The following is a 51,137-nucleotide window of genomic DNA, read 5'->3' as shown; positions in this document are numbered from 1 at the left end:
ATATATGGGCATGGGCATGAATACGGGTGTTTCATCGCAGGCGAATCCGAACATCAGTCCCTGATCTCCGGCTCCCATTTCTTCGAAGAGTCCTTCTCCTGGGTTTACTCCAATGGCGATGTCTGGAGATTGTTTATCTATGCTGGTTATGACGGCGCAGGTTTCCCAGTCGAAGCCCATGTTGGAGTCGTTGTAGCCTATTTCTTTTATGGTCTGGCGGGCGATTTCGGGGATGTCCACCCAGGTGGAGGTTGTTATTTCGCCGGCTACGAAGACGAGGCCCGTTGTGACGAGGGTCTCACAGGCCACCCGGCAGTTCTTGTCCTCCTTCATAATGGCATCAAGTATGGCATCGGATATCTGATCCGCTACCTTGTCAGGATGACCTTCACCGACGGATTCGGAAGTGAACAAATAACGGCTCATGGACATAAAAACACCTCCATCTTTCTGTTTAGGATTTTTGTAAATAAAGATGCAGCTTTTTGGGCCAGCTCTTTAGCCTGTTGCAATTGAGTTGACCATCTCGTCTGGGATATGGCTCATCTTACGGCCTACGATTGCATAGTAAAAGAGAGGCCTTCCGTCTATTGATATCCGGTGCCTGTATCTTTCCAGATGATGAATTTCCAGAATTCCGTTGTTTATCAAAGTTCGGATCAATCTTGAAAAACCCGTTCTGTCTTCTTTTAAAACGAAGGAGTCTTTTATGTTGAAGGCGATCCATCCAGAATCACATACGAGATTGAAGGCATTGGCAAAGGCCCTTACCGGAATATCACCGAAGCCCAGAGCCGCCACACAGGTGAGGCAGTTGAATTGCCACGAAGCAATATGTTCCCTGAAGGCTTCCTCCAGCTTCGTAAAATCACAGACATAATAGGCGTCGTAAATTCCGGGCCGATCCCGCTCACAGGCCCTGTGAGCCTCTTCAACAATATCCACGCCGACCACACGGGCCACCCCATGGGCATGAAGCTGCTCTCCTACCATGCCGTTCCCCGCTCCCAGATCCAGAACGCGGAGTTCTGTTACATTGATAAGATTGTCTCTGAGCACCTTGGCCAGGGTTTCGACGACTTTTTGAGGCGAACAGCATTTGAGCCTGCGGTAGAAGAGCTGTTCATACAGTCCGGGGCGCTTGTATATTTCAGCGTAATCGTGGAACCGGATTCTCGTTTTGTTTCCGTTCTCAAGTAGAAAAAAGAATGCTTCGTCCTGATCCAGGCGATTTGGCTCGATTAGGGGGAATTTTATGTTGTATCTTGATAATTGCATGATATTTCCTCCTTATTTTTCGATAAACGCATTCTCAGGCTTAATATCGTATGATTTTCGCTAATGTTTAGTGATATTCACTGACATCAAAAACGCCCAGTTTCAAGACAGACAATTATACGATCAGATATTTAAATAATCTCCAAAATAAGACATTTGGTTCAATAAATGTATAAAACGAATATGTCAAATAAATTATTATTTAATCTGTGATTTCGGTCACTTAAAATCAAAAACCCGCGCTGTGCAAGGCGGGGCAAGAAGCTACTTCATGGTTTTTTATACCAAAGGGGATTTACCGCCCTTTCGGCATTCTACGGCGTTGCGGAATAATATTTTAAGCCAGGATACGGGGCAGGGTGGATGTAAGGGAAATAAATCTGTTTGGTCACAATTGATAAACCAGCCGCTGTTTTCTGGGCGAATTTTGGTATCTATCCTGCCAGAGCTCTGTTGTGGGCTTCATACCCGGTCCAGTCCATATGCCGCCGCACTTTAACGACCAGGATGGATCAGCTGGACGGAGCGGGAATTATTTTCAACACAAGGAAAAAATTAGTTGACATATGTTTCCTGATGGAGTACAGAGGTTGCCAGGATGGATTCTGTGCTGGCTTATGGGTTCCTGTTAGAAAGAACCTCTTGATGTGAGGAGGTTTTGGTGCAACCGGATTCCGTAAAAAATATAGGGATCATCGGTGCGGGATTGATGGGGCATGGGATCGCTCAGATTTTTGCCCACGAAGGTTACAGGGTTTCTGTTTATGATGCCAACGATGATGCCTTGAAAACCCTTCGACAGCGAATCAAAAAGAACCTTGAAATCTTTATGCTTCTTGGGATCACCGATAATAGCCGTGCAAATCAATGTCTGGAGAACATCAGGGTCTGTTCATCGATTTCTGAGGCTGCCGGTTCTGCCGATGTGATAATAGAAGCCATAAACGAAAATAAGGGTCTAAAAAAGGAACTTTTCCGGGAATTAGAGCATATAATCGGTTCTGAGACTGTTGTATGTACCAATACTTCGGCTATCAGCATAACGGAGTTAAGTGAAAGTCTCTCCTACAGAGAGCGCTTTGTGGGGACCCATTTTTGGAACCCTCCGCACATTCTACCCTGTGTCGAAATTGTGAAAGGGCTTTACACCTCAGAGGAGGTTTTTGAAGGGGTTTGCAGGCTGATGAAAAGGGTAAAGAAAGAACCCGTGAGGGTTCTCCGCGATGTGCCGGGTTTTCTGGGTAATCGCTTGCAGCACGCAATGTGGAGAGAGGCGATTTCGCTGGTGGAAAAAGGTGTTGCCAGTGCGGAAGATGTAGATAAGGTTGTTAAATTCGGTTTCGGATTGCGTCTATGCTTTATCGGCCCTTTTGAGACCGCAGACCTTGCAGGTCTGGACCTCACGTATGAAGTTCAAAAGTACCTCTTTCCTTATCTTGATAACTCTCCTGTTCCGTCCCCAAAGCTTGAAAACCTTGTCGAAAGTGGATTCACAGGCGTTAAAGCGGGCCGGGGTTTTTACTCGTGGACGAAGGATAAGGTTCAGCAGTTGATTGCTAAGAGGGACGCGATTCTGTTGAAAGTCCTTCGTCTCATGAACGGCGATTAAGCCGGGCTCAGGCCGCCGGGGATCTCCTAATACTATCATTTAGTACGGAGTGTCCCATGACAGAAATCTTCGTCTTTTTCTTGCACGGACTTGCCTATGCAGGGTTGTTGTTTCTCGTTTCCTCGGGTTTAACTTTGGTCTTTGGCATGATGAACATTCTTAACTTCGCGCACGCTGCTTTTTACATGCTTGGGGCCTATTTCTCGTACACTGTTCTTAAGACCACGCAGTCTTTCTTGCTGTCAATTCTTATATGCCCAGTGCTTTTATTCATCCTGGGTTTTTTGGTCGAACGACTTCTCCTGCGTAGAGTTCACAGATTCGGGCATCTACATGAACTCCTGCTAACTTTCGGGCTCGCCTATATCATTACAGAACTGGTCAAGCTAATCTGGGGAAATTACCCTCTGACGGTAGACATAGGAGAAATTCTCAATAAGCAGATAGAAATTTTCGGTGTAACCTATTCTGCATATCGGTGTTTAATCTTCGGCTGCGGCTTGTTGGTCGCTCTGCTAATGTCTCTTTTAATATACAAGACCCGCCTGGGGATCATAATTCGGGCGTCCGTAAACGATTCGGAAATGGTCGAAGCTCTAGGCATTAATGTTCCTCTTCTTTTCACGGGGGTGTTTGCAGCCGGGGCGGCTCTTTCCGGTTTTGCCGGAGTCATAGCAGGGCCTCTGCTCACGACATATCCGGGAATGGCCACGGACATTCTGATCGATGCTTTCGTTGTCATTGTCGTGGGTGGCTTCGGTAGTCTGGGAGGGGCCATGGTGGCTTCCTTGATCATAGGGCAGTTACAATCATTTGGCGCGCTACTGATCCCAAAACTTTCTCTCGCACTCATTTATCTCCTCATGGCGCTGGTACTCATTGTAAAACCTTCAGGTTTGTTCGGCGAGGAAAGATGATGGGTAAAGGTAATACCAGACGCAGGTTAATATTTGTCTTCGCTCTCATAGCCGTATTTCTGATTGCTCCCGCTGTTCTACCGCTGTATCGGGTTAGCTTGCTTACCGAAGTGATCATATTTTCTCTCTATGCGATCAGTTATAATTTTTTGTTAGGATATGCAGGACTGCTGTCTTTCGGGCATGCCTTGTTTTTCGGTACCGGGGGGTATTTAGCCGCTCTACTCGTCAATCACATTCCGGGAATTTCCCTATGGGGAGTCGTTTTTGTCAGTGCCATAATTACCGCCGCAATAGGTTTACTCATAGGGGGTCTGTTACTACGGCAAAAGGGTGCATACTTTGCTTTGCTTACCCTCGCATTCAATTACCTTTTCTATGCCATAGCCACCAAGTGGTATTCCGTTACCGGTGGTGATGACGGTCTGAGTCTTTCCCGGCCGAGTTTGGATTTTGGGGTTTTTACCATCAGCCTTTCCAGCCCTGTGGCTTTTTATTACTTCACCTTTATTACGTTGGGGTTGCTGATTGCCTATTGCTGGTATTTTACGCACACCGCCATGGGGCAAACCATTGTGTTGATTCGAGAAAACGAAGAGCGAATGAAATTCGTCGGATATAATCCTCATGTTACCAGACTTATTCTCTTCGTGTTTACCGGCACGCTGGCCGGTGTGGCCGGGACATTTTATGCCCTCCATTTTGAGTTTGTGTCGGTAAATGCCGTAAGTATTGATATGACCACGGCCGTGTTGCTGATGACCTTTATCGGGGGTATGTCCACGTTCTGGGGGCCGATTCTCGGTGCTGCCGTCTATATTCACCTGCAGGATTTTCTGAGCGACCTGACCGATAGATGGCCGCTGATAATGGGGCTTATATTTGTGCTGATGGTTCTCTATATGCCACAGGGGCTTTCTGGCTTGTGTTTTTTCTTGAAAGACCGTGTCCGGGGTATGGTGTTTTGCAAGAACATTAAGCCCTTTGGTTTTCGGAATGTATCTGCTCAGATAGGGTGTAAGCAAAATGAACGAATCTCTTGAAGTGCTTCGGATAGAGAAACTCTGTAAAGATTTTTCGGGCCTTGAAATATTGTCGGGTGTGGATCTCATAGTTAAGCGCGGTGAGCGGCATGCCGTAATCGGCCCTAACGGTGCGGGTAAGACGACTCTTTTCAATATCATTACTGGTAAATACAAACCTTCTTCAGGTCGCATTTATTATCGAGGTCGTGATGTGTCCGGGCTGAGCCCTGATGTTCTTGCCCAGATGGGGATTGCTCGGTCTTTCCAGATTACCAATGTTTTCCAGGGCCTTACCGTTTTAGAAAACGTTCTCGCTGGTGTGAGAAGTAAAAGGGGCCTGAAATACAGCTTTTTCAGGCGTCCGGTTGAGCAACGAGAACTGGTGGAACGGGCAAAACAGATTATAGAAGCTGTGGGTCTTTACGATTTGATGGATCGACCGGTGACCTCTCTTGCTTACGGCCAACAGAGAGCTCTTGAAATAGCCATCACACTGTCACTGGACCCGCATTTGATTCTTCTGGACGAACCGACTGCCGGTATGACCCGTGAGGAAACCAAAAATGTTATAGAACTGATCGACAGAATTACCCGTGGCAGAACGCTGATTATCATAGAACACGATATGGACGTAGTGTTTTCGCTTGCCGATACCATCTCGGTCCTGCATCACGGCGTGATTATAGCTTCGGGCAGTCCGGAGAAAATCAGGAACGATCAAAGGGTTAAGGATGCCTACCTGGGAGAGGAGTAAGGGTGTTGCTTAAGGTTGAAGAAATTCACAGCTATTACGGACAGAGCCATGTTCTTCACGGTGTGTCACTTGGTTTAAATGCGGGAGAGATTGTTTGCATTCTGGGCCGAAACGGAGTTGGGAAAACGACGACACTCAAAAGCATTATCGGTCTGGTCCCGCCAAGGTCTGGAAGCATAACCTTTAAAGGTCAGGAATTGATCGGACTTCGGCCATTTCAGATATCAAGACTGGGTATAGGGTTTGTTCCGGAGGAACGAAGAATTTTCGGAAGCCTTACGGTGGAAGAAAACCTGCTCATCGGGATGAAAAAAGGTTGTCATAACGGGGGTAATTCATGGTCGTTGGAGAGAGTCTATGAGACTTTCCCTGTGCTCAAGAAGAGACGGAATAATCTGGGTAAGCACCTGTCCGGAGGTGAACAACAGATTCTCACGATTGTTCGGACTCTCATGGGCAACCCGGAGGTTCTTCTGGTTGACGAACCCACTGAGGGATTGGCTCCTTTAATGGCAAAGGAGATACTGGGTATTCTTTCCCGTATAAGAGAGGATGGGGTGTCCATTCTCATGGTAGAGCAAAATTTCAAAGCAACAATCAAAATGGGTGACAGGTTTTACGTTATGAACAAGGGGCAGATCGTTTTCGAAGGGACCAGAGAGGATTTGATGAAGGCAGAGGATATAAGGATGACCTATTTAGAAGTCTGAATATTTTCCCGGGCAACAAAGGCAGCAGCCTGTGTTTTTTAGGTTGAATATTTAAATCCAGAGGAGGGATTCCAATGTTGAGAAAGATGGCCTTATTGTGTTCGGTGTTTATGTTGGTGGGTATTGCCTGTACGGGCATGGCAGGGGCCGAAGACACCATAAAGCTAGGTGTTGTGGAACCACTGTCTGGGACTTTCAAGGATATCGGCGAGAGGTACCTGGAAGGCGTTGAATATGCCGTGAAGGTAATAAACGATGGCGGAGGGTTGCTGGGCAGGAAGGTGGAGGTGATACCGATAGATTCGGAAGTAAAGCCGGACGTAGCGGTAAGAAAGGCAACAAAGCTTATTATGAAGGATAATGTCAAGTTCTTCTGCGGAGGCACGGGAAGCTCTGTTGGAGCGGCAATGTCGGAATTGGTGGAAAAACACAAGGGCATATTTTTTACCTACGGTATGGACGCATCAAGTCTTACGGGTGAAAAGTGTAACCGGCATTTTTTCCGACCCGGAGGCAGCACGGATGGAAGATCTTATGCACTGGCCCTCTGGGCTGTTAGAAAAGGCTACAAGAGGATTGCCGGCATAGCTCAGGACTATTCCTTCGGACACGAAGCAATGGCTGCCTTCAAAAAGAAAATAAAAGAGCTAGATCCGAATATTGAACTGGTAGCCGAAATTTATCATCCCCTGGGCAACAAGGATTATGCTCCCTATATCAGTCAGATTATAGCTGCTAAACCGGACGTTATTTTCACTCCTAACTGGGGTAATGACCTGTCCTTGTTACTGAAGCAGGGAAGATCTATGGGGCTGAATGTCAAATTCCTCTGCTACTACATTAACGACGACGTATTAATAAAAGGTTTAGGCGATGACGAGGCTGTTATCGGGTCTGTTGGCGCAGAGATTTATATGCTTTCGATTCCCGGCAGGCTAAATCAGGAGTTCCTGCAGGGATTTTTCAAGGAAAAGGGATATTACCCATCTTGGCTGAGAGGGAAGGCTTACACTGCCACTTTGTTCTGGGCGGAAGCCGTTAAAAAGGCAGGTTCGGCGGATCCCGAAAAGGTTATATCCGCCTGGGAAGGACTGACTTTCGAAGGGCCTGCGGGGACCTGGTACATGAGACCCTGTGATCATCAGGCTCAGGTTCCCTACTGGATAGCCGAAGTGGTAAAGGAAAATAAATTCTATGATCACGCCTATGTTGGCGAGCCCGTTATGATTCCCGCCAAAGAGGTGGAAGTTCCATGTGAAGAAACGGGCTGTAAGATGTCGAAAAGCGACTGACGGAGTATCGAGGAAGGATGTTAGAGGGAGAGTATGGCTGATTTAATTACCGGCGGGACAGGTTTTTTGGGATCGGCTCTGGCTCGATTGCTTATTGAAGAGGGCAAAAGGCCGGTTCTCTTTGACATCGCACCACCAAGGGGTGTTCTCCTGCGCTACAGGGATGGTTATTCCTACGTGAGGGGTTCTCTTAGCAATCTGTCGGAGATTCTGAACTGCTTCAGGAAGTTCAGGATAAACAGGGTCTTCCATCTGGGTGGCTTGCTGTCACTACCTTCGGAGAATTCTCCCTGGGAGGCTTTCCAGGCCAATGTCGTGGGGACTTATAATGTGCTCGAAGCCTGCCGTCTCGAAGATACTGGCATGGTCATATACGGCAGCTCAATCGCGACCTTTAGCGAAGGTTTAAGTTCGCCCATTGTGGACGATTTTGCACCGCAGCGTCCCACAAGTATGTATGGGGTAACAAAGGTTTTTGGCGAGCTTCTCGGGAGATATTATTCCAGGCGATTTGGGCTGGACTTCCGGGGAGTTCGCCTCCCATCCGTGGTAGGCCCGGGAGCGAGAACGGCTCACATGTCAATTTACAATTCCTGGGCCATAGAGAAACCATTAATGAACGAGCCTTACGTAATTCCCTGCAACCCCGATACGCGGTGTCCGGTTCTTTATTTCAAAGACGCGGCCAGGGCTTTGCTAATGCTTGCAAGAGCAGATGGTTTGGCGCTGAAAACCAGAATATATAACATCGGCGGGATTGCACCGCCTTTCTCTGCCGAAGAATTGGTCGCTGTGGTTAAGTCAAAAATTCCGAATGCGCAATTGAGCTTTAGACCGGATCCTGAAATAACCTTTTTGTTAAAAGAACTTGGACGGATCACTTTTGACGATTCGGCGGCCCGGGTCGAATGGGGCTGGGAGCCTCGATATGACCTTGAGCAAATGGTTGATGACTTTATTGATGAATTCCGTAGATTTCGCGATGTTTATGAACAGGGATAGGAGCTTCGTATGGCAGGAAACAAGGGAAACAAGAGAATTTTTACCGCTGCAATTACGGGTTCCATTCACACCCCGAGCATGTCGCCCTATCTTCCAATAACGCCGGAAGACATAATTCGGGAGGTTGTTGCGGCGTATGAAGCAGGAGCTGCAGTAGCCCACATCCATGTAAGAGACCCAATTACGGGTCAACCAAACGCAGATCAGGATATTTACCGTAAGGTGGCCGTTGAGGTAAAAAAGCAGTGCAACATAATACTTGCTTTTACGACGGGCGGGAAGTTAGGAGAGCCTGTAGAAAGCAGGGTAAAGGTGGTTTCCAATTTGTCTCCGGAAATGGCGTCCCTTAATGCAGGCTCCCTGAATTTTGCCCTGTTCCACGTGGTGGATAAAATTAAAGAGTGGAAATACGAGTGGGAGAAAGAATACCTTGAGGCAACAGAAGATTTTATTTTTCCCAATACTTTCAAAACCATCCGTCAATACCTGGAAATATTTTATGCCAATAATACCAAACCCGAGTTCGAAATCTACGATCTGGGTATGATCAATAATGTGGCCTTTTTACTCGAAAAGGGTGTAATAAAGCGGCCGCTGTACATTCAGTTCGTTCTCGGAATCCTGGGCGGCGCACCGGCAACGGTTGAAAACCTCGTTTATCTGGTTCAAACTGCACGAAAGAGCCTCGGAGACTTTGAATTTTCAGTATGTGCAGCAGGAAGGCATCAAATACCGATGTGCACAACCTCATTGTTGCTCGGAGGACATGTCCGTGTTGGCCTTGAGGATAATCTCTATCTAGAAAAGGGTGTGCTGGCAAAAAGTAATGCAGAGCAGGTCGGAAAGATCATCCGCATTGCCAGAGAGTTGGGAATCGAACCGGCGACCCCGGATGAAGCCCGGGAAATTCTCGGTCTAAAGGGAATTGATAAGGTCAATTACTAGAAAATCGTCGCTGTGAGGCTTCTTTTATGTTCAAAGAGGAACAGATAGGTCGTCTGATCAGAAAACTCCGTCTGGAAAGAAAGATGACTCAGCAAATGCTGGCCGATGCTTGTGGGCTGACCAAGGGGTATCTTTCAAAAATCGAAAATTCTAAAACGGCACCCCCGGTCTCCACTCTCATAAATATTGCAAGAGCACTGGGAGTGGAAATAAATGTCTTTTTCTCCAACGGAAGGCCGGAGACTTCTATAACACTGGTTAAGGCCAGAGACCGTGTTGTCGTTGCCCGTGATGGAAGCAGTTTCGGTTATTCTTATGAACCACTCGCACATACCTTTCCCAACAGGAAAATGGATCCTTATTTGCTGACCTTACCCGTAAAAGTCAAAAAACAGAAAGTCTTTCAACATGAAGGTCAGGAAATGTTGTTCGTTTTAGAAGGTACAATGAAGTTTTTCCACGGTGATCAGGAATTCATTGTGGAAGAAGGAGATTGCATCTATTTTGATGCCAGTGTTCCTCATTACGGAGTGTGCCTGGGCGATAAAGAGGTAAAATGCCTCATGGTGATTTACTCAGCCTGATGACGGGCCGGCTTACGGTGGCATGGAGAACACTGAAATTGCCTGATAGCTGTCTCCTGGGCGTCTGGCTGTTAATGAAAGGCCTCTCCGAACAAGAGGGGATTTTTGCAGGAAGAATGAAGATCTCCATGGAAGCGTTTTTTATCGTAAAAAATAAGACCTGAAGCTACGAATCGTTTTCCTGCTTCAATGCAGTTAGCCGGTTGCGTTAATTGTTCTATTTGATATTATCTAACTGTGTTTGGTAAAGGTCCCGGATTTTCAACAACCGTCTATTTTCATTGGAGGAGCCGATGGGTAAGGAGCCTTTGTGGGTACCGAGTGGGGAAGTTGTGGAAAAGGCCAATATGACGGCCTTTATGAGGTTTGTTAACGAAAAATACGGAAGGAGTTTTTCTTCCTATCGGGAGCTTTACGATTGGTCCGTCGAGAGTATATCCGATTTTTGGGCGGCCGTCTGGGATTTCTGCGGCATTGTGGCAAGTAAGCCTTACGAAGAGGTGGTGGACGATCCGTACAGGATGCCTGGTGCGAAATGGTTTCAGGGGGCGAGGCTCAATTTCGCCGAAAATTTGCTTCGCTATCGGGACGATCGGGTTGCAATTGTGTTCGTAGGCGAGCAGGAACAGAGAAGAATCATAACATACCGTGAGCTCTATTCTCTTGTGGGCAAGATTTCCCGGGCTTTGCGAGAACTGGGAGTCAAGGCCGGTGATCGGGTGGTGGGCTATATGCCCAATATGATCGAGACGGTGGCCTTCATGCTGGGAGCAACGAGCATTGGGGCCATCTGGTCGTCCTGTGCTGCCGACATGGGACCGGAAGCGGTTTACGATCGGTTCGGCCAGGTAGAACCCAAAGTCATGATTACTGCTGACGGTTACTTCTACAAGGGAAAAATGTTCAATACCTTTGCCAATGCCGTAAAGCTTGCCTCGAGGATGCCCTCTCTGGAGCGTGTCGTGGTGGCAAAGTATTCAGGTGCCGATGTGGATCTGTCCCGGCTTCCCAATGCCGTAACCTTTTACGAATTCGTCGGGAAGGAAGATGCAGATCCCGTATTTGAACAGCTTCCTTTCGATCACCCCGTTTACATAATGTTCTCCTCGGGAACGACGGGCAAACCCAAGTGCATGGTCCAGAGTGCCGGGGGCGTTCTTATAAATCATCTGAAGGAGCTCAAGATACATTCCGATCTCAGGCGGGAGGATCGGATCTTCTACATTACGACCTGTAGCTGGATGATGTGGAACTGGCTGGTGAGCTCTCTGGGGGTTGGTGCTACTGTCGTTCTTTATGACGGTAATCCTCTTTATCCCGACCCCTACGCAATGTGGCGCATGGTTGACCGGGAAGGTATTACCATCTTCGGTCTGAGCGCAAGCTACATCAATGCCCTCAGGAAGGAGGGGGTGTCCCCCGGAAAAGAATGCAGTCTGGAGACCCTGAGGCAGATTTCCCAGACCGGTTCGGCTCTTTCAGCCGACGGATTCCGTTACGTCTATTCGGACATTAAGTCGGATCTGCACTTTAACTCCATCTCCGGAGGCACGGACATAAATGGGTGCTTTGCAATAGGAAGCCCCATTCAGCCGGTTTATGCCGGGGAGCTTCAGGGGCCTGGTCTGGGTATGAAGGTTAAGGCCTATGACGAGAACGGTAATCCCGTGTGGGACAGAGAAGGCGAGCTGGTCTGCGAAGCCGCGGCTCCTTCAATGCCGCTCTATTTCTGGAATGACCCTGAGGGGAAGAAGTATAGAGAAGCCTATTTCGAGTATTTCCCGGGTAAAAACGTATGGCGTCACGGGGATTACGTGATCTTCCATTCCGATACGGGAGGTATTACATTCCTCGGCAGGTCGGATTCGGTTTTGAAGCCTTCGGGTGTAAGAATTGGGACCGCAGAAATATACAATCAGGTGGAAAACATTCCCGAGATTGCCGACAGCCTTGCAATAGGACAGCAGTGGGAAGGGGATCAGAGAATTATTCTTTTTGTGAAAATGAAAGAGGGGTATAAGCTGACTGATGAAGTAAAGGCAAAAATAAGGAAGGTGCTCAGGGAAAACGCATCGCCTCGGCATGTGCCTGCTAAAATCATCGAGGTTCCGGACATTCCTTACACGAGAAACATGAAGAAGGTGGAAAGCGCCGTTACCAACATCATACACGGGCGCCCCGTTACGAATCTGGAAGCACTGGTAAACCCCGAGTGCCTTGATTACTTCAAAGATCATCCCGAGCTGAAGTCTTAGTGAACCGGGAGGGCCGCCGGCCCTCCTTTTTTCTTTTTCGTCATTTAAAGAAGATTAAGAAAGGAGGGAAAGATGCTTGAGCGCATGGGAGATTCGTTGTGTCGGTGGGCTCAAAAGTACATGCCCGATCCAATGATCTTTGCAATCCTTCTGACGATCCTCACCTACGTCATGGGCTTAATCTTTACCGACAGCGGTCCCTTTAAGATGATAACCTACTGGTATGATGGATTCTGGACGCTACTGGCCTTTGGAATGCAGATGTGCATTATTCTGGTCACAGGCTATGCACTGGCTACTACTCCGGCGTTACAGAAAGTTCTGAGAGCTCTTGCAGGCGTGCCCAAAACCAGCGGGGGCGCCGCCGCACTGGTTGCTTTTGTTGCCTGTGTTGCCGGCCTTATCAACTGGGGGCTTGGTCTCATCGTCGGCGCAATCTTTGCCCTTGAAGTTGCCAGACAGGGAGCCAGGTCCAATATAAGGCTTCACTATCCTTTAATCGTTGCTGCTGGATATGGAGGTTTGGCTATATGGCACATGGGCCTGTCAGGTTCTGCTCCTCTGCTTGTTGCTACGGAAAATCACTTCCTTGCAAAGGAAATCGGTATAATCCCTGTGTCGGAAACACTGGGAAGCGCAATGAACCTGACCAGCATTGCCGTTATGTTGATCCTCGTACCTCTGGTTTTTTATCTCCTTGCTCCGAAGGATGCATCCAAAATTGAGCCTATAAGGTCGGAGCTTTGCGAAATGCCGGAAGAAAAGGGTACCGTGAACAAGGAGGAGTGGACCTTTGCCGATCGTCTGGAAAACAGCGTTCTGCTTTCGCTCATTATAGGCCTGGCAGGATTGGTCTACATTATCTATTACTTTGCAACCAAGGGTTTTGCCCTTAATCTCAACATTGTCAACTTTACGTTTTTGATACTCGGGATACTTCTCCACAGACGACCTATTGCCTATGTTCGCGCCGTTGCCGAAGGTGTCAGAGGTTGCACGGGTATAATCCTCCAGTTTCCTTTTTACGCCGGGATAATGGGCATGATGAAATTCTCGGGGCTGGTAACCGTCATTGCCAACTGGTTTGTGGCTCTGTCTACGCCGACCACATACCCTGTTTTTACCTTCATCAGTGCGGGACTGGTGAACCTTTTCGTTCCGTCCGGAGGTGGCCAGTGGGCTGTGCAGGGACCCATTATGGTGAAGGCCGCAGAAGCACTTAACTTCTCGATACCCAAAACCATAATGGCTCTCGCCTACGGCGATCAATGGACGAACCTCTTTCAACCTTTCTGGGCACTGCCTCTACTCGGTATATGCGGCGTCCGAGCCCGTGACATCATGGGATACTGTATGGCCGTGATGTTTATAGGCATTCCCGTTTATATAATCTTACTTCTTCTCTTCTGAAGGAGTTATCAGGGGTCGTGTGTTTCGTTTATGAATGTCGGGTGGTTGGGGGGATCGCCGGCGAACCCCACCATCCCTGCTACAGGGGAATGCGAGTAGAAGGGGCCTACGCCTATTTCTTCTTCCTGGAAGAGGTGGACGGCTATTTTGAAGACTGGGTTGCCCGAAACGGAGGGCTGGTGTTTACCGGCCGTTACCGGTTCCATCCCGCCAGGTGGCAGAGGTTTGCTTCGGGATGCAGGGTAGGGTCTTTTACCGTTATTACCGTGAGCAGAGCTGAAGATGTACCTGTCCCGGACGGTTCCACCGTCTTCCTCAGAAGAGGGATAGCCTTCGGTTCAGGGGTGCATCCCACGACGAGGGCTATGGTAACCGCAATGGAAGAGTTACTCACCCGTGAAAAGCCTGATGTGGCGGTAGATTGCGGAACTGGTTCCGGGATTCTGTCCATCATTGCGGCCAAAATGGGTGTGCCCAGGATTATTGCCGTTGACCTTTCACGGGTTGCCCTGAGAGAGGCCCGGGAGAATGCGGTAATCAACGGTGTTAATGACAATATCTGCTTTGTTTTGGGTCGTGATCTTTCCGCATTAAAGCCTGAAAGAATAGACCTTCTTATGATGAACCTTGAGTGGCCTGCATTGCTGGGTGTCGTCCGGGGCAAAATCTGGTCCCGGTGCAGAACCGCCCTCGTCTCCGGCTATCCTCTTTCCATGTCCTCCGTATTCAGGCAACTCATAATGAGAGCTCCTTATAAAAGGCTTCAATCCTTCGGGGTGGAGGGCTGGGAAGCCCTTCTGTTAGAGAAGAGCAGGGACAAGCCCCCGGAGGATAACCGGGGGCTGAAGAAATAATCTCAGAGTCATTATCGGGCAACGGTCTTTGCGGCCTTTGCTACTTCGATAGGTTTCCTTTGAATAATTTGACCGTCCGGGGATATTACGACTTCTTCCGCCTTTATGTCCCTGCTGGTTACCTCCAGAGCTTTACGCACAAGACCCGTAAGGCCGGAACAGCAGGGCACCTGCATTCGCAATACGGTTACGCCTTTGATGTCCGAATTAAGAAATATTCCGGAAAGCTTTTCAAGATACTCCTGAAGGTTGTCGAATTTGGGACAGCCGATAAGAACCACTCTGTCGGGCATGAAGCTCTCGTATATGCGGGGAGATGCGGCAGGCGAGCAATCTGCGGCAATCAGCAGATTAGCGTTCCTCAGGAATGGAGCTTTTGAGGGAACGAGCTTTAGCTTTACGGGCCAGTTTCTGAGCAGCTGGTCCCGGCTTTCGGAAAACCTCGCCGATACGGACGGGCAGGTGGCTTCCCGGGTTTTGAGCTCTTCCAGATGTTTCTCAACGGCTTCCGGGTCGAAGTCTTCGGCTTCCCGCTCGACTATGGTGATGGCATTCTGAGGACATTCTCCTATGCACGCTCCAAGTCCGTCGCAATAAGACTCGGATACCAGCTTTGCCTTCCCGTCAACGATGGCAATGGCGCCTTCTGCACAGGCTATAACACACTGACCGCAGCCGTCGCATTTCTCCTCGTCGATCTCTATTATTTTGCGCAATACTTTCATGAGTTTCCTCCATATTTTGACATGATGGATTTTAAAATCTTTCGGGCCGTGGGCGTGATAACCTCCGGTGGGGTCGACGCTGCCTCCGGATCCCGTTTTAATTCTTCTTCAAAAAGAGCAAGGCTCATAGCATCGTGAAAAACGACATGATTGGAGTCCGACAGATCAGGTTTCTCATCACGCTTTTCGATAAGTTTCAGAACCTTGCGGTTTAGTTCCTCCTTTGACGAAAGACTTTTCAGGACTTCTTCGGCAGCCCTGGCACTTTCTTCGGGTGCAGGAGGCCTTTTCTCAGCACCGTAGGGCAGAAGATGAAGATGCGATGCAATGATTACCACCGGTAGCTCTCCCTGCTCCGTCCTGAGAAGTTCTTCCGCGTAACGGGCGGTTCTTACGGCTTTGCTTATGGCCGCAAAGTCTCTCCCGTAACGCTTCTTTGCTTCAATGGCGACTCTGTCTTTGAGGAGGTGTTCTCTCTGAGCTATAAGCTCCGGGGGGAGTTCGCCTAAGCACTGATCGGCGTATTTGCAATAGGCTGCACATCCGAAGTCCATACGGGGGTTGACAAACTTATGACCGCAATTGCGGCAGCGGCGTGAAGGCTCGTCTTTGAAAAACTCAACCGAAGAACCGCATTGAGGGCACCTGGCTTCAAAAATTGCTTCCTTTCCCCAAAACCTGCTATCCTGTCCCGGGCACTTCATGAGATTTTTCTCCCTGATTAAGGTTTTTTTGTTGTCGTTTTTTATAATAAACACGTAAGACGGTTTGACCTTGATATGAGTCAAAAAATGAGTGCAGAGGAAGTTATAAAAAACGCCCTATCAAGGGTTGCTCTGTTTAACGGCCTGGATGAGCAGCATCTTAAAGGGCTGGCGGATTTGGCAGTGCGAAAATATTATGCAAAGGGTGAGGTACTCTTTAGAGAGGGAACCAGAGCCCTGGGGATGTTTCTCGTCATTAAAGGAACCGTTAAGGTGTATAAAACCTCGTGGGAAGGTAAAGAACAGGTCCTTCATTTTTTCGGTCCCTGTGAACTCTTTGCCGAGGTTCCGGTTTTTCACGGGAAGGATTATCCCGCTTCGGCAGAAGCACTGGAAGATGTGGAAGCGGCTTTTTTCCCGAAGGAAGCTTTTCTGAATTTTTTGAGGAAAAATCCCGACGTGGCCATCAGAATGCTTGCGTTACTTTCAGAAAGATTGAGATATTTCACCAGGCTTATTGAAGATCTGACCCTTAAGGAGGTTCCTGCAAGACTCGCAGCCTACATAGTCTATCGCATGGGTCGAGACGGAGCGACCGGGGAGTTTACACTGGACATTCCGAAGCACCTTTTGGCAGCCCTCCTGGGAACTACCCCCGAGACGCTTTCACGGGCTTTTGGGAAGCTGCGCCAGGTTGGGTATGTGTCCGTTGATGGTAAGTTAATAAGAGTGCTGGATCCCGAAGGAGTAAGGAAACTTGCCGTAGAGGGGAAGTGGACGGAGTGAGTCATGAAGGTAACGGCTATTTACGGCAGTCCCAGGAAGGATGGGAATACCGATAGGTTACTCAAAAGGTTCGTTGAGGGAGTAAGGGACGAAGGGGTGGAAGTCGTCGAATTCTTTCTCAGAGACATGAACATTGCTCCTTGTAGGGAAATATACGGCTGCAAAAGAAACGGAAGGTGCGTGATTGACGACGATTTTCATGTGATTGCCGACGAAATGTCGAAATCTGACGCTATAGTCGTAGCCACTCCGGTTTTCTTTTATGCCGTCAGTGCTCATACCAAGGCCTTTATCGACCGGTGCCAGTCCTTGTGGGTGAAGAAATACTGGATTAATAAAGTGCCCTTCGGAAAAGGAGAAACCGGAAAACCGGGAGTGCTGATTTCGGTAGGCGCTACCAGAGGAAAAAAGCTTTTTGACGGTATTTTGCTTACAATGCGATACTTTTTCGATTGCCTTGATGCGAAACTCTGGGCCGCTCTGCTTTACAGAGGACTGGACGGTAAAGACGATATTCTAAATCATCCTGAATACCTTGATGAAGCCTACGCCAAGGGTCGGGAACTTGCAAGAGTTGTAAGAGAAGGCAAAGGTGCCGCTTAAAGACTTACTTGAAGCTGTGTTTTTAAAGTATCATCATACCGAATTTATCGGGAACGATCCGGTGGGATTTGCCCGTCGTTATTCGAACCTCCAGGATCGTGAGGTGGTGTCTCTGATTGCCGCCTTCATGGCCTTCGGAAGGGTTGAACAGATTCGTGCAAAGACGGAGGCGGTTTTACTGCTACTGGGAGAACGCCCCTTCAAACAACTTATCAGCGGAAGGTTCCTGCCGGAAAAGCTTGAAAACTTTCGGCATCGTTTTCTGGACGGTAGAACTCTTGCGGTCCTTTTAAACAACCTTGGATTGACGGTGAAGGAATGGGGCAGTATCGGCCTTTGTTTTCGGAACTGTTGGGAGAATTCAAAGGGAGATGTCCTTCGCGCCCTCGTGCTTTTCCGCCGGTACCTTGCCGGCTCTTTTGACGACTGGGGTATGGTTCTACCTGATCCGGAAAAGGGAAGTGCCTGTAAAAGATGGTTTCTTTTCCTGCGATGGATGGTCCGCCGGGATGAGATAGATCCTGGAGGGTGGGATTTCATACCGCCTTCCTCTCTTCTCGTGCCTCTGGACGTTCATCTTCATAAGGTAGCAATTAAACTTGGATTTACCGCAAGAAGGTCAGGGGACATTAGAACGGTTCTGGAGGTTACGGAAGCTCTCAGGGCTTATGACCCTGAAGACCCGGTCCGATACGATTTTTCTCTAACAAGATGGAGCATGGCAGGGTTTCCGCCCGTTTAAAAAGGGGGTTAATGAAATGACCGGATACGAATATCACAGGTATACCGCCTACTCCAGATGGAGGCTCGGCGGTAGAGGCGGAATCAGAGGCGGCCGACCCGAGCTTTTCAAAAAATACAGGGGATCGGAGATAAAAAAATTCCCGGAAAGCCTGCTAAAACCGGATAAGAAGTTGATGGAAGTTGTCCTCTGGCGGTTGCCAGGTAGTTCGTCCGCCCTTTTTGATGAAAACCTTCTCGGTTTGCTCTTTTTTCTATCCTACGGAATCAGACCTGACTCAGGGCTTAGGGGATACCCTTTCAGAACCGTTCCTTCGGCCGGGGCTCTGTATCCCTGTGAACTCTATTTTTGTCCGGACGGGATTGGACCATGGGAGGGAGGGTTTTATCACTACAGGGCGGATCTTCACGGTGCGGAGCGCATTGCAAAAGGAGGTGGATCGGGTTCGGGGCTTGATGTTAAGGTTTCGGTACTTCCCTATCGCTCTGCCTTCAAATACGGAGAAAGGGCTCTGAGATACGTGCTTCTTGATGCGGGTCATCTAATAGAGCAAATTCGTATGGCGGGTAGAATTGTCGGTCTTGAGGGACTGGCCTATTCCGGCTGCGAGGAGCCTTCGGTCTGGGAGAAGGCCGCCGGACTGAGTGCGGATCATGAAGTCTTCATAGGAGGAGTCCGATTTGGAGAACCGGACTGTGCCAATCTGATGCCTGTCATGCCGATTCCCGAAATGCAGAGATGCGGTGAGCTCGCATCGGGAGGGGATTGTGGCCCGGTTATACGGGAAGTGCTGGACGCAATCCGTCATGGGTGTTTCGTATTCGACGAGGAGCCGGAGATCGCAGGATATGAAGACGAAAGCCTTCCCGACATAAGTGCCTTCAATGCGATTATCGGCAGAAGATCTCACAGAAATTATACCGGAAAAACAATATCCTACGGCGTATTTGACCTTTTTGTAAGAGCCCTGGGAAGCCTTTCGGATTATTCCGGCTTTGTGGTCTATTTCGCATTAGCGGCGGTAGAGGGTTTCACGCCCGGTGTTTATCTGCTCAAAGCCGATGAGGCTGTGAAAAAGGGCTGTGAGGCTCTGGGAAGAATCCGATCAGCTTCGGTCATGACAGAACTGGCGCATGCCTGCCTCGGACAGGGGTGGATGGCTAACGGATCTTTCGCCGTTATAATTGCTTTGAGTTTTGAGGACGCCGAGAGGGCATACGGAGATCGGGGATATATGCATCTTATGATCAACGCAGGCAGGGTAGGCCAGAGGATATATCTTCTTTCCGAAGGTTTTGGGCTCGGGTGCTGTGGAGTAGGGGCTTTTTATGACGGTGATGTTTCTGATGTGGTGCCCATGGATGATGATACTTATCCTGTTTATGTTATACCCGTGGGATCAAGGAGTCGTTAACGAAAGTTTCGGGCAGAAAGGAGTCAGGCGGTGAAGAGAAGGTTTGAATACAGCATAACCCTTTATCCGGTAGAAATGTTCAGAGAATTCGCCTTTTTCTGCTCGGAGGACGGAAGCTGTGAGCTTCGTGAGGTACCCGATGATCAGGTTAAGCGCCTTAACGAGGCTTTAAACGAGATGGGCGCCCGGGGCTGGGAGCTTGTGGAACTGGTCTCGAGGCCTTCGGGCATGGTGGCAATCTGGAAGCGTGAAAAAGATTCGAGTGGGTGATGAGGTCCGGAGATGGCTCTTTCCAGAGAGTTTACGGTGTCCAACAGGCGGGGTATTCATGCCAGGGTAGCGGCGAAGATTGTGGAGGTTGTGGAAAAGTTCAGCTCCGATGTGACGCTCAGGAAAGGAGATCTTCAGGCGAACGCCAGAAGTATTCTGGACATACTTTCTCTTGCCTGCGGCTGTGGTACGAGGATTACGGTAGAAGCAAAAGGGCCCGACGAGGTCATGGTGATTGCCGCCCTGGAGGAACTCTTTAAGAAAAAATTCGGTGAAGTTTAGATCGGTATGACGAAACAGAAGGAGATAAGGCTCAGGGGGATAGGAGTATCTCAGGGTATTGCCATCGGCAAGGCCTTTGTCGTTGAAAAAGGTAGGGTTTCTATTCCTTACTATACCCTGTGGGACGAGGGGGTAATAGAGGAGGAATGCAGAAGATTTGAACGGGCCGTGAGGCAAGTGGAAGATGAATTTTTGCGCTTAAAGGACTCACTCCGGGAAGATTTGCGGGATTATGCATCGCTTCTTGAAGTCCATCGCATGATTCTCCGGGACCGGCTCATCTACGACGAAACAATTAGACTGATCCGGGAAAAAGGGCTCAACGCAATGTGGGCTCTTTCCGTTACCCTGGACAGAGTTCATCGAGTTTTTCAATCTGTCGATGATAGTTGCATACTTGACCGGCTTTCCGATGTGGGGGCTGTAGTTGATCGGGTGATGAGAAAGCTTTCGGGGGATAGAGACGACATTTTTTCCGGAATTTCCGAGCGATCGATACTGGTAACCCATGATCTATCCCCTGCCGACGCGATTCAATTGCCTCTGGAAAAGGTAATGGCCTTCGTGCTGGATATCGGAGGCCGTACCTCTCACACGGCTATCATGGCCAGATCCCTCGACATCCCCGCAGTGCTCGCAACCGAAAGGGCAACCCGGGAGATTCAAACGGGTGATCTCATAATCGTTGACGGAACCTCCGGCGATGTCATCATCAGGCCCGGCGAACACAAGATACGCCACTATGTTGAACTGCAGTTTCGGCTCGAGAACTACATCAGAGAAATTGCACGAAAAGCTTCGGCTCCCGCCATAACGGCAGACGGCTATCGAATCGGCGTGGATGCCAACATTGAGATGCTCGAGGATGTTGTCTTTGCAAAAGACAGCGGAGCCGAAGGCATAGGGCTCTTCAGATCGGAATTTGCTTTTATGAACAGAGAAAAATTCCCCACGGAGGAAGAGCTTTATCAGGATTATCGGCAGCTTGCAGAATTGATGGCCCCCCACGCAGTCACAATTAGAACTCTGGATGTGGGTTCCGAAAAGCTGAGTCCCTGGTTTTCCGTTCCAGACGAGCCCAACCCGGCTCTGGGGCTGCGCTCCGTTCGGCTCTGCATGAGATACCCTCAGGTCCTGAAGATGCAACTCCGGGCAATTCTGAGGGCCGGGGCAGGCTATGGGAATGTCCGGGTAATGTTTCCAATGGTCAGCGGCGTCGGTGAACTGAGAATACTCAAAAAAATGGTTCATGAAACGATGGCGGAACTGAGTCGTGAGGGCTTCGATTTTGATGATAAGATTAAAATCGGCATAATGATAGAGGTGCCTTCGGCAGTTGCTGTGGCCGATTTGCTGGCAGGAGAAGTGGACTTTTTCAGCATAGGTACTAACGACCTTATTCAGTACACTCTTGCCGTGGACCGACAGAACGAGTATGTAGCTTATCTTTACGAGTCTCTGCATCCGGGCTTGTTGAGAATGATAAAAAGCACGGTGGATGCCGCAAGAGAGGCGGGGATTCCCGTAAGTTTGTGTGGGGAGATGGCCGGTGAACCCTTTTATGTCCCCATTCTTCTGGGTCTTGGGCTTGACTGCCTTAGCATGAATCCTCAATCCATACCCCGTGTAAAAAATCTGATAAGGATGGCCCGGATGAGCGATTGCTACGCTTTTGTTGAGGAGATCTTGAAGAAAAAAACTGCCCGGGAAATAAATTCGAGGTTGCAGGAATTCGTTGCCAACCTGTTTCCCGACGAATATTACTTTTTCCGGAGCGGCTTCCCCGATGACGGTTTAAGGCTGACAACTTGAGGAGATGCTGAATGGCAAGAAAGAGCGGCGATATAAAGGTTGTGTGTCAGAACCGTAAAGCCCATCACGACTTTGATATATTGGAAACGATTGAAGCCGGGATGGTGCTTGAGGGTACCGAGGTCAAATCCCTTCGTGAAGGCAGGGCAAACCTCAAGGACAGTTATGCAAAAATCAAGAAAGGCGAAGCCTTCCTTTACGGAATGCACATAAGCCCCTATCCGCATGCATCTTACAACAATCACGATCCGGAAAGGGTCAGAAAGCTGTTGCTGCATAAAAGAGAAATTCTGAGACTGGGGTCCAGGACCAGAGAAAAGGGTTATTCACTGGTACCTCTGAAGGTTTACTTCAGAAAAGGTAAGGCCAAGGTGGAACTTGCCCTTGCAAAGGGTAAAAAAGCCTACGATAAGAGAGAGACCATAAAAAGAAAGGAAGAAACCCGACAGCTTGAAAGACTTAGAAAGAAATATCATATTCGCTAGCTCCTGTAGTTAAGTACATGCGGGAGGTGGTCCCATATGTCCGAGCGGATGGAGTGCATGTGCCTTGACTGCGGCATTTCTCATTACATTCCCGTTACGGATCTTACAATCGAGACCCATCCCGACTTTGACTATCCTGTAGTATCGAACATCTTTTGTACAAAGTGCGGGGGAATGATGTTCATAGTGGGTAAAGAAGGTGATCAACCCTTTTACGTTACCGAATATCCTGATAAAAATCGATAATAGAGATTATGGCACACAATGTACGACCTGGGGGAAGAAACCCATGCTCCGGACTGGGAGCCTTTAAGGGTAAAACCCGGCAAAACTTTGAATTTAACTACGGAATAAAAATTTTTCATTCTACCAAAAAGATCTTGACCGGAGGATTGCGTATCTGCTATGAGGTATTCGTTATTTGTAAGCCTGTTCTACCAGCAGGAAGCTCGATCCTGACTTTCTCTGGCTGCTAAGGTTCATCCGGGGCGCAAGAACTCTCCAACCTGAACAGAGCGGGATTTCTTAATGCATCCCACGATAGACGGTGATTTAATTTTTCGGCGAATGTTAGCTTCCTTGTGTTTTTTAATATTAAGTAAGTTTAACCTGATTAGTGTATCTTAACGGAGGGTTGTATGGACCACTTAAAGGAGTATTCGCAGACTGTGAACCAGCTTTTCAACGGAGTGAAGCTTTTCGAAAAAGACGAGCCCTTAAAAGGGATACGCGTTCTGGAAGTCTGTTATGTGGTGTTGGGTCCTGCCTGTTGCGACTATCTGGCGGAGTTCGGGGCTGAGGTCATCAAGTTCGAGGGGCAGCGTGGCGATCAGATGCGCTTTGTAACGCCTTATGCCGATTTCTGGAAGAACATGTCCCCGGGTATGGAAATCGAGAATCACAATAAGTACTGGGTGGGGATGCATCTGGGAAATCCGAAGGCCAAAGAGCTTTTTCTGGAAATGGTCAAAAAGGCCGATGTGGTGGTGGATAACCTTACCCCCGGAAGGATGGCAGCCTGGGGGCTGAGCTATAAAGATTTGAGCGCTATAAATCCCGGTATCATCCAGCTTCATGTTTCAGGATACGGGAGCTGGGGTCCCTGGACAGGAAGAACCTCTTACGATGCGGTCGCACAAAGCATGGGAGGGCTCTCCTGGATAACGGGATTTGCCGACCGTGGTCCCATAAAGTCAGGAGTCTGGATTGCCGACTGGACAACGGCACTTATGTGCGCCGTGGCAATAGTCATGGCTTTGAATTATCGTGAAAGAACCGGAAAGGGTCAATTCATCGACTACATGCAGGTCGAAAACGTTATAAGGCTGATGGACTGGACCTGGCTTTACACCTACATCACCGGGAAAGACAGACCTCGTTCGGGTAATCGGGATCTGGCTATCTGCCCGTCCGACCTTTTCGATTGTAAGGACGGCTGGGTAGCCCTCGCTGCCTTCGGCGAAGAGGAATTCAGAGGGCTTTGCAGGGCAATGGATCGAATGGATCTTTTCGAAAAGTACTCGGATCCGGTCCTCCGATTGCAGGAAGAGAATGCAGGGGTGATAATCAAGGCCATCGACGAATGGACCCGAACGAAAGAAGTCCGGGAGGTCGAAGAATTGGGACAAAAATACGGATTTGCCGCATCCCGGGTACTTACGGCAAAGGATGCATACCACAGCAGGCATTTCAGAGAAAGGCAGGCTATACAGGAATTTGACGATGCTCTTTACGGTCATATGGTAGAGCAGTGCTACCCGCCTCGCATGAGCGAAACACCGAGCAGACTTAAATGGTGTTGCCGTCCGCTGGGGTTTGACAATGCCTACGTTCTGAAAAAGATACTCGGCCTTCCTGACGAGAAAATAAAAGAACTTGAAAAGGAAGGCGTTATTTTCCGATGGAATCCCGATATTCCGTCCCATTGTCCCCCCCCAGACTGGGACGGAGTAAGCGGTCTTAAACTGGCCTGATGATATCCAAACTAAAACAGGACAAATCGGAGGATGAACATGACCGATATAAAAAAGGATCAGTTGAATGTACAGTTCGAAGGTGAAGACCTGGATCAGGAATCAGATCTGGAGAAACGCATTGTAGGGCTGGGTGTTCATCCGGAGTATGCCAGGTGGGTCTATGAGAATACCAATCCGGCCGATATATTCAGGAAGCCCGAAGCATTAGACGATATGCTGGTCATTGATGCCAGTTATGGGAACTTTGCAGGGCTTTTTGCCTCATCACTGCTTGCCGAGATGGGTGCTGAGGTTATCAGGGTTGAGCCTCCCGGTGGAGACATAGCAAGAAAGATGTCTCCTTACGGGATGATGATAAAGGATACCGGCCTTCCTTATCTGGTGGAAGGCGGCAGGAATAAATTCCACGTTACCTGCAATTTGCAGACTGAAGAAGGAAGAGGGCTCTTTAAAAAGCTCGTGCGAAAGGCCGATGTTTTGATCGAGACCTTTAAACCCGGTTATCTCGCATCTATGGGCCTGGGTTATGAAAATTTGAAAAGCGAAAATCCGGGCCTGATCTACTGTGCCATTCACAGTTACGGACACTTTGGTGAGGATGCGGAGCTCTACGGTAACCAGCCCGACTACGACATCATTGCGCAGGCCCGGGGCGTGATAATGTCCGTAACCGGGGAACCCGAACTGGATCCCGAGGTTCCTCAGGAATATAAACGCCCCCTGAAACACGGAAACTGGATGGGATGGTATGTTGGTGGAGCCTGGGCGGCCTACGGAATAGGACTGGCTATGTTCTATAAAAGGAAAACCGGTAAAGGCCAGTTCATAGATTGCTCTCCTCCGGAAGGGCTTCTTTCGATATCCAATTACCTGATCCAGTACTATCACATGTCCGGGAACGAGATGCCCAGGGCCGGAAATTACGATTATGCAGTATTCCCTTACACGTATGTGAAATGCAAGGACGGGTACACATTCATTTCAGGCTTTACGGATCCCAACTGGGCGGCACTTTGTGAGATAATGGATCGGCCGGATCTGCAACAAAGATTTCCAACCATAAAAGAACGGCTCACACCCGAAAACCAGCCCGTAATACAACATGAAATAGAAAAGTTTACGGAAAACTACACTTCCGACGAACTGCTCGAAATGATAACCGCTTACAGCAGAAAACCCGACAAGAAGGGGACGGTTGTTACGGGGAGGCTTGAAACCCCGAGAGACGTTCTGGAACGAGATCACTGGAAAGATCGCATGACCTTTGTAATTATCGATGATCCTCACTACGGAAGGCTTCTTGTCCAGAACTCATCTTTTAAGGCCATGACACTTACCCCGGGCAGGATCAAGTGGATTTGCCGACCCGTCGGCGCCGACAACGAATATATCTACCAGAAATATCTGGGTATCGGTAAATCAACCCTGAAAAATCTGGCAGAACAGGGTGTTCTGTGATTTGATTCCGGCAGGGCGGGCTTAAAAGCCCGCCCTCCGCCGGGTTTAGCGATCTTTCTGTCCTTTTGTTTTGACCTTTTCCATGAATTTGTCTCTGGGAACTATTACCCTTTCATGGCGGCCCTCGCCTATGAGATCTAATTCATCGTGAGCCGTCACTTTGAAGGTCAGCTTTCGACCGTCAACGGCTTCCAGGATGGCTTCGGCCTTTACCTTCATCCCGGGTGGAGTTGCCGCCCTGTGGTGGACTTCTATGTAAGTGCCCACAGAGGTCTGTCCTTCCGGGAGATGATCTCGAACACAGGCAACGGCCGCCTCTTCCATAAGAGCTATCATAGCAGGGGTTGCGTACACTTCTACATCGCCGCTTTTCATCGAAATGGCCGTCAAAGGTGCTACAACCTCGGCTTCTGCCGTACCCTTTAATCCGGGCTGAAGACTTTTTTCCATCGCGGTACCCTCCCCGATAAACATTAACAAGGCACTGCCGGTCGGCCCAATCTTCATGTTTCACAGTATGCTTTAACATACCGGGAGAATCAAATTTTTCGTTGCATCCTTAAACGATTTTCGTAAAAGAAGTAACATAAGGTTTTGCCGGGTTTCTGAACTAAATGTCGAAGCATATTGGGCTTTAATGCCCACTTGGAGAAGGGAGACGGAGATGAAGATCGGGGTAATGGGCACAGGAGGTGTGGGTGGCTATTTCGGTGTTTTTCTTGCCATGGCCGGGCATGACATCCATTTTGTAGCAAGAGGCAAGCATCTTCAGGCAATTGAAGACGAAGGCCTACGCCTCATCTCGAACGAACAAACCTACAGGGTAAATGTGCACGCCACATCAGAGCCCCACGAGATCGGTCCGGTTGATCTCCTGCTGTTCTGTGTCAAGTCCTATGATACCGAAGGGGCCGCAAGGCTGATAGAGCCTATGGTCGAATCCGAGACAACGATCCTCACCCTCCAGAACGGAATAGACAACGTCGATAAACTGGCACGGCTGTACGATATCCGGCAGCTAATGGCCGGCACGGCCTACATCGAATCTACTGTGACTTCTCCGGGGGTAATAGTACATAAAGGTCCTCCGGGCCGGATTGTTTTCGGTGAACTCGACGGATCCATTACCGAAAGGGCCAGGACGATCGAAAAGACCTTTCAGGACGCTCAGATAGATGTTCGGTTGACCGACAGGATCCAGCAGGTTCTTTGGGAAAAATTCCTTTTTATATGCGGAGTTCACGGTGTTGGGACCATATCGAGGTCTTCCATAGGCCAGGTTCTGGCCTGCCCTGAGACCAGAAAACTGCTGGTAGGAGTAATGCGGGAGGTCGAAGAGGTTGCCAGAAAGAGAGATATTTCCTTACCCGATGACATTGTCGACAGATCAATGCAACTTGCCGAATCCTACGACCCGAGGTTCAGGCCTTCCATGCTGAGGGATCTTGAGTGGAGAAGGCCGATAGAGATTGAAGCACTGAACGGGCTTGTTGTGAAAATGGGTAAAGAGGTTGGGGTTGAAACGCCGTTAAACTTTGCAATTTATGCGGCCCTTAAACTGGAGCACAAAAAGATTGTTGATCCTTACTGGGCTGCGGTAGTTGAGAAAACAATGTAATATGATAAATTTCATATTGTCGGAACCGTACTGATGAAATGCCGTATCTGTTTCAAAGCGGGATTATGAAAGACTACTACAAGATCCTGAATGTTCCAGAAGATGCGTCTCCTGAAACTATCCACGACGCCTATAGAAAGGCGGCCAAGATGTACCATCCCGACGTGGCCGAAACGGGAAATCACGAGAAGTTTCTGGAGATAAGGGAGGCCTACGAGGTGTTAAGCGATCCCGAGCGGCGACGTCGGTATGACATCATGAGGGGGTCAACGGTCGTTGGCGGCAGATCGACCCGGTCAGGGGTTCGTCCCCCCGTTGGATATCCTGTCATCCGTGCAGAGCTTATCCTTACGCCCCGTGAGGCTTATTACGGCGGGCTTTTTACCGTTGATGTTCCCTTTGCTACTGCATGTCCGTGGTGCGGTGGCGGTATGTGGCATTCCTGGTTTTGTGACCTCTGTGGCGGATCGGGTAGTATTGTGGATGTTTTTCCTGTTGACGTGAAAGTTCCGCCCAGGGTCTTGCCCGGAACTGTGATACTCAAAGACCTGGAAATTCCGGGGACGGGACGAATACGAATGGAATTTTTCTGCAGAATACGATGGGCCAGATCTCCATGGCGAAGATGTGTTTTTTAAATGCTGAAGTTCTGATTGTTTGAATCCGGTGATGAAAGCGGGGGTAGGCGATGAATGTTGTGATAATGGCAGGTGGTTCCGGTACCAGGTTCTGGCCTCTCAGCCGGGAGAAACGGCCCAAGCAATTCCTGGATATTATAGGGGACAGGCCCATGATCTTTCAGACCTATGAACGGATCAGGCCTCTCGCTTCCGATAAAGATATTTACGTCGTTGTAGGGCAAAATCACGAGGAAGAAACGAGAAAGATTTTTTCATCCACAGGAGTTAGCATCGTAGTAGAGCCTTTTGGCAGGAATACTGCTCCCTGTATCGGTCTTGCAGCTCTGATTATAAGCTCTCATGACCAGGACGAACCTGTGGTCATATTACCTGCCGACCACTACATAGTGAAACCCGATGTATTCAGGCAGGATATACTGAAAGCCCTGAAAGTGGCCTCTGAGGAAGACTGCATCGTTACGCTGGGAATTCTTCCTACAAGACCTGAAACCGGTTACGGCTACATAGAACGGGAAGAAAGGGATCTGGGAGTTCCGGGTCTCTATCGGGTAAAGATGTTCGTGGAAAAACCGGACATTGAAACGGCAAAACGCTACCTTGAATCAGGACGATTTTTCTGGAATGCCGGGATATTTATCGCGAAGCCTTCTGTTTTGTTGAAAGAATTCGAAAAATATATGCCCTCTTTCTACCGGGGGCTTCTCGAGCTTAAAGCTCACATCGGTAAGCCGTCGTTTGACCGTGTTCTTCGTCGTGTTTACGAAGATGTAGAAAATATATCTTTTGATTACGCCATCATGGAAAAAACCGACAGGCCCGTTTATGTGGTGGCTTCGGATTGCGGCTGGAGTGATGTTGGCTCCTGGTACAGCCTGTATGAATTGCGTGCGGTTGATGAGGCCTCGAAAGAGGGGAATGTGGTTGACGGAGATGGGGCTTTTTTCCATTCCCGCCGTTGCTTCGTTATGAACAGATCGGGCCGATGGATTGCCCTGCTCGGGCTGGAAGGTGTTCTGGTTGTTGATACCCCCGATGCCCTGCTCGTTGCCCGGCTGGAGGATCATCAGAAGGTTAGAGAGATTACAGACTTTCTTAAACGCGAAGGAATGGATCATTTAAGGTAGCCATGGAGTGGAAGTTCTGCCCTTTATGTGGCAGGGAACTGGAAGACTGCGGCGATGAGGGGCGTCTCAGGCAGTGCTGTCCGGGGTGTGACAGGGTTTTTTATCGAAACCCTACCGTGGGCGTTGCTGTTATAGTAATGAAGGATTCAAAAATCCTTCTTGTAAAAAGAAAAGGGTCTTATGAAAACTCCTGGTGTATTCCCTGTGGTCATGTGGAATGGGGAGAAGACATTCGTGACGCCGCCCGCAGGGAGCTTCTGGAGGAAACGGGTATCGAGGTAGAGCTCGGGCCTGTATTTGATGTGCACTCCAATTTCCACGACCCGGAGAACCTTACGGTGGGGATATGGTTCTGGGGAGTCCCTGTTGGCGGTGAACTCAGAGCCGGAACGGATGCCAAAGACGTGGGTTTTTTCGATCTCGGCGATCTCCCGGAACCGATGGCTTTCCCCACGGATCTGATTATCTGCGAAAAGCTTAGAAGGCTTACCGGGAAGCCTGAGCTGGAGGACTGTTTGAAGGTATTTTCGGAATAGCGGGAGGTTTAACAGGGTGGAAACATGGCTTGTTACCGGCGGTGCCGGTTTTATAGGTTCTAACTTTATTCACTATGTCCGTGAGTGTTATCCTCAGGTGAGGCTCGTCAATCTGGATAAGCTTACCTATGCCGGGCATCTGGAATCCATCGAACCGTTTCTTGACGATCCAATGCATATCTTCGTACAGGGTGATATAGGCAATTACGAGTTAGTTTTGTACTTACTTAAAACGTATAGAGTAAGCAGGGTTGTCAACTTCGCTGCTGAATCTCATGTAGATCGTAGCATTGAAGGGCCCGCTGCCTTTGTTCAAACAAATGTGGTGGGTACCTTTTTCCTCCTGGAAGCCTGCCGGGCTTACTGGAACGAACTTGATGGCGACGAAAAACGAAACTTCCGGTTTCTGCATGTTTCCACAGACGAAGTGTACGGCTCTCTTGGGGACGAAGGGTTTTTTACGGAGGCAACGCCTTATGCCCCGAACAGCCCTTATGCGGCTTCCAAAGCCGCTTCGGATCATTTCGTACGCGCTTATGTGAAGACTTACGGCCTGCCTGCCCTGCTGACGAACTGCTCCAATAACTATGGGCCTTATCAATACCCCGAGAAGCTGATACCTTTGATAATCCTGAATGCCGTGGAGGGACGGGAACTTCCGGTTTACGGGGACGGCCTTCATGTCAGAGACTGGCTGTACGTTAGAGACCATTGCGAAGCTCTGTGTGTGGTTCTGCAGGAGGGCAAAGTTGGTGAGCATTACAACATAGGAGGTGAAAGCGAGCGGACCAATATCGATGTGGTCGGTACCATCTGTGATATTCTGGGGGAAATTCTGCCCCCTGCCGAAAACGAATTCATTGTAAAAAGCGGGCGTTCCCTGAGTTCTTACAGGGAGCTTATTACTTTTGTGGAGGATCGCCCGGGTCACGACAGGCGCTATGCCATGGATATTTCCAAGATAAAGAACGAGCTGGGATGGAGGCCAAGAGAGTCCTTTGATTCAGGAATCAGGAAGACGGTAAAATGGTATCTTGAAAACATGGAATGGTGTAATCGGGTGACTCAAGGGTTATACGACAGAAGAAGGCTGGGTCTTATAAAAAAAGGCTAAAAGGATCTTGGGGTATGAAAGCCTTGATTTTGTCCGGAGGAGCCGGGACTCGTTTGAGGCCCTTGACTTACACAGGTGCCAAGCAACTCGTGCCCGTGGCCAATAAGCCTATACTTTTTTACGTGATCGAGAACATAGTGCATGCGGGGATACGAGATATAGGGATCATCATAGCCCCGGAAACCGGGCAGGAGGTCAGAGATAAGGTTGGTTCCGGCGAACGCTGGGGGGTTAACATCACATACTTTGTTCAGGAAAAGCCTCTCGGGCTGGCTCATGCCGTTCTGGTGGCGAAGGATTTTCTCAGGGACGGCCCTTTCCTCATGTACCTTGGGGACAATCTCATCGGTTCCAGGGTGGATCGAGAAGTACGGGAATTTGCCGAAGATGAGACTCTGGCGGCTTCAATATTTTTGAAGCCCGTTGCAAACCCAAAGGCCTTCGGTGTGGCCGTAGTTGACGACGGAGGCCGTGTGGTTGACCTCGTGGAAAAACCAGAACATCCTCCTTCAAATCTTGCTTTGGTGGGGATTTACCTCTTCAGACCCCTAATTTTCGAAGCCATTTCAAATATCTCGCCGTCCCGTAGGGGTGAGCTGGAAATAACGGATGCAATATCATGGCTCATTAAGAATGGATATAAAGTTCAGAGCCACATGGTAGAATCATGGTGGCTCGATACCGGGAAAAAGGACGATCTTTTACTGGCCAACGATACCGTAATGGATGAGTGGCTTAAGACGGACATACGGGGATATGTAGATCCGGATAGTGTGGTTACAGGAAGGGTTGTAATTGAAGAAGGGGCCAGGGTAGAGCAGTCAACAATTCGAGGGCCTGCAATAATCGGTTCGGGTGCCCATCTCATTAAAGCCAACGTCGGCCCCTTTACTGCCATAGGTTCTGGCGTAAGGATAGTTCGCTCAACGGTGGAACATTGTGTAATAATGGATAACTGTGTTATTGAGGACATACCCAGGCTGGAACATTCCGTTCTGGGGCGAAGGGTGAGGGTTAAGCCCACCGTAAGGAATCAGGAATGTTTGAGTCTTATGGTCGGTGATGATTGCGTTGTAGAAATCGCTACATGAACTGATGTCAGCGTAGAGGAGGCTTGAAATGATCGGCCAGTTCTTTGCCGTAGAATTGAAACGAAGTGTGGCGAGTATGCTTCCCTGGGATATTCCCTGGTACGATCCCAGCCATGTTGTTTTCTTTACGGCTCTCTATTCGGTACTCGGTGTCCTGGCCATAGGGTTGCTGTGGGCGTTGATAGCCACCATAAAGCGGCTGAAAAAGGATGAGTCGCATCACTAGCAGGAGGCGATCTGATGGATCCTAAAGCCTTCAGGGAATATGACATACGGGGCATAGTGGGAAAAGAAATTACCGAAGACGATGTCGTGATCCTTGGCAAAGCCTACGGGACCTATATGGCTGAACAGGGTAAGAAGCTGATAGTTGTAGGAAGAGACTGCAGGCTCAGTTCCGATCGTTTTCGTGACCGGCTTCTGGAAGGGCTTACTGCAACCGGTATGGATGTGGTGGACATAGGGGTGTGTCCCACACCGGTCTTTTATTTTGCAATCCGTCATCTTAATCGAGAAGGCGGGATAATGATTACGGCAAGTCACAACCCACCTGAATACAACGGTTTCAAGGTCTGTAACGGTTACGATACCATATCCGGCCCGGAGATACAGAAGTTAAGGGTTATAATGGAAGGTGGAAATTTCGCTTCCGGTAAAGGAAGTGTTTCGTCTTTCGATGCCGTAACCCCTTACATTGATTTTATTGTTAACAATATTGAAATTGAAAGGCCTCTCAGGGTGGGGCTTGATGCAGGAAATGCCACAGGAGGCCCTGTGGCGCTTCCGCTCATGAGAAAACTGGGCTGTGAGGTTTATCCTCTTTATTGTGAAATGGACGGAACCTTTCCCAATCACGAGCCCGACCCGACGGTTTTGGAAAACCTCCGGGACCTCATAGACCTGGTTCGCAGAGAGAAACTGGACGTCGGAATCGCCTATGATGGAGATTGCGACAGAGTGGGGGTAGTGGACCACAATGGGGATGTGGTTTACGGCGACAAGTTGATGATCATCTTTGCCCGGGAGATTCTTGCCCGGAAGCCGGGAGCAACTTTTATTTCGGAGGTCAAATGCTCTAAGACCCTTTATGAAGACATTGAAAAAAGGGGTGGCCGCGCCATCATGTGGCGCACGGGACACTCACTGATAAAGGCAAAGATGAAGGAGGTGAATGCAGAACTGGCCGGGGAAATGAGCGGTCACATGTTCTTTAAAGACCGATATTTCGGCTTTGACGACGGTATTTACGCTTCCTGCCGCCTTCTTGAAATTCTCTCAAAGACGGGCAAAACCATACCGGAGCTTCTTGAAGGGGTACCGAAGACTTACACTACGCCGGAAATAAGAGTTGACTGCCCTGACGAGGTTAAGTTTCGGGTCGTTGACAGGGCCAAGGAGATTTTTCTCTCCAGGGGTTACGAAGTAATCGACGTTGATGGGGCTCGAATTGTCTTTCCCGACGGATGGGGGCTGGTGCGGGCTTCAAACACCCAGCCTGTTCTTGTTTTAAGGTATGAAGCGGATACACCGGAAAGGCTTGAAGAGATAAAGAACCTCGTTGAATCAACTATAGAAGAAGCGAAAAAGCTTACCACATGAACTCAGATGCCTGATGATCAGAATCCTTGTTAGTGCGTGCCTTCTGGGTCATAGAGTAAGATACGACGGACGGCACGCACTTAATCTTTTTGTCCGTGACACCATCGGCAGACATTTTCACCTGGTCCCCCTATGCCCCGAGGCCGAATGTGGAATGGGTATTCCCAGAGAGCCCCTATCTCTTCGCTTTGACGGAGCCGAATTTCGTATTGTTAGCCTGAATACCAACCGGGATCTGGTCAGGCCCTTCAAAGAATGGGCGCTTAAAAGGATTGAAGAACTTTCCCGTGATGGGCTTCATGGGGCAATCTTCAAATCGGGTTCACCTTCCTGTGCCGTAAGAGACGCTACGGTTTTTTATGATAAGGGTCGTAAGAGGAAAGGTCCGGGTCTATTTGTCCGCCTGTTAAAGGAACAACTTCCATCTTTGCCTGCTGAGGACGACGTAAGTATTGTGAGACCCGAAAGGTTGGAAAACTTTATTTTAAAGGCTTTTATTTTCGAGAAGTGGTGCAATCTATTGGTCCAGAACGGTTCTCTTGATTCTGTAAAGAACTTTCACAATAGTTACAGGCTTGTTGTGGGCTCTTTCAGCCGTGTTGCTATGAGCAGGCTGGAAGAAATATTGGAGAGTGACCCGTCAGAAGCAACCGCCGAATACGGACGGGTCCTGCAGGAAGCGCTGGAACGGAAGGTTACACGAACCAGATCTGTTAGAGTGGTTACCCATATATTCAAAGCCATAAAAGACGAAATATCCGATGACGAAAAGAAGATGGTGCACTACATTATTGAAGCCCTCAGAAACGGAGAAATTCCTCAGTATGCACTACCGGTTTTTTTGAAATATTTTGCGGGAAAGTGCAAACACTTCCCTCCCGAGGGCCTTGGCTATATGGAGGCTCTTGAACTGGTTAGCGAAGTTTTTAATTACTCTTAAGGTAAATGGTTCATTCTACGTGAATATCTTGCCATTCCATACCTTCGGGAAGATTGACGTATTTTTTCACTTCCCCGGCATCCATCGTCCACTGGTAAGCTTTCCTGTTGCTCAAAGAGAAAATCAACGGGCTTCTTATGTGAAATCTGATGATATTTTTTTCTCTGTCAAAAGAAATCAGAGTCATTACTACGGCATCTTCCTGATTTTCAGCTTCTAAAGGTTCCAGCTTTTCGGCCGGGATGTTGTATTGAATTCCGATAATTTCCGGCGGGCAGACCACGAAGGCAAGAGAGGGCTCGTCTACTGCCTGAAGCCATCGAAACGGAGTATCCTTGTGGTCGATTAAAACGTATCTTTTAACGTTTTCGAAACCCGGGATGCCCCATGGAAAAGTTATCACTCTGTCATCGGCAACCTCAATGATTCCGAATCTCGTTGTTTCGATCTTCATTTTTTCGTCTCCGTTGTGTTCGATGGTTCCTGATCTTTTACACTTCCTTTCCCGATAAGCGGGGCAAGTCGCAAAAGGTCCGCATTGTCGACAAGGGCGGCCCTCCTGTTTTCTTCCTTTATCTTCTCGTAAAGCTCCTGCCGGTAGATGGGAATCGACCTGGGGCTACGAATTGCAAGCTTTACGCGGCCCGAACCGATTTCCGTGACGACTATTTCAATATCTTCACCGATAAGTATGGATTGCCCGACTTTTCTGCTGAGCACCAGGGTTCCCATCAATGCCTGCCCTGCCTAGGCTGAAAGAAACTCTCTCAACGCTCTGAACTGATCTCCGAACTCCGCAAGCATCTCTTCGGACATACGGGTTGTTATTTTGAGCTCCTGGAAAACCTGGTCGCGATGAGGCTGAATCATGCCGTCGACACCGCAACCGATGCCCATTGCCGCGACCATAATGTTTGCGACATGGACTATCTTGGTTATTTCCTGATATTTTGGAGCGACCTTCAGGGGCTCGTGATGGTATCTTATGGCGGCAACTACAGGCTCCGGAAAGTTCCACTTTTTGGCTATTATACCGCCGAGTTGCTGGTGATCTATTCCGAGAACCTCCCTTTCGGCATCCAAAAAATGTAAGCTTTTGTTCTTTACCAGAGATATGATCTTCTCAAAGTCGTCTTTTACGTAAAAGTGCAGCACCGTTTTGCCGATGTCATGCAGCAGGCCTGCGGTATAAAGTGTGAGGATATTCTTGCGGTTTAGACGCTCTGAAACTATTGTGGTCATTATGGCAACACCGACGGCATGCTCCCACAACTCTCCCTCTCTGAGGTCGTAGCCCTCCATTCGTCCCTGGTAATATCGAGCCGCACAGGCAGCCATAACGACCTGTATGAGTTGCTTCTGTCCCAGAGCGACAATGGCATCGCGCAATGAACCCACGGAATGACGTCGAGCATAATAGGGTGAACGGCTTATGGCAATAACCCTGGCCGCTATGGCGGGATCGTATTGAATGACTTCCTCTATTTGTCTTACCGGGGCCATGCGCTGCAAAAGAGGCATAACCTTCTGAACTATGTCCGGAAAAGGAGGGAGTTGGTCGGCATGTGCTATTATCTGCTTTACCAGATCGCTCATTTTTCTTCCTCGCATTCGTTGTTCCGACATAAATTCTTATCAGAGTAACCGATTCGGGACAACAATTTACCTCTCTGAAATGAAACTGTTTTCCCCAAAATATGCAACCGTTACCCACGGCTTTATAACGGCAATGGTTGTTTTTCTCAGATTCCGTATTAAAATGCTATACGCGTATCACCATACGCTTCGTCGAGAAAGAAAAATGGATAACGACAACCTGGAAAAGTACTTTCGAGTCTTGGGTTTACCTGCAAACGCCTCCCTGGATCAGGTTAAAAAAGCCTATCGCAAGCTTGCCGTGAAGTATCATCCCGATAGGCTTGGCCCGAACGCTGAGGAAAGTGAAGTAAAAAAAGCCCAAGAACGCTTTTACTCCGTTGCAGAAGCCTACTCGATACTTTGCGAACATTTGCGAATACGCGAACGTATCAAATATCACAACGCAAACGCTGCACAGGCGACCGAAGAGGCAGAAGCCGGTCAGAAAATACATACGACAAGTTCATACACCGGTCAAAGGAAAATTCCGGTTTCGAAGTATCGCTTCCTGGCCGCAGCACTCGCCGTGACGGCGGTTCTGGGCCTTCTCATGATGATGCTTCTTCTGGAAAAAGACCAGGTGGTGATATTCGAGAAAAATGCACCGGTTAAGACGCTAATGCAAAAACAGCCGAAACCGGCTGACGCGGAAGATCGGGAAAAATACATTCCCGATCACCCCGGGAGGCTTTCTTTACCGGTTGGTGATTATTTCTCTTTGTTTTCCACAGAGGAAGATGTTCTCAGGATCCAGGGGGTTCCTCAGAGAATATCCGGAAACACATGGTTTTATGGCTTATCAACGGTTACATTTCGCAACGGGCGGGTAGTGGGTTACGATAACTTCGACGGAACCCTTAAGGTGAGGCTTTTGCCTTCGGCGTTACCTCAGGAGGTTCCGACCCGGTTTACCCTGGGCTCAACCGCTTCCGATGTTCTCATGGTGCAGGGAACCCCCACGAGAGTGGCCGGAAACGTCTGGTACTATGGCCTGGATCGGGTAATATTCCGTGACGGCCGTGTAGTAGGGTACGATAACATGACAGGACGCCTTAAAGTGGAACTCTTTCCTAGAAATATTATAAGGGCGCCTAAAAAATACTTTTCCATCGGCTCCTCTGCCGATCATGTTCTTGCCGTTCAGGGTACGCCTACAAGGGTGGAGGGCAACAGGTGGTATTATGGGCTGTCTGAGGTCGTTTTTCGCGATGGAAAGGTAGCATGGGCAAACAATGTCTCGAATAATCTCAAATTCGTTGCCCTGAAAAAAAACCGGGGGCAGGGTCCATGATTTTGCCAGAAAGGGTTGTCCTGGAGGACCAGTCTCTTAGAGACGGCTTGCAGCGGGAGCAACGCATTCTGTCTGTTGAGGAAAAGGTTGAAATGGTTCGCAGATTGCTCCAAGCAGGAATCAGGCGTATACAGGTTACCGCTTTTGTAAATCCCGCGAAAGTTCCTCAGATGGCCGACGCCGAAGAATTATGTGCCCGCCTTGAGCCTTTCAGCTCCTGTGCGGAGATTTCTGCGCTGGTCCTTAATAAAAAAGGCCTTGAACGGGCGCTCAGGGCGGGGTGTAGAAAAGTCGAGATATCTGTTTCCGCAAGCGAAACTCATAGCGTTAGAAACACGGGCATGAGGCTCGGGGAAGCCCTGAAAGAACTTGAAGATATGATCAGGGAGGCTAAAAGAGAAGGGCTTGCCGTAAGGGCCGGGGTTCAGTGTGCCTTCGGCTGCAGGATGGAAGGTATGGTGCCACCGTCACGGGTCATGGAAATAGTGTCCCGGGAACTGGACCTCGGAGCGGACGAGATTGCCCTTGCCGATACTACCGGGATGGCTGATCCCCTTGCGATCTTCGAAATAAGCCGCTCTGTTATCGAGCTTGCGGGAAACTCCGGGAGTCCTCCGATCTTTCTTCACCTCCACGATACGGAAGGCAAAGGGCTCGCCAATGTGCTGGCCGCCCTGCAGGCCGGAGTAACCGGATTCGATGCTACCGTTGGGGGGCTTGGAGGCTGCCCATTTGTTCCGGGTGCAGCGGGAAACATTCCCATGGAGGAACTCATCCTGATGCTCAATCAGATGAGGATCGAAACCGGAGTGGACCTTGGAAAAGTGATGGATCTCGGGCGTTACCTATCTTCACTTCTTGGCAAAGAACTGAGTTCAAGGCTCTATCGCCTGAACTGCGTGGAAAAATGATTTATCAGTTCAATAACGCGATCTGCAAGCCCGGTAGGATCACTATCATCTGTGTCAATTACTGCATGGGCAACGGAGCGATAAAAGGGCTCCCGGCGTTTTAAAACCGTTTCAACCTCCTCGGTGATGCCCATACCGGTGAGCGACGGCCGATTGTTTGTGGACGAAGAATCGTTAACAAGCCTGCGGGAGATCTCCCGGGGCTGTGCCCTGAGCCAGAAAACGAAAAAGGCGTTGCGGAGGAGTGTTCTGTTTTTCGGATCTTCAACAATGCCCCCGCCGGTGGCCACAACCAGGTTTCTTTTTTGAGAAAGCTCCTGCAGTAATGCCGATTCCTGTTTTCTAAAGGAATCCCAGCCGTGTTTTGAAACCCAGGATGAGATGGACATACCGAATCGTCCGGTAAGCATCTCATCCATGTCCACGAATGACCAGTTTATACGCCGGGCGACTAAAGCCCCCAGAGTCGTTTTTCCCGTGGCCCTGTAACCGACGAGAGCTATTCTCACAACTTCGCGCACTTCAAAGACCTCCGGGCCCGTTTTTCCGTGTACCTCCTTGGCTCTTGACAACTTTAGGTGTAAAAGAATAAGGTTTCAACGGTTTTTTCGGCTATATTGTGGTGCGAGAGTGGCGGAACAGGTAGACGCCCTGGACTTAGGATCCAGTCCCGCTAAAGCGGGGTGGGGGTTCGAGTCCCCCCTCTCGCACCATAGTTGTTTGGCCGTATTCTGACTTACGAAATGGCAAAAATTCAGTGAGGGAAGGATTCGGCGTGGCGATGAAGGTATCCGTAAGCGATGTAAATCCGACTCAGAAAAGAATCACGGTAGAACTTCCGGCGGAAGAAGTTCAGCCCGAACTTGACGCTCAATACAGGCTTTACGCCGGTAAGGTACGCATCAGGGGATTTCGCCCGGGCAGAGTTCCACGGAACGTGCTGAAGGCTTTTTACGGTAAGTTTATTGAAGAAGAAGTTGCAAAGAAGTTCATCGACAGGACTTTTCCCGACGCTCTAAAACAGGAAGACATTAAGCCTCTGGCCGAAGCAGACCTGGAGGATTTTGCCTTTCTCGAAGATGGCGGTTTCAGGTATGCGGCCATCGTTGAAGTTGCTCCTGTTTTTGAAGCCTCAGGCTACAGGGGAATGGAGTTGAAAAAACCGGCTTACGGGCCTGTTACCGATGATGATGTCGAAAAGGCTATAGCAGAGTTACAGGAGCAGAAAATAAGCCTGGAACCGGTGGAGCAGGATGTTGTTGAAAAAGGGCTGGTTGTCACCTGCGATGTGACACCCTACGTTGACGGAAATGTGCAGTCCCAGTGGGTAGGCGAAGATCTGCTCATCGATACTGAGGAGGACCCTGGTCTTTATCATCCTGATTTTGCGAAAAACCTGCTGGGATCACGAGTTGGTGAAACCGTGGAGTTTGAACTGGAGTATGCCCATTCGGATCAGGCGCCGACCGAATCGTGGGTGGGTAAAAAGGTCAAATTTTACGTGGATATAAAGCGGGTTTCACGGAAGATTGTACCGGAGGTTAACGACGACTTTGCAAAAGAGTTCGGCTGTGAAAACCTGGAAGAACTGAGGACAAAAGTTAAAGAAAGGCTTGAACAGAGTCAGCGGGAGGAGATGACCCGGTTAATTCGCGAACAGATCGATAAAAAACTCCTTGAAATGCACGACATACCCGTTCCTGAGAAGGTTGTTCAGAATCAGACGGAATCGAAGATCAGGGACCTCGAAGTTCAGTATTTGAGGCAGGGAATACAGCTGGATGAAGATGCCTTTCGAACTCCTGAAATCAGACGCATGCTTCAACCGAGCGCCGAAACATCCGTCAAATTGGGCATAATATTAGACAGGATAGCTGAACAGGAAGGGATTGAACTATCTCCGGAAGAAGAGGAAGAGATCTACAACGGCATCGCTCAGGTACTGAAAAAGGATGTTAATGAAGTGCGGGAACAGATGGCTGGAACCAGCCTTGTTGAAAGAATGAAAACCAATAAAATCCGGGAAAAGGTTTACAGGTTTATAGAGGAGAATGCGGTAATAAACGAGGTAGATCCGGAAGAGTTTTTCGGGCAGGATGAGGAAGACAAGGGTAATCAGGAAGAAGGAGAAAGCGAGGGAAAGGAATAGGCTATGGCGGGTTTAATACCTATTGTAATTGAGCAGAGTAGCCGGGGTGAGCGAGCTTTCGACATCTATTCGCGCCTTTTGAGGGATCGAATTATTTTTCTGGGAACGCCCATTACCGATGAAGTTGCTAACTTGATCATTGCTCAGATGCTGTTTCTTGAATCCGAAGACCCTGACAAGGACATTCATTTTTACATAAATTCACCGGGTGGGCTGGTTACGGCAGGGTTGGCCATATACGATACCATGCAATATATTAAACCGGACGTTTCTACTCTCTGCATGGGTCAGGCCGCCAGCATGGCTGCCGTTCTGCTCGCCGCAGGTGTCAAGGGAAAGCGATACGCGTTACCGCACTCGAGGATACTTTTGCATCAGCCCATGGGAGGGTTTCAGGGCCAGGCAACGGATGTCGAAATCCAGGCCAAGGAAATCCTGAGGCTAAGGGAAGAGCTTAATCGTATTTTGACCCTGCACACAGGTAAGCCTCTTGAACAGATAGCCAAGGACACGGAGAGGGATTTTTATATGACCGGTGAACAGGCGAAAGAGTACGGAATTGTGGATCATGTTATAGTGAGCCGTAAGGCAAATCAGCCGACGGAATCGGCTGCCTGATCCTGAGGCACTAGCTCGTATTTCTGCCGCCCTCTTATAAAGAAGGGGCGGTTTTTTATTTCCCTGGTATGGCTTTACACGTCGGAGCTCTGTTGCTTTCCTGTGAGATGATTTCTGTACCTAGTCGAAATTAAAGCGTGACAGATAAGCATTGAGTTTGGCCCTGGCCTCCTCGGTCAGCTCCGGACACTGGTCGGGAGTTCGCCCGCCTTCTGCCATCTGAACCGCAAAAACCATACAGGTTGGTTGACCGCATTTTTTGCAGTTCGTTTTTGGAAGTAGCTTGAGAATTTCAATGACCCTGGGTTTCTCTTTGCCGGTATAACAGGGGGTAATGGATGCACGATTTTCCCAGGCTTTGTTGATTTCACCTTTCAACCATTCCAGAATACGGTCTGCTTCCTCTTCATCCCGCAGAGCATTTATTGCTATCTCTCGCGCTCCTATCTTGATCAGCTTGCCGTGATGGAGAAATAGAAGCTCAGGAGGATTGTTAAAATATTGAGCTCCACCGAAAAGGGCGTTTAAATAGGGCAGTACATCGCTGACATCCTCGTTAAGATGGGCTATGCAGTGGACGGATGTGAACTTGGGATTACACTTGGGCCGGAAGATTGTTTTTTTGTAACCCGTTAATTTCATGGCCCACCTCCTCAAGTGGGAGTTTTTCGGGAAAGGGGATCTCCTGAGCCACCTTTTTACGGAGAATTCCCCTTCCTTCTACTCCTGTCTTTAGGGCTGGCAACAGGCCGCTGACGTTCCGGGGATTACCTCATTCACCGTAATCCCTGCTTCCTTTACCATCCTCTTTACGGCAGACTTTATGCGGTCGATGTCGGCTCTTTCCAGATTAAAATTCTTGTTCTTCTCGATGCCTTCATCGGTTACTATCAAATAGTGTTTTAGTGGGATGCCCACCTTTTCGAGTACGGCTTTTGCACAACCTATCTGACAGCCGTCAAGCACCACTAAAACCGGTACATCCCGGGCCGATTGCACAAAACCCGAGATTTCCCCGCCGATTCCGGCCAGACAAAACATTTTCCCGAAGCCTTCCTGTGTAAGTTCGATGGCAACCTGGTTGGTTAACTGCCCTACGTTGGATCCTCCCGAACAGGCCAGTATCATAACCTCATTTCCCGAAACACAGCAGGTTTCTGCCATTGGTTTACCCTCCTACTTTACAGGTTCCTCTTCTACTCAGTATATACCTATATTGAAATATGGCAAACTGAAGAAACGGGTCAAGTAAAAGATTTGTCCCCTTACAGTGGAAGGTGCAACTGACAGGTCAGATTGGGGTGTAAACGGTCATCCCATGGCGAACACAGAAATCCCGCCGCCAATCTGAATGGAATGAGATGGCGGTTTGCGGAAACTTTGGCCGGTAAAGAAGGAGCAACCACGGGGGTGAGAGTAAATCTCACCCCCCTGATTGCGTTAACTACTTACAGCTCAAATAGCAGATTCCCTCGGGAGTTTCTACGGCATAAGGGAAGAATTTCTTTCTGAACCAGATGGCCACGTTGACGAGGCTTATCAGAACGGGAACCTCCAGAAGGGGACCGATGACTGTAGCAAAGGCCTGATCGGAGCCTATGCCGAAGATGGCCACTGCAACGGCTATAGCCAGCTCAAAGTCATTGCTTGCTGCAGTGAAGGCCATGGCCGTTGTCTGACCGTAATTTCCCTTCATCTTATAAACGATGAAAAAGGTGATAAACCACATAAAGAAAAAGTACAGAACGAGAGGAATTGCCACTCGAACGACATCGAAGGGGTATTTTATTATGTACTCACCCTTTAAAGAAAACATCACGACAATGGTGAAAAGCAAAGCAATGAGCGTGATTGGACTTATTTTGGGTATGAATTTATTGTCGTACCAATCGTAGCCTTTCAGGGAAAGTAGAGAAAAGCGCGTGATAACGCCTGCGATGAAAGGAATCCCCAGGTAGATGAAAACCGTCTTAGCTGCTTCGGCAATTGAGATGGAGACGTTAAGGCCCTTTACCAGACCCAACCAGTTTAATCCAAGGGTGATGAAGATATAGATGTAAAGCGCATAAAAGAGAACCTGAAAAACGGCGTTGAAAGCTACAAGGCCTACGGCGAGTTCTCTGTCCCCTTCGGCCAGCTCGTTCCAGACGATCACCATGGCTATGCACCTTGCCAGGCCCACGAGTATTACGCCTATCATGTAGCCCGGGTAGTTTTTGAGAAAAACGATGGCAAGTATGAACATTACTATGGGGCCCACTATCCAGTTCTGAATGAGTGAGAAGAGGAGGAGCTTTTTATTCTGGAATATTTTGTGCATTTTCTCGTATTTGACCTTTGCAAGGGGAGGGTACATCATCAATATGAGGCCGATCGCTATGGGTATGGAAGTGGTTCCCCATTGAAGGCCTGCTATAAAGTTCGTGACAAAGGGTGCGTAGTAACCTGTGAGTACGCCGGCGATCATCGCCAGAAATATCCACAGGGTAAGGAAACGATCGAGAAGGGAAAGCTTTTTCTCCATAGAACCCTCCTGCTCCCTTTTGTTTAGACCGCTGTATATATTTCTAGATGACCATGTAAGAATAAATGCCGGCACGGGGTCTGTCAAGGCAGCATAGCATGTTGAGAAAATTCTTAATCGAAGGGAGTGCTCATTCTGGAAAAAGTCGGAAACCTGTTAAAGAGGTCGAGCCTCTTTTTGTGGGTTTTCCAGGAAAAGAGGATAGAAGCATACCCCGGAAGAATCTCCGTGAGTTCATGGGGCCTTTGGTTTTGATACCGGGATATTTTCTTTCAAGGCGTCCAAAGTTTGAATTTTCGTCTTCTTCGAGTATAGGTAATAACTAAGGCTCAGAGAAGGTCAAAAGGAGACAGAGCTGATGATAGATACTCTGGAAATCTACAACGAACTCAAGACGAGCCTCGGTGATGAAACTGCTCGGAAGGTAATAGACATCATTCGCAGGATTTACGACGAACTGTCACAGACCGTCCGGAGGGATGAGTTCCACGAGCTGAAGACGGTGGTTGCAGAACTGGCCGAAGCTCAAAGGAACACCGAAGCGGCGGTGGAGAGACTTGCGCGGAGGATGGAAGAGTTTTCCGAAGTTCAGAGAAGAACGGAGGAAAGATTAAGCAAAGCTGAGGAAAGGCTTACGAGACTGGAAAATGCAATCATTAGCCTTGCGGAAGCACAGAGGAGAACGGAAGAAAGGGTTGAAAAGCTTGAGATCGCTGTTGAAAAACTTGCGGAAGCACAGAGGCGGACGGAGGAGCGGGTTGAGAAGCTCGAGATTGCCGTTGAAAAACTTGCTGAGGCTCAGAGGAGAACGGAAGAACGGGTTGAAAAACTTGAGATCGCTGTTGAAAAACTTGCGGAAGCGCAGAGGCGGACGGAGGAGCGGGTTGAAAAATTGGAAGTTGCTGTTGAGAGACTCGCTGAGGCTCAGAAAAAAACCGAAATCAGGCTGGAAAAGCTTATACAGGAACACAAGAAGACCAGAGAACAGCTCGGTGGGTTGTCTCATGCCTTTGGATATCGACTGGAAGACGAAGCAATCTGGGCCCTGCCGACATTGCTGAAGAGGGATTTCGGGATTGTCGTTTCCGGAAACCTCAGAAGGGGTTATCTTGAGGTCTCTCCGGGTAAATATATTGAAGTAAATATCTGGGGAGAGGGAGAAAAGAACGGTAGGCGCTTTTGCATTTTGGGTGAGGCAAAAACCCAGTTGAAGAATCGTGATGTGAGTAACTTTGTAAACACGGTTCAGAAGGTAGAGCAGTTTTCGGGTAAGGAGATCTTTCCCGTTCTAATCACCTATCAGACTTCGCCTAAAGTCATGCAGGCAGCAGAAAAGGCCGGAATAAAAGTTTACTTTTCTTTTGAGCTAAGAACTTAAAGATAACGGGGAACCCGGAAAAGGATTCCCCGTTGGTGTAATCTCAAATTTTTGCAAAGATCTATAAGGCTTTCAGATAGGCATCAATGTCCAGTGCAGCTCTTTTGCCGGCACCCATTGCACTGATGACGGTTGCGGCGCCTGTTACGATGTCTCCACCGGCCCAGACACCTCTTTTGCTGGTTCGCCCGTTCTCGTCGGCCACAATTGTTCCCCACCGGGTCGTCTCAAGACCCGGCGTGTTCTGTGGAACAAGGGGGTTTGGAGAATTTCCCAGGGACATTATAACCGTGTCAACTTCGAGAATAAATTCCGATCCCGGCTTTGGAACGGGACGGCGACGGCCGCTTTCATCAGGGTCACCGAGTTCCATTTGTACGCATTCCATAGCCCTGACCCATCCGTGTTCGTCCCCGATGAACCTCACCGGCGTTGTTAACACTTTGAAAATGACGCCTTCTTCTTGAGCATTCTCTATTTCTTCGTGACGAGCCGGCATTTCCTTTTCAGAACGCCTGTAAACAACGAAGACTTCCTGAGCCCCCATTCTGACGGCGCATCTCGATGCATCCATCGCAACGTTTCCGCCGCCTATTACGGCCACCCGTCTGCCTACTTTGATGGGAGTGTCATATTCGGGAAACAAATAGGCTTTCATGAGATTTATGCGCGTCAGAAACTCGTTGGCCGAGTATATTCCGTTCAGATTTTTCCCCGGAACATCAAGAAAGATCGGGGCTCCCGCACCGATACCCAGAAATACTGCATCATAACCGTCTGACAGGAGCTCATCCACCTGGACCGTTCTTCCGACTATGGCATCGAGCCTGATTTCGACGCCGAGGGAGGCCACGTAAGCCACTTCTGCCTGAACAATGCGCTTTGGAAGCCTGAACTCCGGAATCCCGTAAACCAGAACACCACCCGCAACGTGAAGTGCCTCAAAGATCGTAACCGAATGCCCCATCCTGGCAAGGTCTGCTGCACAGGTGAGCCCTGCCGGTCCCGAACCGACAACGGCAACACGTCGTCCGCTAGACGGCGCAATCTCGGGGATCGATCGCCTTCCGTTATGCAGCTCCCAGTCGGCCACATACCTTTCCAGCCTGCCTATGGCAACCGGTGCTCCTTTCTTCGCCAGGATGCACTGCTTTTCGCACTGGAGTTCCTGAGGGCAGACCCGCCCGCATATACCGGGAAGGCTGTTTTTGTTTTTGATTATCTTGAGAGCCCCTTCGGGGTTGCCCTTTTTGATTTCTCCTATGAAATCTGGTATGTCCACCATTACGGGACAGCCCCGAACGCAGGTCGGTTTCTTGCATTCAAGACACCGTTCTGCTTCCAGCCTGGCTAGATCATCCGTGTAACCCAGGGCAACTTCTTCAAAATTCAACCTCCTCGTCTCAGGAGGTTGCTTAGGCATGGGAACACGATTCAGATTGAGCTTCTTTCTCCGCTCTTCCATGATGCCTCATCTCCATCATCCTGTGCCAGTTTTCTCTTTCCCATAGATTCATCGATAAGTATTCTTCCCGCAAAAAACGGCGCTGACTCATAATGAGAAGATCCCAGTTAACTGCATGGCCGTCGAATTCCGGTCCGTCCACACAGGCGAACCTGGTCTCTCCTCCTACCTCCACTCTGCAGGCTCCGCACATCCCGGTTCCGTCAACCATGATGGGAGTAAGGCTTACGGATGTCTTGATTCCGTAAGGCCGGGTGGCTTCGGCGCACTTCATCATCATAAAGGGGCAACCGTAAACGAAGACACGATCGACCTTTTCGCCACGACGCAGCAGTTCGTCCAAAATGTTATTTGCCCATCTCTCGTCGCCGCAGAGCCCACTTCCGGAAGCCAGGATAAATTCGTCCGATACTGCTCGGAATTTATCCTCCCAGAATACAAACTCCCGGCTCCTCACCTCCATGACGGCCGTAACCCGATTTCCTGCCTCCCGGAGGGCTCTGGATACGGAAACGGCAGGGCCGATTCCAAAACAGCCACCTGCACAGATTACACGGCCGTAATGCCTGACGGGCGTGGGGATGCCAAGAGGGCCTGCCAGGTTCAAAATAGAATCCCCTTCATGAAGACAGGCCAGCTTTGTCGTGCTCTTCCCGACAACAAAGAAGGCAATGCTCACGGTACCGGCTTCACGGTTCCAGTCGGCAATTGACAGAGGAAACCGCTCCCCCTTTTCATCCACCCTGAGCATTACGAATTGACCGGGACGGGCTGAGCGCGCAACATCCGGTGCTTCAATCTCCATGAAGACTATGTTTGGAGCAAGAATTTCCTTTTTTACAATTCGGTACATCTCTACACCTCTCGTATTGGTTGGATCTTCACGGGACATACCTTAAGTTCCGGTATCCGGGCCACAGGATCCAGAAGTGCTCCGGTGAGATTGTTCGTAGGCGTTTCCGAAAAGTGAAAGGTCATGAAGACAACCCCACGGGGCGACCTTTCGGTTACCTTAGCCTTTGCTCTTACCCGACCGCGTCTCGACGAAACTTCCACCCAACTGCCGTCAGTGACACCCAGTTCCTGAGCGTCCAGCAGGTTCATCTCGACCCATTCTTCGGGCCTCAGGTAATTGAGATCCGGGACCTTTCGGGTCATCGTCCCGGTGTGATAATGGAAAAGTATCCTTCCCGTGGTGAGAATATAAGGGTATTCCCTGTCGGGTCTTTCGGGGGAAGGTCTGAATTGCAGGACGTGGAATTTCCCTTTACCCCTCATAAAACCGTCCCCGTGAAGATAAGGGGTTCCCGGGTGATCCGGTTCTGGGCACGGCCACTGAAGAGGTTGTTTCTCAAGGCGATCGTAGCTTATGCCGCCGTAAATCTTGGTCAGAGAGGCAATTTCCTTCATTACCTCTTCCGGATCCTTATAGGAAAATTGTTCGCCGTAGCCCATACGACGGGCAATTTTGCAAATAATTTCCCAGTCGGGGAGGGCATCTCCGGGCGGCTCCAGAGCCTTCCTCACTCTGAGAACCTTCCGCTCCGTGTTCGTAAAGGTTCCTTCCTTTTCCAGCGCACTTGCCGCAGGCAGAACGACATGGGCCAGCCGTGCGGTCTCGGATAAAAAGATATCCTGAACGACCAGGAATTCCAGCTTCTTCAAACTTTCTACTACCTGCCCTGCATCGGGATCGCTCAACACGGGGTTTTCCCCGATTATGTACATTGCCCGGATCCTTCCGTCGTCAATGGCGTGGAACATTTCCGTTACCGTAAGCCCGGGTTCTTCCGGTAGCCGACATCCCCAGGCCTTTTCGAAAAGTCTGCGTACTTCGGGATCCTTTATGGATTTATATCCGGGGAGAAGATCCGGTAGGGCCCCCATGTCGCACGAACCCTGCACATTGTTTTGCCCTCTCAGAGGGTTTATTCCCGCCGAGGGTTTACCGATATTTCCCGTGAGCATGGAGAGATTTGCCAGAGCCAGTACATTTTCGGTGCCGTTGGCGTGCTGAGTGATTCCCATGGCATAAACGATGGACGACGGCCGCCGTGTTGCATACATTCGGGCTGCACTTTTCAGATCATCTATGTCAACGCCCGTAAGGGTTTCGACTTCCTCAAGAGACAGCTTCTCAAGGGAAGACGCAAAATCTTCGAAACCCTCACACCGTTCTTCTATGAAACTCTTGTCTATAAGCCCTTCGTCGACGATAACCTTGCACATTCCGAGGATGAGGGCCACATCTGTGCCGGGGTTGTGGCGTAGCCATACGTCGGCAATGGCCGTCAGTTCGATTTTCCTCGGGTCGGCTACTATGATTTTTCCTCCACGGCGCTTTGCCTCTTTTATTTTTAGCGCAATAACGGGATGTTGCTCGGTGGTATTAGAACCAATTACGAAGATACAGCCGGAATAAGCAAGCTCGGCTATCGAATTGGTCATGGCTCCGCTTCCAAAGGCCTTTCTCAGTCCGGCAACGGTGGGTGCATGGCAAAGCCTTGCGCAATGATCGATGTTGTTGCTTTTCATGACAAGACGGGTGAACTTCTGGGCCAGATAGTTTTCCTCATTCGTGCATCTTGCCGATGCAAGCATGCCGAAACTTCGTTCCCGGTGCTTATGCAGGGCTTCCGTAATGATCTTAAAAGCTTCATCCCAGCTTACAGGTTTAAAACCGTCGTCGGTTCGTACAAGGGGGGTCTTGAGTCTTTCAGGGCTTTCGGCGAAGGTCAGCCCGAACCGGCCCTTAACGCAGAGCTGTCCATTATTGGGTGATCCCGGAGACCGGTTTCCCCGAACTCTTACTATTCTGTTTTCCGAAACCCCCACATCGATTTGACAGCCAACCCCGCAGAACGGGCAGGTGGTGGTTACCGTTCGTTCCGGTTTCAACCATTTTTCAAAACGGGCATATAAAGCTCCTGTGGGGCAGACATCGACGCAGGCGCCGCAGAATGCACAACCTGCATCCTTCAGGGAAAGCGGCTCAATTGTGTGATCCCGGTGGTGGGATATTCTGTAGTTTAATACCCCCTGTCCCCGTACTTCATGACACACCCTGACGCACCTTCCGCAGAGCACGCAGAGGTTGTAGTTCCTGTCAAAAAAAGGTTCCCTTACCACCGGCTTCATTGTGCCTGACATGGGTGCGTACCGTAATTCCGTCATTCCCAGGTAACCCACGATTTCTTGTATTTCGCATTCTCCGCCTTTTGGGCAATACCTGCAACCGACCACTTCGGGAACCTTGCGCATGCACTCTCGAAGATCTCTGCATTCGTCTCTGCGGCTACAGAAAAGACAGGTAACGGGGTGATTGGTTAACGATAGTATCAGCTCCATTGTATGGCGACGCATTTGCTGAAGGGTATCCGTCTTCGTCCTTATTATCATCCCCTCTTCTACGGGGGTCATGCAGGCCAGGGGAAATTCCCGCAATCCTTCGACTTCCACAATGCAGAGCCTGCACATGCCCACGGGGATCAGATCCCTGTGATGACAGAGCCCGGGAATGTAAATACCCACTTCTTCGGCCGCCTCTTTGATGTTTTTTCCCGCCGGAATAATGTATTCCCGTCCGTCGATGGATACCGAAACCTTTTTCATCCGCTTCCTCCTTCGAGAAGGCGACAGAGTGTGAGATACATTTCTCAAGCAAAGATCCTTTTGTTATCATATCGAGGTCATTATAACTGCCGTGAAACAAATCACAAGCTAAAGTGCAAAGAAGGGGCTCACTTCGTCGAGCCCCTTACAATTTTAGAAGATGTGAACCTTATCCAGTTCCTCGTCTGGTACCTGGAAGGTTAAGTTGTGGGGTGGGAGTGGTTCGACTTTGAAGAATCTGGGCAGGCGGTCGTGTTCTTTCGTAAAGCCTGCCTTTGTGTTGAATTCCCGCTCCATTCTGAGGATCTTTTTGCCGTATTCCATGAAGTCATCGGCGGTCCAGTTCCAGCCGTAGAAGGCGTTTATCATGTCCAGCATGGCCTGAAAGGTCTCGGGCTGATCCAGGGTGGCGAAGGCTATAAAGAGGCACATCCCCGTGGAGTCAATGGCCGCCGTTGCAATCTGGAGGTTTCGGGATATTTCAACCTGACCCTCGGGCTTGAGAGGATCCACAAAGCCCCCCACCTTGAGGATGTTCTGGGCAATGGCGTAACCTGCGGTGTGATCGGCTCCCATGGTGCTCGTTGCGTAGGTCACGCCGATTCCGTGCGCCGCCCTGGGATCATAAGCCGGAAGAGCCTGACCCTTTACCACGGGAACCCTCTCCACCCCAAAGGCCTTGCCCGTTACGGCCGCCCCGTTTCCAAGGATTCTTCCCAGATAGGTCCCCTTTCCCACCTCGTGAAGAAGATTTATCGCTCCCTGGGCATCTCCGAAGGGGATTATACCCGCTTCCATGGCAACCCCTATGGTTGCTCCCATTTCTATGGTGTCCAGGCCGTAGTTATCGCAGAGAAAGTCTATCATGGCTATGGCATCCAGATCGTCTATGCCGCAGTTTGCTCCGTTGGCCCAGACCGTTTCGTACTCGGGCTGCTTGGTGAGATAGTGGCCGTCCTTGTCGTGAAAGATGCCCGAGCATCGAATGACACAGCC

General features: G+C 49.4%; 53 protein-coding genes and 1 tRNA gene. 38 read left to right on the top strand and 16 right to left on the bottom strand.

The window, feature by feature from the left end:
- A partial coding sequence (locus tag BM091_RS13030) for an S-adenosylmethionine synthetase N-terminal domain-containing protein (RefSeq protein ID WP_281243992.1) occupies nt 1-432 on the bottom strand: 432 nt, incomplete at its 3' end.
- A 66-nt stretch (nt 433-498) separates the two neighbouring features.
- Nucleotides 499-1,278, bottom strand: a complete 780-nt coding sequence (locus BM091_RS13025) for a class I SAM-dependent DNA methyltransferase (RefSeq protein ID WP_093396391.1) — start codon at nt 1,276-1,278, stop codon at nt 499-501.
- Nucleotides 1,279-1,939: 661 nt separating this feature from the next.
- Here BM091_RS13025 and BM091_RS13020 point away from each other — a divergent pair.
- From BM091_RS13020 to BM091_RS12965, 12 genes are all read left to right on the top strand, one after another.
- A complete protein-coding gene (locus tag BM091_RS13020) occupies nt 1,940-2,887 on the top strand; it encodes a 3-hydroxyacyl-CoA dehydrogenase family protein (protein WP_218148902.1) in 948 nt (315 codons plus the stop codon).
- A 56-nt stretch (nt 2,888-2,943) separates the two neighbouring features.
- A complete protein-coding gene (locus BM091_RS13015) occupies nt 2,944-3,804 on the top strand; it encodes a branched-chain amino acid ABC transporter permease (RefSeq protein WP_093396390.1) in 861 nt (286 codons plus the stop codon).
- Nucleotides 3,801-4,847 carry a branched-chain amino acid ABC transporter permease gene (locus BM091_RS13010; RefSeq protein WP_093396388.1) on the top strand — a complete coding sequence of 349 codons (1,047 nt, stop codon included), beginning with the start codon at nt 3,801-3,803 and terminating at the stop codon, nt 4,845-4,847. The genes BM091_RS13015 and BM091_RS13010 overlap by 4 nt, the downstream gene beginning before the upstream one ends.
- Complete coding sequence (locus BM091_RS13005) at nt 4,831-5,583, top strand: ABC transporter ATP-binding protein (protein WP_093396386.1); 753 nt, start codon at nt 4,831-4,833, stop codon at nt 5,581-5,583. Before BM091_RS13010 ends, BM091_RS13005 begins: the two co-directional genes overlap by 17 nt.
- A gap of 2 nt (nt 5,584-5,585) precedes the next feature.
- Nucleotides 5,586-6,293, top strand: coding sequence for an ABC transporter ATP-binding protein (locus tag BM091_RS13000; protein WP_218148901.1), 708 nt, complete (start codon nt 5,586-5,588; stop codon nt 6,291-6,293).
- Between the two features lie 74 nt (nt 6,294-6,367).
- Complete coding sequence (locus BM091_RS12995; protein WP_093396384.1) at nt 6,368-7,585, top strand: ABC transporter substrate-binding protein; 1,218 nt, start codon at nt 6,368-6,370, stop codon at nt 7,583-7,585.
- 33 nt (nt 7,586-7,618) lie between these two features.
- Nucleotides 7,619-8,587, top strand: coding sequence for an NAD-dependent epimerase/dehydratase family protein (locus BM091_RS12990; RefSeq protein WP_093396382.1), 969 nt, complete (start codon nt 7,619-7,621; stop codon nt 8,585-8,587).
- A 9-nt stretch (nt 8,588-8,596) separates the two neighbouring features.
- Complete coding sequence (locus BM091_RS12985; RefSeq protein WP_093396380.1) at nt 8,597-9,532, top strand: beta-keto acid cleavage family enzyme; 936 nt, start codon at nt 8,597-8,599, stop codon at nt 9,530-9,532.
- Between the two features lie 26 nt (nt 9,533-9,558).
- Nucleotides 9,559-10,116, top strand: coding sequence for a helix-turn-helix domain-containing protein (locus tag BM091_RS12980; protein ID WP_093396379.1), 558 nt, complete (start codon nt 9,559-9,561; stop codon nt 10,114-10,116).
- 293 nt (nt 10,117-10,409) lie between these two features.
- Nucleotides 10,410-12,371, top strand: a complete 1,962-nt coding sequence (locus BM091_RS12975; protein WP_093396377.1) for an acetoacetate--CoA ligase — start codon at nt 10,410-10,412, stop codon at nt 12,369-12,371.
- A 72-nt stretch (nt 12,372-12,443) separates the two neighbouring features.
- Nucleotides 12,444-13,781: a short-chain fatty acid transporter gene (locus BM091_RS12970; RefSeq protein ID WP_093396376.1), complete on the top strand. Its 1,338-nt coding sequence runs from the start codon at nt 12,444-12,446 to the stop codon at nt 13,779-13,781.
- Between the two features lie 17 nt (nt 13,782-13,798).
- Nucleotides 13,799-14,635, top strand: a complete 837-nt coding sequence (locus BM091_RS12965) for a 50S ribosomal protein L11 methyltransferase (RefSeq protein WP_093396374.1) — start codon at nt 13,799-13,801, stop codon at nt 14,633-14,635.
- Between the two features lie 11 nt (nt 14,636-14,646).
- Here the strand turns inward: BM091_RS12965 and BM091_RS12960 are convergent, their stop codons facing one another.
- Entirely contained in the window at nt 14,647-15,360 is a 714-nt protein-coding gene (locus BM091_RS12960; RefSeq protein ID WP_093396373.1) for an ATP-binding protein, read from the bottom strand.
- Nucleotides 15,357-16,064, bottom strand: a complete 708-nt coding sequence (locus tag BM091_RS12955) for a hypothetical protein (protein WP_093396371.1) — start codon at nt 16,062-16,064, stop codon at nt 15,357-15,359. Before BM091_RS12955 ends, BM091_RS12960 begins: the two co-directional genes overlap by 4 nt.
- Nucleotides 16,065-16,151: 87 nt before the next feature.
- Between BM091_RS12955 and BM091_RS12950 the strand changes: the two genes are divergently transcribed.
- The 11 genes from BM091_RS12950 to BM091_RS12900 all read left to right on the top strand — a co-directional run bounded on the left by BM091_RS12950 (nt 16,152) and on the right by BM091_RS12900 (nt 25,892).
- Nucleotides 16,152-16,850, top strand: a complete 699-nt coding sequence (locus BM091_RS12950) for a Crp/Fnr family transcriptional regulator (protein ID WP_093396370.1) — start codon at nt 16,152-16,154, stop codon at nt 16,848-16,850.
- A gap of 3 nt (nt 16,851-16,853) precedes the next feature.
- Entirely contained in the window at nt 16,854-17,453 is a 600-nt protein-coding gene (locus BM091_RS12945; protein ID WP_093396368.1) for a flavodoxin family protein, read from the top strand.
- Nucleotides 17,443-18,195 (top strand): TIGR02757 family protein, encoded by a 753-nt coding sequence (locus tag BM091_RS12940; RefSeq protein ID WP_093396367.1) that lies wholly within the window; start codon nt 17,443-17,445, stop codon nt 18,193-18,195. Before BM091_RS12945 ends, BM091_RS12940 begins: the two co-directional genes overlap by 11 nt.
- 16 nt (nt 18,196-18,211) lie before the next feature.
- On the top strand, nt 18,212-19,609 hold the full coding sequence (locus tag BM091_RS12935; protein WP_093396365.1) for a SagB/ThcOx family dehydrogenase: 1,398 nt from the start codon (nt 18,212-18,214) through the stop codon (nt 19,607-19,609).
- Between the two features lie 30 nt (nt 19,610-19,639).
- Nucleotides 19,640-19,879, top strand: coding sequence for a DUF4177 domain-containing protein (locus tag BM091_RS12930; protein ID WP_093396364.1), 240 nt, complete (start codon nt 19,640-19,642; stop codon nt 19,877-19,879).
- A 12-nt stretch (nt 19,880-19,891) separates the two neighbouring features.
- The gene (locus BM091_RS12925) at nt 19,892-20,161 is read left to right on the top strand and encodes an HPr family phosphocarrier protein (RefSeq protein WP_093396362.1); all 270 of its coding nucleotides are present in this window, start codon (nt 19,892-19,894) and stop codon (nt 20,159-20,161) included.
- 6 nt (nt 20,162-20,167) lie between these two features.
- Nucleotides 20,168-21,973 (top strand): phosphoenolpyruvate--protein phosphotransferase, encoded by a 1,806-nt coding sequence (gene ptsP / locus BM091_RS12920; RefSeq protein ID WP_093396361.1) that lies wholly within the window; start codon nt 20,168-20,170, stop codon nt 21,971-21,973.
- Nucleotides 21,974-21,984: 11 nt separating this feature from the next.
- Complete coding sequence (gene smpB / locus BM091_RS12915) at nt 21,985-22,458, top strand: SsrA-binding protein SmpB (RefSeq protein ID WP_093396359.1); 474 nt, start codon at nt 21,985-21,987, stop codon at nt 22,456-22,458.
- A 36-nt stretch (nt 22,459-22,494) separates the two neighbouring features.
- A complete protein-coding gene (locus BM091_RS12910; RefSeq protein ID WP_093396358.1) occupies nt 22,495-22,704 on the top strand; it encodes a hypothetical protein in 210 nt (69 codons plus the stop codon).
- Nucleotides 22,705-23,096: 392 nt separating this feature from the next.
- Nucleotides 23,097-24,431, top strand: a complete 1,335-nt coding sequence (locus BM091_RS12905; protein ID WP_093396356.1) for a CoA transferase — start codon at nt 23,097-23,099, stop codon at nt 24,429-24,431.
- Nucleotides 24,432-24,470: 39 nt separating this feature from the next.
- Nucleotides 24,471-25,892, top strand: coding sequence for a CoA transferase (locus BM091_RS12900; protein ID WP_093396355.1), 1,422 nt, complete (start codon nt 24,471-24,473; stop codon nt 25,890-25,892).
- Between the two features lie 45 nt (nt 25,893-25,937).
- Here the strand turns inward: BM091_RS12900 and BM091_RS12895 are convergent, their stop codons facing one another.
- Complete coding sequence (locus BM091_RS12895) at nt 25,938-26,342, bottom strand: thioesterase family protein (RefSeq protein WP_093396353.1); 405 nt, start codon at nt 26,340-26,342, stop codon at nt 25,938-25,940.
- A gap of 214 nt (nt 26,343-26,556) precedes the next feature.
- Between BM091_RS12895 and BM091_RS12890 the strand changes: the two genes are divergently transcribed.
- Genes BM091_RS12890 through BM091_RS12850 form a run of 9 tightly spaced genes read left to right on the top strand, consistent with a single transcriptional unit; the run spans nt 26,557 to nt 34,555 of the window.
- Entirely contained in the window at nt 26,557-27,510 is a 954-nt protein-coding gene (locus BM091_RS12890; RefSeq protein WP_177193658.1) for a ketopantoate reductase family protein, read from the top strand.
- A gap of 38 nt (nt 27,511-27,548) precedes the next feature.
- Nucleotides 27,549-28,148 (top strand): DnaJ domain-containing protein, encoded by a 600-nt coding sequence (locus BM091_RS12885; RefSeq protein WP_245735375.1) that lies wholly within the window; start codon nt 27,549-27,551, stop codon nt 28,146-28,148.
- A 50-nt stretch (nt 28,149-28,198) separates the two neighbouring features.
- Nucleotides 28,199-29,275: a mannose-1-phosphate guanylyltransferase gene (locus tag BM091_RS12880; RefSeq protein WP_093396349.1), complete on the top strand. Its 1,077-nt coding sequence runs from the start codon at nt 28,199-28,201 to the stop codon at nt 29,273-29,275.
- Nucleotides 29,276-29,277: 2 nt separating this feature from the next.
- On the top strand, nt 29,278-29,811 hold the full coding sequence (locus BM091_RS12875) for a nucleotide triphosphate diphosphatase NUDT15 (RefSeq protein WP_093396347.1): 534 nt from the start codon (nt 29,278-29,280) through the stop codon (nt 29,809-29,811).
- A gap of 16 nt (nt 29,812-29,827) precedes the next feature.
- The gene (rfbB, locus tag BM091_RS12870) at nt 29,828-30,925 is read left to right on the top strand and encodes a dTDP-glucose 4,6-dehydratase (RefSeq protein WP_093396346.1); all 1,098 of its coding nucleotides are present in this window, start codon (nt 29,828-29,830) and stop codon (nt 30,923-30,925) included.
- A gap of 14 nt (nt 30,926-30,939) precedes the next feature.
- On the top strand, nt 30,940-32,016 hold the full coding sequence (locus tag BM091_RS12865) for a glucose-1-phosphate thymidylyltransferase (RefSeq protein ID WP_093396344.1): 1,077 nt from the start codon (nt 30,940-30,942) through the stop codon (nt 32,014-32,016).
- Nucleotides 32,017-32,044: 28 nt separating this feature from the next.
- On the top strand, nt 32,045-32,242 hold the full coding sequence (locus tag BM091_RS12860) for a hypothetical protein (RefSeq protein ID WP_093396343.1): 198 nt from the start codon (nt 32,045-32,047) through the stop codon (nt 32,240-32,242).
- 14 nt (nt 32,243-32,256) lie between these two features.
- Nucleotides 32,257-33,615, top strand: a complete 1,359-nt coding sequence (locus BM091_RS12855) for a phosphomannomutase/phosphoglucomutase (protein ID WP_093396341.1) — start codon at nt 32,257-32,259, stop codon at nt 33,613-33,615.
- Between the two features lie 13 nt (nt 33,616-33,628).
- Nucleotides 33,629-34,555 (top strand): DUF523 and DUF1722 domain-containing protein, encoded by a 927-nt coding sequence (locus BM091_RS12850; RefSeq protein WP_093396340.1) that lies wholly within the window; start codon nt 33,629-33,631, stop codon nt 34,553-34,555.
- A gap of 10 nt (nt 34,556-34,565) precedes the next feature.
- Here BM091_RS12850 and fliW read toward each other — a convergent pair whose 3' ends face one another.
- From fliW to BM091_RS12835, 3 genes are read right to left on the bottom strand one after another with little or no spacing between them, the layout of a single operon-like run.
- Nucleotides 34,566-35,009, bottom strand: coding sequence for a flagellar assembly protein FliW (gene fliW, locus BM091_RS12845; protein ID WP_093396338.1), 444 nt, complete (start codon nt 35,007-35,009; stop codon nt 34,566-34,568).
- Complete coding sequence (csrA, locus tag BM091_RS12840; protein ID WP_093396337.1) at nt 35,006-35,287, bottom strand: carbon storage regulator CsrA; 282 nt, start codon at nt 35,285-35,287, stop codon at nt 35,006-35,008. The genes fliW and csrA overlap by 4 nt, the downstream gene beginning before the upstream one ends.
- Before the next feature lie 15 nt (nt 35,288-35,302).
- Nucleotides 35,303-36,151, bottom strand: coding sequence for an HDOD domain-containing protein (locus tag BM091_RS12835; RefSeq protein WP_177193657.1), 849 nt, complete (start codon nt 36,149-36,151; stop codon nt 35,303-35,305).
- Between the two features lie 205 nt (nt 36,152-36,356).
- On the opposite strand from BM091_RS12835, the gene BM091_RS12830 reads away from it, so the two are divergent.
- Nucleotides 36,357-37,484 carry a J domain-containing protein gene (locus BM091_RS12830; protein WP_093396393.1) on the top strand — a complete coding sequence of 376 codons (1,128 nt, stop codon included), beginning with the start codon at nt 36,357-36,359 and terminating at the stop codon, nt 37,482-37,484.
- On the top strand, nt 37,481-38,395 hold the full coding sequence (locus tag BM091_RS12825; RefSeq protein ID WP_093396334.1) for a hydroxymethylglutaryl-CoA lyase: 915 nt from the start codon (nt 37,481-37,483) through the stop codon (nt 38,393-38,395). Before BM091_RS12830 ends, BM091_RS12825 begins: the two co-directional genes overlap by 4 nt.
- Here BM091_RS12825 and BM091_RS12820 read toward each other — a convergent pair.
- Nucleotides 38,368-38,916, bottom strand: coding sequence for a shikimate kinase (locus BM091_RS12820; RefSeq protein WP_177193656.1), 549 nt, complete (start codon nt 38,914-38,916; stop codon nt 38,368-38,370). The genes BM091_RS12825 and BM091_RS12820 overlap by 28 nt on opposite strands.
- Before the next feature lie 103 nt (nt 38,917-39,019).
- Here BM091_RS12820 and BM091_RS12815 point away from each other — a divergent pair.
- From BM091_RS12815 to clpP, 3 genes are all read left to right on the top strand, one after another.
- Nucleotides 39,020-39,108 (top strand) — tRNA-Leu (locus BM091_RS12815).
- A 68-nt stretch (nt 39,109-39,176) separates the two neighbouring features.
- The gene (gene tig, locus BM091_RS12810; protein ID WP_093396331.1) at nt 39,177-40,544 is read left to right on the top strand and encodes a trigger factor; all 1,368 of its coding nucleotides are present in this window, start codon (nt 39,177-39,179) and stop codon (nt 40,542-40,544) included.
- 3 nt (nt 40,545-40,547) lie between these two features.
- Nucleotides 40,548-41,162 carry an ATP-dependent Clp endopeptidase proteolytic subunit ClpP gene (gene clpP / locus BM091_RS12805; RefSeq protein ID WP_093396330.1) on the top strand — a complete coding sequence of 205 codons (615 nt, stop codon included), beginning with the start codon at nt 40,548-40,550 and terminating at the stop codon, nt 41,160-41,162.
- A 120-nt stretch (nt 41,163-41,282) separates the two neighbouring features.
- Here clpP and BM091_RS12800 read toward each other — a convergent pair whose 3' ends face one another.
- The 3 genes from BM091_RS12800 to arsB all read right to left on the bottom strand — a co-directional run bounded on the left by BM091_RS12800 (nt 41,283) and on the right by arsB (nt 43,686).
- Entirely contained in the window at nt 41,283-41,804 is a 522-nt protein-coding gene (locus BM091_RS12800; RefSeq protein WP_093396328.1) for a (Fe-S)-binding protein, read from the bottom strand.
- A 90-nt stretch (nt 41,805-41,894) separates the two neighbouring features.
- Nucleotides 41,895-42,326, bottom strand: a complete 432-nt coding sequence (locus BM091_RS12795) for a putative zinc-binding protein (RefSeq protein WP_093396327.1) — start codon at nt 42,324-42,326, stop codon at nt 41,895-41,897.
- A 280-nt stretch (nt 42,327-42,606) separates the two neighbouring features.
- Nucleotides 42,607-43,686 (bottom strand): ACR3 family arsenite efflux transporter, encoded by a 1,080-nt coding sequence (gene arsB, locus BM091_RS12790; protein WP_093396325.1) that lies wholly within the window; start codon nt 43,684-43,686, stop codon nt 42,607-42,609.
- Nucleotides 43,687-44,044: 358 nt separating this feature from the next.
- Here arsB and BM091_RS12780 point away from each other — a divergent pair, with 358 nt between their 5' ends.
- Nucleotides 44,045-45,064 (top strand): hypothetical protein, encoded by a 1,020-nt coding sequence (locus BM091_RS12780; protein WP_093396322.1) that lies wholly within the window; start codon nt 44,045-44,047, stop codon nt 45,062-45,064.
- A gap of 61 nt (nt 45,065-45,125) precedes the next feature.
- Here BM091_RS12780 and gltA read toward each other — a convergent pair whose 3' ends face one another.
- The 4 genes from gltA to BM091_RS12760 all read right to left on the bottom strand — a co-directional run.
- Nucleotides 45,126-46,529: an NADPH-dependent glutamate synthase gene (gltA, locus tag BM091_RS12775; protein ID WP_093396320.1), complete on the bottom strand. Its 1,404-nt coding sequence runs from the start codon at nt 46,527-46,529 to the stop codon at nt 45,126-45,128.
- The gene (locus BM091_RS12770) at nt 46,480-47,382 is read right to left on the bottom strand and encodes a sulfide/dihydroorotate dehydrogenase-like FAD/NAD-binding protein (protein WP_093396319.1); all 903 of its coding nucleotides are present in this window, start codon (nt 47,380-47,382) and stop codon (nt 46,480-46,482) included. The genes gltA and BM091_RS12770 overlap by 50 nt, the downstream gene beginning before the upstream one ends.
- Before the next feature lie 2 nt (nt 47,383-47,384).
- Entirely contained in the window at nt 47,385-50,141 is a 2,757-nt protein-coding gene (gene fdhF, locus BM091_RS12765) for a formate dehydrogenase subunit alpha (RefSeq protein WP_093396317.1), read from the bottom strand.
- 153 nt (nt 50,142-50,294) lie between these two features.
- On the bottom strand, nt 50,295-51,137 hold an 843-nt coding region (locus BM091_RS12760), incomplete at its 5' end, for an aldehyde ferredoxin oxidoreductase C-terminal domain-containing protein (RefSeq protein WP_218148900.1).

The sequence above is a fragment of the Thermodesulforhabdus norvegica genome, assembly GCF_900114975.1.
In the GTDB taxonomy this organism is placed as follows: domain Bacteria; phylum Desulfobacterota; class Syntrophobacteria; order Syntrophobacterales; family Thermodesulforhabdaceae; genus Thermodesulforhabdus; species Thermodesulforhabdus norvegica.
Note: the sequence above shows the minus strand (reverse complement) of the source record. Positions and strands in the feature narration are given on the sequence as shown.

Coding starts and splice junctions, on each gene's coding strand:
- BM091_RS13025 (WP_093396391.1), bottom strand. CDS start 1,278: ATGCAATTATCAAGATACAACATAAAATTCCCCCTAATCGAGCCAAAT.
- BM091_RS13015 (WP_093396390.1), top strand. CDS start 2,944: ATGACAGAAATCTTCGTCTTTTTCTTGCACGGACTTGCCTATGCAGGG.
- BM091_RS13010 (WP_093396388.1), top strand. CDS start 3,801: ATGATGGGTAAAGGTAATACCAGACGCAGGTTAATATTTGTCTTCGCT.
- BM091_RS13005 (WP_093396386.1), top strand. CDS start 4,831: ATGAACGAATCTCTTGAAGTGCTTCGGATAGAGAAACTCTGTAAAGAT.
- BM091_RS12995 (WP_093396384.1), top strand. CDS start 6,368: ATGTTGAGAAAGATGGCCTTATTGTGTTCGGTGTTTATGTTGGTGGGT.
- BM091_RS12990 (WP_093396382.1), top strand. CDS start 7,619: ATGGCTGATTTAATTACCGGCGGGACAGGTTTTTTGGGATCGGCTCTG.
- BM091_RS12985 (WP_093396380.1), top strand. CDS start 8,597: ATGGCAGGAAACAAGGGAAACAAGAGAATTTTTACCGCTGCAATTACG.
- BM091_RS12980 (WP_093396379.1), top strand. CDS start 9,559: ATGTTCAAAGAGGAACAGATAGGTCGTCTGATCAGAAAACTCCGTCTG.
- BM091_RS12975 (WP_093396377.1), top strand. CDS start 10,410: ATGGGTAAGGAGCCTTTGTGGGTACCGAGTGGGGAAGTTGTGGAAAAG.
- BM091_RS12970 (WP_093396376.1), top strand. CDS start 12,444: ATGCTTGAGCGCATGGGAGATTCGTTGTGTCGGTGGGCTCAAAAGTAC.
- BM091_RS12960 (WP_093396373.1), bottom strand. CDS start 15,360: ATGAAAGTATTGCGCAAAATAATAGAGATCGACGAGGAGAAATGCGAC.
- BM091_RS12955 (WP_093396371.1), bottom strand. CDS start 16,064: ATGAAGTGCCCGGGACAGGATAGCAGGTTTTGGGGAAAGGAAGCAATT.
- BM091_RS12950 (WP_093396370.1), top strand. CDS start 16,152: ATGAGTGCAGAGGAAGTTATAAAAAACGCCCTATCAAGGGTTGCTCTG.
- BM091_RS12945 (WP_093396368.1), top strand. CDS start 16,854: ATGAAGGTAACGGCTATTTACGGCAGTCCCAGGAAGGATGGGAATACC.
- BM091_RS12935 (WP_093396365.1), top strand. CDS start 18,212: ATGACCGGATACGAATATCACAGGTATACCGCCTACTCCAGATGGAGG.
- BM091_RS12925 (WP_093396362.1), top strand. CDS start 19,892: ATGGCTCTTTCCAGAGAGTTTACGGTGTCCAACAGGCGGGGTATTCAT.
- ptsP (WP_093396361.1), top strand. CDS start 20,168: ATGACGAAACAGAAGGAGATAAGGCTCAGGGGGATAGGAGTATCTCAG.
- smpB (WP_093396359.1), top strand. CDS start 21,985: ATGGCAAGAAAGAGCGGCGATATAAAGGTTGTGTGTCAGAACCGTAAA.
- BM091_RS12910 (WP_093396358.1), top strand. CDS start 22,495: ATGTCCGAGCGGATGGAGTGCATGTGCCTTGACTGCGGCATTTCTCAT.
- BM091_RS12905 (WP_093396356.1), top strand. CDS start 23,097: ATGGACCACTTAAAGGAGTATTCGCAGACTGTGAACCAGCTTTTCAAC.
- BM091_RS12900 (WP_093396355.1), top strand. CDS start 24,471: ATGACCGATATAAAAAAGGATCAGTTGAATGTACAGTTCGAAGGTGAA.
- BM091_RS12895 (WP_093396353.1), bottom strand. CDS start 26,342: ATGGAAAAAAGTCTTCAGCCCGGATTAAAGGGTACGGCAGAAGCCGAG.
- BM091_RS12890 (WP_177193658.1), top strand. CDS start 26,557: ATGAAGATCGGGGTAATGGGCACAGGAGGTGTGGGTGGCTATTTCGGT.
- BM091_RS12885 (WP_245735375.1), top strand. CDS start 27,549: ATGCCGTATCTGTTTCAAAGCGGGATTATGAAAGACTACTACAAGATC.
- BM091_RS12880 (WP_093396349.1), top strand. CDS start 28,199: ATGAATGTTGTGATAATGGCAGGTGGTTCCGGTACCAGGTTCTGGCCT.
- BM091_RS12875 (WP_093396347.1), top strand. CDS start 29,278: ATGGAGTGGAAGTTCTGCCCTTTATGTGGCAGGGAACTGGAAGACTGC.
- BM091_RS12865 (WP_093396344.1), top strand. CDS start 30,940: ATGAAAGCCTTGATTTTGTCCGGAGGAGCCGGGACTCGTTTGAGGCCC.
- BM091_RS12860 (WP_093396343.1), top strand. CDS start 32,045: ATGATCGGCCAGTTCTTTGCCGTAGAATTGAAACGAAGTGTGGCGAGT.
- BM091_RS12855 (WP_093396341.1), top strand. CDS start 32,257: ATGGATCCTAAAGCCTTCAGGGAATATGACATACGGGGCATAGTGGGA.
- BM091_RS12850 (WP_093396340.1), top strand. CDS start 33,629: ATGATCAGAATCCTTGTTAGTGCGTGCCTTCTGGGTCATAGAGTAAGA.
- fliW (WP_093396338.1), bottom strand. CDS start 35,009: ATGAAGATCGAAACAACGAGATTCGGAATCATTGAGGTTGCCGATGAC.
- csrA (WP_093396337.1), bottom strand. CDS start 35,287: ATGGGAACCCTGGTGCTCAGCAGAAAAGTCGGGCAATCCATACTTATC.
- BM091_RS12835 (WP_177193657.1), bottom strand. CDS start 36,151: ATGAGCGATCTGGTAAAGCAGATAATAGCACATGCCGACCAACTCCCT.
- BM091_RS12830 (WP_093396393.1), top strand. CDS start 36,357: ATGGATAACGACAACCTGGAAAAGTACTTTCGAGTCTTGGGTTTACCT.
- BM091_RS12825 (WP_093396334.1), top strand. CDS start 37,481: ATGATTTTGCCAGAAAGGGTTGTCCTGGAGGACCAGTCTCTTAGAGAC.
- tig (WP_093396331.1), top strand. CDS start 39,177: ATGAAGGTATCCGTAAGCGATGTAAATCCGACTCAGAAAAGAATCACG.
- clpP (WP_093396330.1), top strand. CDS start 40,548: ATGGCGGGTTTAATACCTATTGTAATTGAGCAGAGTAGCCGGGGTGAG.
- BM091_RS12800 (WP_093396328.1), bottom strand. CDS start 41,804: ATGAAATTAACGGGTTACAAAAAAACAATCTTCCGGCCCAAGTGTAAT.
- BM091_RS12795 (WP_093396327.1), bottom strand. CDS start 42,326: ATGGCAGAAACCTGCTGTGTTTCGGGAAATGAGGTTATGATACTGGCC.
- arsB (WP_093396325.1), bottom strand. CDS start 43,686: ATGGAGAAAAAGCTTTCCCTTCTCGATCGTTTCCTTACCCTGTGGATA.
- BM091_RS12780 (WP_093396322.1), top strand. CDS start 44,045: ATGATAGATACTCTGGAAATCTACAACGAACTCAAGACGAGCCTCGGT.
- gltA (WP_093396320.1), bottom strand. CDS start 46,529: ATGGAAGAGCGGAGAAAGAAGCTCAATCTGAATCGTGTTCCCATGCCT.
- BM091_RS12770 (WP_093396319.1), bottom strand. CDS start 47,382: ATGTACCGAATTGTAAAAAAGGAAATTCTTGCTCCAAACATAGTCTTC.
- fdhF (WP_093396317.1), bottom strand. CDS start 50,141: ATGAAAAAGGTTTCGGTATCCATCGACGGACGGGAATACATTATTCCG.